This is a genomic window from Psychrobacter sp. K31L (genome assembly GCF_017942195.1).
Classification (GTDB): Bacteria; Pseudomonadota; Gammaproteobacteria; order Pseudomonadales; family Moraxellaceae; genus Psychrobacter; species Psychrobacter glaciei.
On sequence record NZ_JAGKSC010000006.1, the window covers coordinates 57,672 to 115,342 of the forward strand.

A 57,671-nucleotide genomic window follows, 5' to 3' on the forward strand; every position below is an offset into this window, starting at 1 on the left:
CTCTTGGCGTGACTTTTGTAAAATCGCTACCACATCGTAGCTCGCACAGCCACCCAGCCCTAGTAAGATCAGCTCCATCGGGCTTGAACCTTTTTCTTTATCAGCATCTATTTGTACATTATGTCCTGATGGTGACATGCCCATAAAGGCTTTGTTCTCTTGCCATGTGACGCTTGCTTTTGACTCTGACATTGTAGATATTCCTTATTTTAATTGACGTATTGCCTATTTTTTATTGTTTGAAAGATATGCTGCTTGGCTAGTGTAGCATAAGCCAAAGCGAGATTTTATACAGCCATTGTCTTAGGGTACACCCTCCATTCTATCGATAATGATCTAAATGAATTCAAAGTGAGAACACGCCCTAGATTATTCTTGTCAGATTATCGCCATGAGCGCTCGGTGAGTCTGTTTTCGAGGGTACACTTTCGCTAGCCAGACTCGTAGCCTTACACTGAACACAGATTTTTTACTGTGACCTAGGTTTGTCTTCATAATGCCTAAAATCGGCTTACAAAAACCCATTTCTAACTCACTGATTTTAAAGGACTAAACTCGTGAAACATTTTATAGCAAAATACTGTTACACATTTTGCTTGTTTCTTGGTTTAATAACGGTAATGAATCTTATTTTTGCCTGATATCGATAACAGTCACCCTATAATAATTATGATTGCTGTCACGGTGTTATGTGGGAATAAGCTATTTTTAGACATATTAAAAGGTTTAGTCATGATAGATGCAGACGGCTTTCGCGCCAATGTCGGTATCATCTTGGCAAATACACAAGGGCAAGTTCTGTGGGCAAAACGCATTGGTCACAACGCTTGGCAATTTCCGCAGGGCGGCATCGACCGTGGAGAGACGCCGATGGATGCGATGTATCGCGAACTCTGGGAAGAGGTCGGTTTACATCCGCGTCATGTGGACTTATTGGCAGTCACGCAAGATTGGTTGCGCTATCGCCTGCCAAAACGCTATGTCCGTCACGGACAGCACCCTTTATGTATTGGGCAAAAACAAAAGTGGTTTTTGCTGCGCTTAGATGAGCCAAATACTCAACACATCCGCTTTGATGAGGGAAAACCGGAATTTGACCATTGGCAATGGGTCAGCTACTGGTATCCACTCGGACAAGTGATTCACTTTAAACGCGGAGTATATCGTCGCGCCTTGCAAGAACTGGCACGCGAACTACCACTTAGACAAGAGCTTATTATTCCTGAGCAAGACAATCACTTGTTAATGGAGTAAATAGACAGTTTAATACAAAACACATGCTCACATTGATATCTAAAAAGCGTAGATATTAATGTGGGCATTTTTATTTGGGATTTGCAGGATGATTGCATTTATGGCTGATAAGTTCAGCAAGGATTTGTTTGTCTGAAGCCCTATTTTGGCGTAAGGTTAAAATACTTTGAGTCCGTGTTCCGTAAGTGGGTTTGCTGGTTTCAGCATTGCCAAAAGCAACAGGCTCGATATAGACAGACGACAAGGTTTGCTCAATCTCAGTGCTCATACCTGTCTCTGGTAGTTGGTCCACCGGTGCTTTGGTATTATCTGACAATACATTAAAGGCAGCCTCTTGCCAGTACTTAGGCGAGCTGTCCTCAGCAATCAAGGGTAGCACCTCTTGCCGCAGCCTGCCACGTAGACGCTCGGTTTTAAACCAACTGTCCTCCGGCTGACCATTAGAGATGACATGAAGTCCTGCATGTAATGGCGTGGGTGCATGACCGCGATTATTCACGATAACGGCTTGTGCCGTATCACCAATAATAAGATTGAACCCAGCATAATCTTGCAGATTAATACTTCGGGCAAAATCCATCGGGCTTAAATCCCCCGTTAAAAACTCAGTCACGAGCGCACCACGTGAGCGCTCATCACTGCTTGCCTGCACACCATCACGAAAGTTCAATACCGCAGCCCAACGTCCATTCTGCTCATGATATTCTGGATTTTGTGCATGTGTTTCTTGCTGATGAATGCCTAGCCATGTACCACCGCTTTGCTTATCACGACCAGCATAAATAGGCTGATCAGACCATTGATGTAGCGGCTCAGTTGGACGCTGCAAAAACTCATCACGATTAGACAATAATACCAATGGCAACTCATCAAATAACTGCCAAGCAATAGCGACAATACACATAGCGTTCCTTTTATAATAATTTTCTGTTGTACAAGTACTTGTTAGCAAAGGTAAAAGACGTCGTTTAAGATTTTATTTGCTAATCAGGTCTCATCAGCCGTTATTTCTGATTTTTGTCACTCAAAAGCGGTGGCGTTGATAAATGTAGATGCATGATGATTCCTCAGAAATTAATGCAATTTTTTCATCTTATCGGGTTTTTTATCGCTTTGCTATTCATTCAATCATCCATTCACTCATCCATTCACTCATCATAGTATTCGCAAGGGACGAATTTTGCTATTATAGTCAGCACTTTATTATCAATATTATGATGCCCTTATGATGATTCATCCTCAGTACGATCCTGTAGCATTAGCAATTGGACCCGTCGAAGTCCATTGGTATGGGCTGATGTATTTACTGGCATTTGCCGCCGCTTTCGGTCTGGCATGGTATCGCAGCACCAAACGCGATAATTGGACCACTGATATGGTCTCTGACTTAGTATTTTTTGGGGCACTCGGCGTGATTTTGGGCGGCCGTGTCGGCTATGTCTTGTTCTATCAGTTTGGTGAATTGCTACAAAATCCAGCCTATCTCTTCAAAGTCTGGGAAGGCGGTATGTCATTCCATGGCGGCTTGATCGGCGTCATGCTTGGTATGCTATATTTTGCTCGTAAGTATAAAAAGACACCATTCCAAGTACTGGATTTTGTCGTGCCGTGCGTACCGACGGGTTTATTGTTTGGGCGCATTGGCAACTATATCAATGGTGAGCTGTGGGGCCGTGTCTCTGACGGCGGCTATAATTGGTTGACGTACTTCCCGCAAGCCGCGTCTTTCGATATGCAGCAGTTACAGACCAATCCTGAGCTGCAAGAGCTAATGACCGAAGTCAATGGTCAGTATCTGTTACCTCGTCATCCTTCACAGCTATATGAAGCGCTTGCTGAAGGTCTATTGCTATTCTTATTCTTATGGTGGTATTCATCGAAACCACGCCCTCGTATGGCAGCGACAGGTATTTTCATGTTGGGTTATGGCTTTAGCCGTTTCATTATTGAATTCTTTCGTCAGCCAGACATCGACCAAGGATTCATTTTGTTAGGCTGGATGACCAAAGGGCAAATACTAAGCGCACCGATGATAATCATTGGCTTTGTCTTGTTAATTTATGCCTACAAACGCGGCATCTATGACTGGGGTAAGCAAGCTGCTTATTAGGACGTTCAAGAATGCATAAGCAAATAGAGACGAAAGCTGTTTTGACAAGATATATTCCGTTTGTAAAGCTTATTTCTATGCTAGAGCAGGGACTTTTCATCCCTAAAGCTAATCTTTTTTCTGATAAATGGGAAGGAAGTCTTCATTTGTTTAATGGTGAAAATGACTCCTTTGATAGCTTAGATAAGCTACAAATTGCGAAAGAATGGGTTTATATAAGCTGTTGGTATTTGCATGAAAAAGAGTCTCATGCAATGTGGGGTAATTATGGACAGTCGAATGACTCTTTAGCAATACAAACTACTAATTTTCAGTTTAAATCAGCTTATGACTCTTCAAACCTTGAACCTATGTGTTGCTACTTTGATAAAGTCAGGTATCAACAGCCTAGTAATGCTTATGAACTATATGATGGTAAAGAAATTTATCCTTGGTTTTCAAATAACAATAATTTCTCAGTAAACGATGTAATTAGCCATCTTACCTATAAGCTATACCATAAACATGAAGCTTTCTCCTTTGAGAATGAAGCAAGATTAGTTCTTATAGATAATGCAGCTACCATGAAAAATAAAAATGAAGATATTGGAATTTATTTATCGGTAAAGCAAAGTAGGAAAATGATAACAGGGATTATTTTGCATCCTGACTCATCAAGCTGGTTTGAAGATACTGTTCGCAAACTTATTAACGATACATATAAGCTAGATATTCCAATCTGTAAATCTTCATTAATTGGCCATAAAAGCTAATCTAGCTGAACGTTAAAACCTTTTAAATATTTATTGAAGTTGAAAAATATGATTAGCACAAAGAACGAACAAGCTTACTTGGATTTGCTGCGTCTTGTCCTAAACGAAGGCACTGAAAAAGGCGATCGTACTGGAACGGGTACGCTCAGCCACTTTGGTGCGCAGCTACGCTTTGACTTAGCGTCAGGGTTTCCGCTATTGACCACCAAAAAAGTCCATTTTAAATCCATCGCCTACGAGTTATTTTGGTTTTTAAGTGGTAGTACTCACGTTGACTATTTACAAGCCAATGGCGTACGCATTTGGAATGAATGGGCTACTGCAGAGCAGACGGCACGATTTAATCGTCCTGCTGGTGATTTGGGCCCTGTCTATGGTCATCAATGGCGCAATTATGGCGCAACCAAAGATGAAGACGGCAATTACCATGCTGATGGTGTCGATCAAATCACCCAAGTTATCGAACAAATAAAAACTAACCCTAATTCACGCCGTTTGATCGTGTCTGGTTGGAACCCTGGCGAAGCAGATCAAGTTGCCTTACCGCCTTGTCATACCATGTTTCAATTCTTCGTCGCGGACAATAAACTGTCATGCCAGCTCTATCAGCGCTCAGCAGATTTATTTTTAGGTGTGCCATTTAATATCGCCAGCTATGCCCTGCTTACCCATATGGTCGCGCAAATATGTGGTCTAGAAGTAGGCGAATTCATCTGGACAGGTGGTGATTGCCATATTTATCAAAACCATCGTGAGCAGGTTGAGTTACAGTTGACGCGTTCGCTATATACACTGCCAACGTTGACGCTTAACTCTGATGTTAATGATATTTTTGCTTTTAAATATGATGATATTAGCGTTGATGGCTATGAATCCCATCCTGCTATCAAAGCAAAAGTTGCGGTATAGCATCTGTCTGATTGACTCATTCAAATAAGATTAGCATTGTAAAAGATAATAAAAAGGATACGTTATGAGTTATGCCCACACCGAAGTCGCCCAAATCGCTGCTATCAGTAGTAATCGCTGTATCGGTAAAGACAATGCGCTGCCGTGGCACATCTCAGCGGACTTGCAGCATTTCAAAAAGATGACAACCAAAGATAGTGATGGTGCTATTAAAGGTATCGTCATTATGGGCCGCAAAACCTTTGAATCAATGGGCAGCAAGCCTTTGCCAAATCGAGTAAGCTTTATCATCAGTACTCAGATGGATTATGCTGAACAAAAAGGCCTTGTCGGTAAGACCAATGCTTATGTCACGCATAACCTAGATGATGCTCTCACACAAGCGGCCAGTCTGGCGCATGGCGCACATTTGGATACGATTTGGGTGATTGGCGGTGAACGCGTGTTTAAAGAGGCGATGATGTATACCGATCGTATTGAGCTGACTCATGTCGATATCGAAATCGCTGATGGTGAGGCATTTTATCCTGAATTGCCAAGTGAGTTTGAAGCGGCAGAAGAGTCTGAGCAGATGCACGATGAAAAGAGTGAATTGGACTTTAAGTTTGTGACTTATAAAGTAAAAGCTGCTGAATAACGGTCACCTGCTCATTAAAAATGATTGAAAAAAGGGCTGTCTTAGATATTTCTAGGACGCCCTTTTTTACAATCAATAAAACTACTCATGCAACACTTTATAAACGGTTTTCGCTAATACCGGACCAATACCTTGCACTCCAGACAGCTCTTGTTGCGATGCACCAAGCAATTGCTGCATACCGCCAAAGTGATTAAGCAAGTCACGGCGGCGCTTTTCACCCAATCCCGGTATCACTTCTAGCACTGATGATGAACGACGTTTATCGCGCTTCTTACGGTGCGCAGTGATCGCAAATCGATGTGCCTCATCACGAATATGCATCAATAAATGCAGCGCTTTACTATCCATCGGTAGATCTAGCGGCTCGTGGTCAATGAAGTGTAGTATTTCCAGACCAGCCTTGCGCCCTTCCCCTTTTGCCACACTGATGAGCAAAGTGTCACCTAGAATACCCAACTCAGTTAATACTTCTTTGGCAATGCCAAGCTGACCTTTACCACCATCAATAAGCAACAGATCTGGCAACGGCTGCTTCTTATAACGCCGTGTCAGCACTTGCTTCATTGCCGCATAATCATCACCGCCTACGATGTCATGGATAGCATACTGACGATAATCACGGCGACGCGAGCCACCTTGGTCAAATACCACGCAACTACCAATGGTCGCTTCACCCATCGTATGTGAGATATCAAAACACTCAATCCGATCAATGGTTCGCTCAGTGACATCGGCCAATACATCTTTCAATGCACCAAAGCGTGCATGCAATTCTAAATAATCGCCCAGCTTGGTTTTTAGCGCGTTATTGGTGTTCAGTTTTGCCAAATCTAGCCACTCTGCACGATGTTCACGTACATTGGTTTTGATGACGACTTTGCTACCAAAATGCGTCGCCAATGCCTCACTCACTGCCACTTGATCCGGTAACTCATGAGTTAGCATAATTTCTGCAGGCAAATCATCGGTTACTTGAAAATAGAAAGAGGTAATAAAAGCAGATAAATTATCTGCGAGCGATTCACTGCTGTCGACATCAGGGAAGTAATTTTTACCACCCAGTACGCGCCCGCCACGTACGGTCAGTACGTTGACACACGTCATGCCTGCCTGACTGGCAATCGCAATCACATCGGCCTCGCCTTGTACGGTATAGACAGCTTGCTTGGCCTGCACTTCACGCAGCATAGAGAGCTGATCGCGATAAAATACTGCTTTCTCAAAGTCTAACTCTTCAGCTGACGCTTCCATCTTTTCAATCAGCGTGGTGTGAATATCGCTAGAGTCACCCTTCAAAAACCGAATCGTATTGTTGACGTCCTCTGCATACTCTTCGGCTGACACCAAGCCGACACAGGGCGCACGGCAACGTTTGATCTGATACTCAAGACAAGGACGTTTACGCTGCTTGAAGAAAGTATTGGTACATTGACGCATTTGAAACATTTTTTGCATCAGTACCAGTGTCTCTTTTGCTGCATGAGCAGATGGAAACGGCCCAAAGAATCGACCTTTTTGATGATTGCCTTTGCCGCGACCATACGCCAATCTCGGATAGGGCTTATCTGCTGAAATAAACACATAAAGATAAGATTTATCATCACGCAGTAGCACGTTATAAGGTGGACGATATTCTTTAATCAAATTTTGCTCAAGTAACAGCGCTTCCGTCTCACTGCGCGTGATGATGGTTTCAATATTATGAATTCGCGCCACTAATGCTCGTGTCTTTGGATGATCGATCGTCTTTGCAAAATAGCTGTTTACGCGGCTTTTCAGTGATTTAGCCTTGCCAACGTATAAGATATCACCGTTTTTCCCCAGCATTTTATACACGCCTGGCAAATTTGGTAAGCGCTGAATTAAATGCTTAAGACGGGCTTTTTTATCATCGATAGGGCTCGATTCTGAGACATTAACCATAGAATTCATTGCTCTTAAAAGTCTTATAATACTGCTAGTTATGGGGCGGGAGTCATTGTTTTACAAGCCAATTATTATCATAGGATCACCCATAAAAAAGCCAGCTTTCGCTGACTTAGTTTGTTCTATTATCGTTTATTCAGCAACATACTACTAATGACGGAAGTTAGCCATTAAAGCTGGGATACCCGGCAGCATACCAACGATAGCCATCACACCAGTCAATACGACAAACATAATACCCGGTATGATCCAGCGGCTCATTTTAGTCAAATTGGCACTACGTTCTTTAGAGCCAATCAAGCCTAAGTTATCAAGCAATAGCGTGAGCGACCAACCAAATGCAGGATTCACCAATGCAGAAGCAAACACCACAATAGCGGCAGACTGCGTGGTTTTACCTTCGCGCGTCATTTCCATGCCAGCCTCAAGCAGTGGAATGAAAACACCCACAATCAATGCCACACACATCACTGGCTGCCAGATGGCCAAATCCATTGGATAGCCCCAAACCCCTGCGATAATACAGAACAATGCCGTCAATAAGGCACCGGCAGGTATCGGACGTTTGGCAATCGCTGCTGGGACAATATACGTGCCCCACGATGATGCAAAGTTAGCACCGCCCAATACAGAGCCGACGACCTGACGAAACGAAGCGCTAGTCATTGTGTCATCGATATCCATGAGTACCTTTTCAGTACGTTTAGGATAGCTGATTTTTTGGAATACCTGATGACCTAAAAAATCTGGTGACCACATAGCAACTGCCAAAATAGCAAATGGCAGTACAATAATAAAGCTCTCAACTGTCGGTAATCCTAGCATCCAACCAGTATTTTCACCCCACCAATACATCGGATTCATATTCGGCAGACCTGGTGCGGTTTTGAATTCAAAGGGTGCGCCCAATGCAAAAGCAAGACCACCACCTAAAACACAGCTTAGCGGAACAGCAAGCCAGCGTTTTTGCCAGTGCTCAAGTAATGCATATAACAGGATAGTTGCCAGAATAATAAAAAAGGCAATATGTGACATGCCAATACTCTCTGACCATGCAAACAAGTTTTTAACCTGTGAGGTCGTTCCGATAAACCCTAAGTAAATCAAGAGGCCACCGCACACACCTTTACTGGTTAAATTGGCCAGTAAGCTTCCCCCTTTGCTAATAGCAAGCAGTAAGCCGAAAGCACCGATGAGCAGACCAAAGGCCATTGGGTGGCCACCAGCAGCTACAACAATAGGAATAAGTGGAATAAGGGGACCGTGAGTACCTGCGAGGTTGGCTGTCGGGAGCAGAAAGCCTGAAAATAAGATAATAAAAAATGAAACAATTAATAGCTCATAACGAACGTTTTCTAAAACAAACGCATCGCCCAAACCAAGTGGACCTGCAAATGTGGCAGCAATCGCACCTACCATAACCACTTTGCCAATCGTCGCGGCCATTGCAGGAATAGTGTCTTCATATTCAAAGCGATAATCACGAAACGGTAGGTTGGCACGCCAGCGTTTGGGCTGCATGATTTGCAATTCATGATTCAGATAATCATCACGACTATCAAAGCTTGAACTTGGCTTGTGCAAATCGACATAGCTACCTGATGACTCTGTGTCGTAATCTGACGGGTTTGACGGCTGTTGATTAGACCCTGGAGAAGGGATCTGAGTGTTACTCATCACATTTCCTTGTGTCGACTGAGGCTTTGGTTAACTGATAATTTAATAGTGAAAATTTATGTGACTAAAGCGTTCATTAAAAATTGCAAGCCATTGTATGACATGAGAACTTGAAATGCGAACTTAGAACCATTTAAAGATACTGTATATCTCATTATAATATATAAATTAAAGTTTCTATTTAGCACGATATTGAACTTAATAGGAAACCCTGAGGAAAAAACACATCCAATATAGGCTTTAAATTAATGTAAATGACTTTTTTCTTAACAATCATCTATATTTGGACATTAGTTATCACATAAATAAATACTAAAGATAATTACACTAAATAGTTTATGGTAACTTTAAAGTAACCATAGAAAATCCATGTCAGTTACGCTTTAAGGCTAGCGGTCTTGGTGTTTTTTACTTATGATAAATACCCCCTAATGATTATGCTCAATACAAATATCTTTCAAATAATCAGCTGTATCAAAACAAATAGAAAAACTCAGAAGCAATAACAGGATAAGTTCATGCGTTTACTACCATCCAATTTTGAGACATTAAAACGTCGGGCTAAACAAAGCATCATGCCATTACTGACACCACATTTACTTAAGCTACGCATCAATACCTATGCACCTTATGTCGGTGCAGGTATCAAAATCGATCATATCAATCTAGATCAAGGTCTGTGCGTCGTCAGTATGGGACTTAATGCTTTGAACAAAAATATCGTCGGCACTCAGTTTGGTGGTAGTTTATATTCGATGGTTGATCCATTTTATATGATTATGCTCATGCATCAATTGGGCAGTAGCTACGTGGTGTGGGACAAAAGCTCACATATCGACTTTGTCGCGCCAGGTAACAGTAAAGTGATCACTCGGATGAAAATCCCCAGTGCTGAAATCATCACTATTCAAGAACTGGCCAAAGATGGTGATGCGGTCTTTCGTGAATATCAGGCCGATATCTTTGATGATCAGCAAAAACTGATCGCCACTGTCACCAAAACTATCTACATCCGACTGCGTAAGTACAGCAAATCTAAAGACCAAAGTAGTCGTATAGATAATTTTGATGATTAGGGTTAAAGCGTACTGAACATGTCGTTTTCAATTAAAATTTAAAACCACACATACAAAAACCCCAACCTAGCTTTCGCATAGATTGGGGTTCCGTCTTTTTTGGTATGGCCCGCTTATTTATAAATAAACCTATGAATAAGGGCTTGTATCTACTCTCGCCTTACCTATCATCAACCGTATAATCATACGGCTAAATAGGCATGGCAAACTTGTGCTTAAATACCAGGTGCAGTATCAACTGCATCAGGTACGCCAGCGCTAGTTTTTTTCTTAGCAACTGGACGAGCACCAAGTTTTTCGCGGATACGGGCTGATTTACCAGAGCGTTCACGTAAGTAGTATAGTTTCGCACGACGAACCGCACCACGGCGTTTCACTTCAATGCTTTCAATGATTGGTGAATGCAGCTGGAATGCACGCTCAACACCGATACCGCTTGAGATTTTACGAACGGTAAATGCTGAGTTTAGACCGCGGTTACGCTTAGCAATTACAACGCCTTCGAAAGCCTGTAAACGCTCACGCTCACCTTCACGTACTTTTACTTGAACCACAACGGTATCGCCGGGTGCAAAGTTTGGGCGCTCAAGCAATTGAGCGTTTTCGATGACCTGAACCAATGGATGCTTGTTGCTCATGAGAGTTATCTCCTCACATTAGATAATAGAGGCTTAACGCATATCACCTGTTTGTAATAATTAATCGCATCTCTTTATAGTGAGACACAACGTAAATGGGTTATAACCAACGGCCACTATGCGATGACTCGTTTTATTAGTGCTCAAAATTCTATTTCTTAACCGTTTATCAAATGTGAAAAAAACCAAATTTCAACAATCTATTTTTTATCTGCTTTTGCCAATGCTTTTAACCACTTCGCTTGCGCTACCGTTGGTGTGAACGCTTGCCATAAGTCTGGACGACGCGCTTGCGTGCGACTGACTTGCTGACTAAAACGCCACTTAGCGATGTTGGCATGGTGACCTGATAGTAATACTTCAGGAACAGCCATACCCGCAAAATCATGCGGTTTCGTATAATGTGGACAATCAAGCAAGCCATCGACGAACGAGTCTTGCTCAGCTGACTTGTCGTCACCCATGATATCTGGCAAACGACGTATCACACTATCCATCATCACCATTGCTGGCAGCTCGCCACCAGTCAACACATAATCACCCAGCGATACTTCCATATCGACATATTGCGCCAGTAAGCGCTCATCAATCCCTTCGTAACGACCACATAATATAATCATGCCATCGTACTCAGTCATATTGACCACACTACTTTCGCTGAGCGTTTGTCCTTGTGGCGACATATAAATCACCGGACAATGCTCACTGTCAACACGGCAGCCATGTTGACTCGCTCGCAGGCGCGCATCCTCGATAGCTTTTGACAATGGCTCAGCCATCATCACCATCCCAGGACCGCCACCATAAGGGCGCTCATCAATACGGCGATAGTTATCAGTGGTATAATCACGTGGATTAATGCATTCAATCGTCACTTGCTCTTGAGTGACTGCTCGCCCCGTGATACCAAACTCACGAATCGTCGCAAACATCTCAGGAAAAATACTAATGACGGCAAAATACATCTGATGTCTACTTGCACAATGGCTAATGAAGGTTAAATGAATCGATGCGACTATCGACGACGCTTAGCGATAAAGCCGAAACTTATATCAGCAAAGCTTGTATCAATAATCACTCGGCCATGCCACAAGTACGGTTTTTTCAGTCATATTGACCTGCATTACCGTTTGCTTATGCCATGGGATCAGGCGTTCTTCCTTATCCAAGCTGTCTGAATTAGGTGCCACGCGCATAATGTCATGGGCACCAGTTTCAAACATTTCAGTAATATTGCCTAGATACTCAGCTTGCTCGTTCATCACGCGCAAGCTGACCAAATCCGACCAATAATATTCATCTTCAGCTGTTTCAGGCAGAATGTTTTGCTCGACCCAAACGGTAACACCGTTCATGGTCTCAGCAACATTACGATCAGGAACCTGCTCAAACTGAGCCACAATTCCTGTTCCTTGCTCACGCCATGCCTTTACAGTCAAAGGTTTCATGCCAGTGGCAGTTTTCATCCACCACGGCTTCATATCGAATATCGCTGTGCGATCATCCGTCTCACTGAATACCCAAAGCCAACCTTTGATGCCGTAAGGCTTTTTGAGCTGACCAATTTTCATAAGGGCACTAGCGTTTGGAACAGATGACATAGCAGCTAACCTAACAATGATTAAAACAGCAATTGTAAAAACAATTGTGTCAAAAGCGATAAACAGTTAATGGCGCACCCTGGTGAGACCAGTTACGCTATGTATTCTAAAGTCTACTGAGTGAGATCATAGTCAGACTATAAACGTCTCAGTAATAACCTAAACTTAAGCAGTTGCTTCAGTTTGAGCTACAGACTTGTTGTAAGCTTTTGCTAATGAAGCAACGCGATCTGAAGGTTGTGCACCTTTAGCGATCCACGCATTGTACGCTTCCATATTCAAACGTACTGCTTCTTCAGACTCTTTAGCGAGTGGGTTAAAAAAGCCGATGTTTTCAATATAGCGACCGTCACGCGCGCGGCGTTGATCAGCAACAACTACTTGATAAAATGGGCGTTTCTTGGCACCGCCCCGTGCTAAACGAATAACAACCATGTGAATTCTCTCTTTCGCAGGTATACCAAAAAGGGCATAATTATAGCACAGTCTTATTTTATTGAAAACATAAACTGTGCTTATTTAATTATTTATTAACAATAGCTTAAATGCACCTATATGTAAATTAGAATTATGAATCGTCAACGATTATGCAGCCTCGTTCTTGTGCGCTCAATTCTATTAAATCGCTAAAACACTGTTAGGTGGCTTTTCTATATTCTATTTAGGGCATGTCATCAATTAGCACCTCGATACATTTAGCGGTCTTAAAATGGCTAAATATAATTATGCAAATTTGAGCCATCAGCGTAGTTACTTGATTGTGCTACCCTACCGCCCTCTATAATGGTCTAATAAAAACAGTCTACAATAGACTTTAACACCCAATGTCGGCAACGTGCTTGATTAGGGTCTTTTTAACACGACTTTATTCTATCACTTTATTATTTATCTACGCCTTGGACTCATATGATCATCCCAAACCCCAAACCACCTCGCAAAGGTTGGCTGCCACGCTCCTATTCGAACAGTTGGTTGACCACGTTGATGGTGGCCTTTATTGTCCTTATCAGTGTCGGCTTATCGATTGTGTTTTTTTGGCGCAGTCTTTATTTGCCAGAGCTAAAAAATCATGCGCGTTATCTGACCAGCGAGCTACGTTTGATGAATAGCGTCAATAGAGACTGGCAGGATAACCCTAAGGTACGGCAGTGGATATATCAACATTCGCACGTGGTGGTGGTCGACAATCCTAGTGACTTCCCACAAGTAGCAGATAAAGCGTTTGTGGGAGTTTTTACCGATGTATTGCAGTACGAAATCGGGGCACAGTTGGGTCGACCGGTTGAGGTATATTTTAAATTCAAACCAACGCCGCAGCTTTGGGTACAAGACAGCCGTGACACCAGTTTTTGGATTCGTGAACCCGTGGTTTATTATTCTCAATATAGCCCAGGATTGTTAGTACTATTCCTCATTGGATTGCCTATATTATCGCTGCTGACCATTATTTTATTAGCACGGCAATTGAATCGTCCGCTGCGTTATTTACAGCGTGCGGCGACCAATTATATTCGCCTTGGTCACGCTACTACCTTGCCGACACGCAACGGCCCTACTGAAATTCGCCAAGTAAATATGGCGTTCAATCGTCTATTTACCACACTCAATCAAGCACAAAAAGAGCGCACAATTATGCTTGCGGGTATCTCGCACGATTTGCGCACGCCTTTGACTCGTATGCGCTTGACCGCAGAGATGCTACCGGATGATTTTTTTCGCGAGGGTTTGATTTATGATATTGAGGATATGGATGCGATTTTAGAACAGTTCATCTCATTTATGAAAGATGGCTCGGATGAACCAGTGCGCCTGACCAATTTAGACACCATATTTAATGAAATCATGGTGCAATTTGCGCCAATGAAATTTATTTATCAATCGGAATGTGACAAAGTAGTACCAGTGCGACCTCTCTCGATTAAGCGCTTGGTCATTAATCTGGTCAACAATGCCAATCGGTATGGCAAGCCGCCTATTTATCTTTCAGCAACTGTCGTACCAACGTTCATAGAAACAACTGAAGTAGAAGACAGCGACGTAGTCTCTGAAAATGAAGTCAATAAAGAAGCTCAAGAGCAGCTGATGATATGTGTAAGGGACTGTGGTGATGGCGTAGCAGAAGATCAATTAGAGCGCATCATGCAGCCTTTCGAACGCGGTGAGACAGCACGTACCACGCAAGGTAGTGGCCTGGGTCTGGCGATTGTTGACCGTATTGCACGGTTACATCATGGTACGGTTGAAGCCATCAATCATCCTGAAGGCGGACTACAAGTCTGTGTGCGTATCCCTTTGCTATCCAAGGTAGCAGGAGAGCAAACATTAGCAGCTAATACAGATAAAACGTCGAGGGCAGATATTACCTTTAATAAAGACCTCTAAAAAATTGACAAAAGACGATTTCATAATCGTCTTTAAAAGTTGGTGTGATAACTTAGGGCGTGTTGAACATTCGACCATGGCACTGACAGATACTATTTTTTAGACAGTTCGACGTTAAAAATAGTAAGTTTAGTCATTCTAAGCGTCTGTTTTTAACAATGAAGTGGCAAAAAATAGTCCTGTCTCCCTTTGTTGGTATTAGAGCTGATGTTAAAACTGCCCCATACTGCGTTGTAAACCTAGTTAAGGCACTAGCCCGTCGTTTTACGCCTTGTCTGGAGCAGTTTTAGCGATCAGCAGTGCCTATTTGTCAATGTTCAACACGCCCTAACTGTTTCAATATTTAGGCAACAAAAATTATTCCCGTACGCCGATAATCGGTGGAATATACTCAGCACTATTAGTGAACGCTAGAGGCTGAGTAATTTCATCCTGCGCGGCTTTGAGCGTTTGAGTCGTGGTTGGCTGCTGTAGAAATAAATAATAACCCAGCGTCAACGCATTCAGTAGCACCAAACCACCAAATAAATACGGCATCCTCTGCCCTCCTCTATTTTCCAACTTATAAAACCTGTTATTACAGGTTTGCTACCAAAGCATGTCAGCCTAGTTCACCATATATTGAGCGCTTAGTCTATTTTTTGCTGGTCAAAATACTTATAATTTTACAGACATAAAATAGCTGCTTGCATTATTTAATCTCAAAATCACGGTCGCTTTTTTCTTGGGTTAATTTATCAGCAGCCAGCACTTGCGTCAAAGGTTTGATAGGCCATGTCATCACAAATCTAGCACCGCCAAGATCACGGCTTTCGTCTACCTTCATACTGCCATTAAACCAAAAGGCAATACGCGATACAATAGACAGTCCTAGACCATAGCCACCAGAGGCTCGTGTACGGCTGTCATCTAAGCGTGAAAATGGAATAAATACTTTTTCGCGGTCAGCCTCTGCAATACCTTGACCATCGTCCTCCACGCTGACGAAAGCATTGCCCTTTTTGACGCCCGCACTAATAATAATGGTCGTTTCTGCATAGCGTAAAGCATTACCCGCAAGGTTTTGAATGACACGGTGCAAATATCGTCTGTCTGCTACTGCTGTTACTTTAGGATTTGGCAGATTGGCGACGATTTTTATAGGTTTGCCTAAGGCATTGGTTTCGCGCTCAATCTGTTCGAGCAATTCTTTAAGATTCACCGGCTCTAGATCGAGTTTTGGTGAGCCTTCTTCAAGCTTAGCATAGGTCAAAATCTCATCAATGAGGCCATTGAGCGACTCAATATCCTCGTCGATATAATCACGCTGCATAAAACGTGAGTCTTCATCATCGGTATCTGCTAGCATATCGACGGCAAAGCGAATACGAGCCACCGGTGTACGTAACTCGTGCGATACCGCGCGCGTCAGCTCTCGCTGCGACTCAATCAAACGCTTAATATGGGCGGTCATGGCATTAAACGTCGCTGACAGACGTGCAATTTCGTCTTGCCCAATGACCTGTACTTGGATATCAAGATTGCCTTGACTCACCTCATTAACACCGACTTGGATCAATTGTAATTTACGCTCGAGCGGAAAAATGAGCGCATAGACACCCAGACTGATCAAAAACATACTAATTAGAATCATACTGATAATCAGATTAAGCGGGAACCAATTGAACAAAGGAACCGGCCCAATCAGAATCGCCATATCGTTGATTTCAGATGGCACAATGATTTTGATAGATGAGTTACTTTTACTGCTATTGGTGTCTTGCAATAAAATGACCACTTCATCGCGGCGCAGACGCGCCATCTGATCTGTGTCCAACTCAAGCGTATTTACGGCTTTAAATGCCAAAGGAAAAGAGAACTTTTCTTCCAATTCAGCCAAGCGAGCACGCTTATCCGACAGCGTTATATGATAGGACAAATCATCCAGTAGGAACACAGCAATGGCACGTACTTGCTGCTCAGTGACTTGAGTAACTCTAGCGGTCAACACGCTTTTACTATCTGGTAAACGATAATAAACGTCTGCGTAGACGGGCTGACTCACATAACGCACAACGGTATTGCCGTTCTCAAAACGTCGCAATTCGCTGGCATTAAAATCGACTTTTTCAATCGGCACAACACTAAAAGTCGCGCCAAACAAACTACTGGCATCAGACAGCCAGTACTCACGCTGCATCTCATTGTCTTGGTGTGCAATTCCTTCGCTGACTAAATGAAAAGCACCTGTTGCCATGCTTTCACGGTAGGATTGTACGCGCTCTTTATTGATGGTATCCATCAATAGTTGAGCAAATAATGCCACACACAAACAGACGATGAGTAGTCCAGCATAAATACGGACAAAAATACTATGTTTTAAAGAAGAGACTAATGACATACGTGCCGTGACCAACTTAGTAAATAATAACGACTGATAACATTTAGTATATAAATGACGCAATATTAATGATATCGAGCATCGTTGAATAGAGATAAACCCTGACCGCTATGTTTTGATTTTATGTGCCAGTAACCTGATTACCTATGCGCATCACATCTATTTAGTCAGTATCTATAATAATGGCTTAATTAAACCACATAACACCACATTTAAGTTCAAAAATTAAGATTTCGCCACAAAAAAACCAGCATCATTGCTGGTTTTTTTATCTAAATTGCACTAACAATCAATCTTTGCATAAGCAAGACTGGCTAATTCAGTTAATGAATTAGTTGCCTTCTTTGACAAATAAATAACCTTTACTACGTACGGTTTTGATACGTTTTGGATTTTCTGGATCATCACCGATTTTTGGACGAATGCGCGAGATACGTACATCAATCGAGCGATCTTGACCATCATACTCAATACCACGTAGACGCTCAAAAATATCTTCACGAGAGAGAATACGACCAGCATTAGAAGCCAGCAACCATAGCAAGTCATATTCAGCACTGGTGAAATCGACCAGTTCATCACCCAAATTCACTGAACGACCACCGTTATCGATGACCAATTCGCCAAATTCTAAGCGTTGTGGCACATCTTCTGATGGTGCATTTTCTGAGCGACGCAATAAAGCACGGATACGGGCAAGCAGTACACGCGGCTGAGCAGGTTTGGCGACATAATCATCGGCACCCATCTCAAGACCCAATACCTGATCCATATCTTCAGTACGAGCGGTCAACATCAAGATAGGGTTCTGGTAGTGCGGACGTACCTCACGGCAGACTGTAAGCCCATCGCTACCAGGAAGCATGACATCAAGCACGACCAAATCTGGTTGTTCGTTGACAATGCGGCGAATGGCACGATTGCCATCAGTCTCAATTGCCACTTCTAAACCGTTTTTCACCAAGTAATCTTGGGTCAACATGGCCAGACGCTCATCATCCTCAACAATCAAAATTCGGGGGGTGTTGTCTTCTTCAGTTGTTGTCATTGTTATATCCTCTAATACATCTAATTTAAAAGCAGTAAAAGTAAGAGCGGTAAATTAATAGCGCCACCGAGTGGCACAATTGATGTTCGTATAGCTGTTACAAACTTGGTAGGACAGTATACTATTAAACATACAGCTTCCTATACTATAGCTTATAGTCGTTAACAAAACCTATAAACTACGACTATTAAAACTTTAGTTTGCGTCCAAGATTATATGATTTGTACTGCCAAAAAACCTAACACACTCTCTATCAAGCAGTTAAGAGGCCAATAGGTATGAACCATCAAACCCTTTAGATAAAATAGCTCTAGTACGTTTTTGATATTCTTGGTAATTGTTGTCCAACAGCTAATATAGCGAGATATATGGATTGCCGCTAGTGACTTTTGCATAAAATTATTAATATTGGCTATCTGTTAATTAAAAGTGCGGACTATATCGTGTATTTATTCAAACCTAACACAGAAACCCCGCATTATAGTGAATAGTTTAATATTCCATAGCGAATAGCTTGATACATCGTACCACGACCTAAATTCACACCAAATAATGAGCAAAAAAAACAGCCCATAATGGACTGTTTTTTGAGATATAAGACTGGATTAAACGTAAAGTTTAACACTGCAAATAATAAGACTAAGCACGGTTTTTGTACTTACGGATAGCTTGTAGCTGTCCTACGGACTCTGCCAATGATGCCAAGGCAGCGTTGGTTTGTACCGTATCTGATTGATTGACCAGCATTTGCTCTGCTTTTTTACGTGCTTCAACAATTTTGCTTTCGTCAAGATTATGGGCGCGCATCGCTGTATCAGCCAATACCGTGACCATTTTTGGTTGTACTTCTAGTACACCACCTGATACGTAAATCACTTCTTCTTCACCGTTTGGTGTTTGCACTCGCATCGCACCCGGTTTTAACAAAGTAATAAGCGGTGTGTGACCTGGCAATACACCAATCTCGCCTTCGGTACCAGTCGCTATTAACATGCTAATTTCGCCTGAATACAACTCTTCACGGGCACTTACGACGCGACATTGTAACGTTGCCATACTTAACTCCTTACTATCAAAACGCGATCAAAAAACAGTAAAAACTGTAATGCGTTACTGATGAGTAGATAAACGTATTATAGCCTATCTACTCGTTAGCCAATGCTTGAGCAACTTACGCTGCAGAAGATTTCATTTTTTCTGCTTTGGCAACCACTTCATCGATGCCACCAGCCATATAGAAGGCCTGCTCTGGTAAGTCATCGTATTCACCAGCGATGATTGCTTTAAAGCTAGCAATGGTATCGCGTAGTGGTACATATTTACCAGGTGCACCAGTAAAGATTTCAGCAACGTGGAATGGCTGTGACAAGAAGCGCTGAATCTTACGAGCACGATAAACGACTAGTTTATCTTCTTCTGACAACTCATCCATACCCAAAATTGCGATGATATCTTTAAGCTCTTTATAGCGCTGTAGAATTTCTTGAACACCGCGAGCAACGTTGTAATGTTCTTCACCGATCACTTGTGGATCTAGCTGACGTGAGGTTGAATCTAATGGATCAACCGCAGGATAGATACCTTGTGATGCGATATCACGGCTTAGTACAACCGTTGCATCCAAGTGAGCAAACGTCGTAGCAGGTGATGGATCCGTCAAATCATCCGCAGGGACATATACGGCTTGAACTGACGTGATTGAACCTGACTGAGTTGACGTAATACGCTCTTGTAGCATACCCATCTCTTCAGCTAGTGTTGGCTGATAACCAACCGCTGATGGCATACGGCCAAGCAGTGCTGATACTTCAGTACCGGCTAGTGTATAACGATAGATATTATCAACGAACAGCAATACGTCACGACCTTTACCAGTAGCAGGATCTTTCGTATCACGGAAGTACTCAGCCATAGTCAAACCAGACAGCGCAACACGTAAACGGTTACCCGGTGGCTCATTCATCTGACCATATACCATGGCTACTTTAGATTTACTAAAGTCTTCAGTGTTTACAACGCCAGCTTCTTGCATTTCGTGATAGAAATCATTACCTTCACGAGTACGTTCGCCGACACCAGCAAATACTGACAAGCCTTCATGCTTAAGCGCGATGTTGTTGATCAATTCCATCATGTTGACTGTTTTACCAACACCAGCACCACCAAATAGACCAACTTTACCACCTTTAGCGAACGGGCAAAGTAGATCGATAACTTTGATGCCTGTTTCTAACAATTCAGTACTGTTTGACTGATCCGCATAGCTTGGCGCTTCACGGTGGATAGACCATTTTTCGTCAGCTTCTACAGGACCTTCTTCATCGATAGGACGACCAAGAACATCCATGATGCGACCTAGGGTACCAATACCGACAGGCACAGAAATAGGTGCACCAGTATTAGTAACAGGTAGGTTACGCTTTAGGCCTTCAGTTGAACCCATGGCAATAGTACGTACGATGCCATCACCTAATTGTTGCTGTACTTCTAGGGTGGTTTCAGTACCATCTACTTGCAAAGCATCATAAATCTGAGGAACTTCACTACGGTTGAACTCAACGTCAAGAACCGCGCCAATAATCTGTACAATACGACCGCTACTCATTGCGTTCTCCTTGAACTTCTATATATAGGTGTAGTCAATTATGAAACAGCAGCAGCACCGCCAACGATTTCCGAGATTTCTCGGGTAATCGCCGCTTGACGCAGCTTGTTATAAACCAACTGTAAATCGTTAATTAGGTCACCAGCATTATCTGTTGCCGCTTTCATCGCAACCATACGTGACGACTGCTCAGAGGCAATGTTTTCCATTACCGCTTGATAAACAATCGACTCAATATAACGGCCAAGCAATTCATCAATCAACGTCTTGATGTCAGGCTCGTAGATATAATCCCAGCTAAGTTCTGTCTGTATACCGCTCTCTTCGTCACCAAATGAGCCCTCTGGTAGAGGTACTAATTGATTGACGGTTGGCTTTTGAGTCATGGCATTAACGAATTTGTTATATACCACATAGATACGGTCTATATTACCGTTACTATAATCCTCAAGCATGGCCTGAACGGGTGCATTTAATTGCTCAAACGTTGGTTTGTCGCCATAGTCGGTCACGGCTGAGGTGACTTTTCCGCCGAAATTTTTGAAGAAACTGACGCCTTTGGCACCGATGACTGCAAACTCAGCTTGAACAGACTGATCTTGATACTCGTGAATGCTTTTGGTGAGCGCTTTGAATAGGTTAATATTCAAACCACCTGCGAGACCACGATCAGAGGTAACGACAATATAGCCGACCTTGTTGACTGGACGCGATACCATATAAGGATGTTTGTAGTCTGATGAGGCATGCACCAAATGTGAAATAACCCGGCGCATACTATCAGCATACGGGCGACCCACTTCCATGCGCTCTTGGGCACGGCGCATCTTACTTGCTGCTACCATTTGCATAGCGCGAGTAATTTTTTGGGTGCTTTTAATACTGGTGACTTTGGCACGTATCTCTTTTAAGCTTGCCATAATGATTCCAATATAAGAGGGTTAAAAAGCATTGGCGCCTGCAACAATTTTTTAATATAAAACATTGAACTGATCAAATAATATTTCAAATCTTGTGGCAACACGCGATCTAATACCGATGATGGTTAAAGCAGTGACGCGCCTGTCTCAGCAAAAAGCTTATCAGACAACGCGTCACCTTATAGGCTGTCAGCGACAGCCATAACCAGTTCGGCTTAACCCGTTAAATTAATAACTGTGATTTTGTTTAAAGGTCTCTAAAGCTGACTTTAAACGACCTGCGATATCATCATTATAGTTCGCAGTATCATCAATCTCACGCATCAATTCACTTTGCTCATCATGCATGTAACGTAAGTAAGATTCTTCGAAAGCACCAATTTTTTCAACTGGAACGTCTGATAAGAAACCTTCGTTCGACGCATAGATAACCGCTGCTTGCTCAGAGATAGACATTGGCTGATACTGTTTCTGCTTCATCAGTTCAGTCACACGCTCACCATGATCAAGCTGTTCACGAGTCGCGTCATCAAGATCTGAGGCAAACTGGGCAAATGCTGCTAGTTCACGATACTGGGCTAGTGCGGTACGGATACCACCAGACAGCTTCTTAATAATCTTAGTCTGAGCAGCACCACCAACACGAGATACCGAGATACCAGCGTTGACTGCCGGACGGATACCTGAGTTGAATAGGCTAGACTCTAAGAAGATCTGACCATCAGTGATTGAAATCACGTTAGTCGGTACGAATGCAGATACGTCACCAGCTTGGGTTTCAATAATAGGCAATGCGGTTAAAGAACCTGTCTTACCCACTACTTCACCATTGGTGAATTTTTCTACGTACGCAGCGTTTACGCGTGATGCACGCTCAAGTAAACGTGAATGTAAATAGAATACATCACCAGGATACGCTTCACGACCTGGCGGACGACGTAGCAATAGTGAAATCTGACGATAAGCAACTGCTTGTTTTGATAAGTCATCAAAAACAATCAGAGCATCTTCGCCGCGGTCACGGAAGTATTCGCCCATCGTACAACCTGAATACGGTGCGATATACTGTAGTGCTGCTGGCTCTGATGCTGAAGCAACTACTACTGTAGTGTATTCAAGTGCACCAGTTTGCTCAAGCTTACGTACGACGTTTGCGATGGTCGAACGTTTCTGACCGATTGCCACGTATACACACTTGATACCAGATGATTTTTGCGCAATGATCGCATCGATAGCCATCGCGGTTTTACCCGTCTGACGGTCACCAATGATAAGCTCACGCTGACCACGACCGATTGGAATCATGGTATCAACGGCTTTATAACCAGTCATTACTGGTTGATCTACTGACTGACGGTCGATCACGCCTGGGGCGATTTTTTCGACTTTGTCAGTCATTTTGGCATCGATAGGACCTTTGCCATCAATAGGATTACCCAAAGCATCAACAACACGGCCTAGCAGCTCAGGACCTACGGGTACTTCAAGAATGCGACCAGTACAATAGGCTTTTTGGCCTTCTTGTAGTTTTAGGAAGTCGCCCAGTACTACCGCACCAACAGAATCACGCTCTAAGTTAAGCGCCATCCCATAGATTTCACCTTCAAACTCAATCATTTCGCCGTACATGGCATCTTCAAGACCATGAATCTGCACGATACCGTCAGATACTTTGACAATCGTGCCTTCATTCTTTGCAGTTGCACCCGCATCAAGGTCTTGAATACGCTGCTTAATCAGGTTACTGATTTCCGCTGGATTCAATTGTTGCATTGCCTTGTTTCCTTTAATTTATGATAACCCGCCCACTGACTTAAATGCTCTTACTATCACGCAGTTTTTATATATCTACGTTGATGAATGGCATTAGGCAGTTAGCTGTGTTTTTAACTGTTGTAACTTGCCGCGCATCGAATCATCAATGATTTTGTCACCGACTTTGATCGTAGCGCCAGCCAAAAGACTAGGATCAACCGACTCATGAATCACCACACTAGCATTTAGCGAAGCAGCAAGACGTGTTTGGAGCATATCACGCTGTGCATCGGTCAATGGATAGGCGGAGGTCACGTAGGCATCAAGCTGCTTTAAGCTGGTTGCCTTATGACGGCGATAATGCGCATAAACTTCAGGAAGCAGCGCCAGACGCTCTTGTTCTGATAACTGATTAACGAAGTTACTAAGTGCCACTGATACTTTTGGATAGCTGGCGTTGTTGTCTGGGCGAGCCCCTTGGGCCTCACCTAATAACTGCTTAAAAGCAGAATCATCAGCGCTAGCTACTTGTGTATCATAAAGATCGATCAAAGCAGCTGACTTATGCTCAGCAGAAACAGCTGGATTGTCTAGCCAAGTACTGAACGACTTGTCATTGACAATGTTACTGGCAATAAATAAGAAGTTTTCCCACTCATTTACTACCCCGTTTTCATTGGCATAGTCAAACGCGGCTTTAGCGTACGGTCGTGCTAAGGTTGATAAGTCAGCCATTATATCCTCACAATTACAGCTTCGCCGCCAGTTGGTCTAACATACTGGCATGTTTTTGCACATCGACTTTGTCTTGCAAAATCTTTTCTGCACCAAGCACAGCCAGTTCAGCAACTTGGGCACGCAATGATTCACGCGCTTGATTGATTTCTTGGTCGATAGATGCTTGCGCTTGTTGACGAATGCGCTCGCCTTCCGCTTGGGCTTGCGTTTTGGCATCTTCGACAAGCTGGTTGGCGCTCTTGTTCGCTTGCTCGATTAGAGCAGCAGCTTTGGTCTTTGCAAGATTAAGCTCCTGCTGGACATCTTGCTCCGCGGTCGCCAGATCTGCTTTTGCTTTTTCTGCGGCATTCAAGCCTTCAGCAATTTTACGCTGACGCTCATTGATGGCACCGATAAGTGGTGGCCACACGAATTTCATGCAGAACATCACAAAGATTGCAAAAGCAATGGCTTGACCGATGAGGGTAGAATTGATATTCACGTGATCACCTCTTTGTTAATGAAAAATCAGTTTCATTGATCATATTTGATAGCCAAACTTTGGCTATGGTTAAGATACAAACTTTGACTACCAAACATTTACAACTGAGCTTTCTGATTAACCTGCTAGAGGGTTAGCGAATAACAATAGCATAGCAATACCAACACCGATCATCGGAATAGCATCAAGAAGACCTGCTACGATGAACATACGAGTTTGCAATTGTGAGCCAAGTTCTGGCTGACGCGCAACACCTTCTAAGAATTTGCCGCCTAGAATAGCAAAACCAATACCTGTGCCAAGTGCGCCAAGACCGATAAGTAGCGCTACTGCTATAACTGTGTAACCACCTAATACTGGATCCATTGATGTATCCTCATTTACCTATTGAATGTCTAATTAATGTTCAGTTGATGATGCAAGCGACATGTAAACTATCGTTAGCATCATAAATACGAACGCTTGAAGTGTAATAATTAAGATGTGGAAGATCGCCCACGGTACTGATAACGCCCATTGAATCCAAAACGGCATCAGGGCAATCAGTATGAAAATCAATTCCCCAGCATACATGTTACCGAATAGACGCAAGCCAAGTGATACAGGCTTTGCAATCAAGGTAACTGCTTCTAGAATAAAGTTAATGGGAATCAAAATGGCTTGCATGATTGGGTTTTTGGCACTAAACGGATGGAGCGTTAACTCACCGACAAAACCACCCAACCCTTTTTCTTTAATGCTATAAAAGATAATCAGCGCAAAGACAGAAAATGACATGCCAAGCGTGATGTTAGGATCAGTCGTTGGCACAATCTTGAAGAATACGTGATGTGGATCATGACCCATCATGGCGCCAACTTGCCCCGCAAGACTTGGAATAAAGTCGATAGGCAATAAATCCATCAAGTTCATCAAGAAGATCCACACAAAAATAGTCAACGCCAGTGGCGCAATCAGTTTTGAGGTACCACTATACGAATCACGAACGTTGTTATCAACAAACTCAACGATCAACTCAACTGCTGCCTGAGTTTTGCTTGGTACGCCTGAAGTGACTTTTTTGGCAACCATCCAAAAGATGGTGCAAAATAAGATACCCAGGCCAACTGACCAAAGCATAGAATCAAGATGGATAGCTTTAAAGCCCATAAGCCCTGCTTCTTCAGCAGTATAGGCAACTTTCCAGCCTTCGCCCGGCAAATAGCCGTACGTCCAATTCGTTAAGTGGTGAGAGATATATTCTGATGATGTTTGTTGCTCGGATGCCATAATGTAAGCTTCTTATTAATCAACGATTTAATCAACTACCAAAAATACGGTTGTCATCTGATGAGGCGATTGGTGGGTCTTTTTCCCACGTGTCTCACGTAAGGAGATAAAACCAACCAAGGCGCTCATGTAACCAACAACATCCAACCCATAGTTCTATTTACTAGTGCTATATACCTAGCTTAGTATAAATTTTAGCTATCAAAAAAGGGCTTATGATTATTCATTAATAGCCCTTTAATGTTTATATCGAATAGGTGTCTGCTCATACCTGCCTTTTTAGGCAAACGCTTAATATAGCGTCCAAAAACAAAGCAGTTAGCTGCCTATATTAATGCAGCGTTGTATTCGTGTAAAGTCTATTATGACTTTTTTATCCGCTGTATGAACAAGTTAGCGGCTATTGACCTTTAGTGGCATGGGTTTGCATCATTCGTGAAATTGTAAAAATAAAATTATAAGTGATGGCAATTAACCAAACTATATCTTATCTATAAGACTATTTTTACTTTTTACGCTAATTTCAACGACTTATAGCAGTAACTTATAAGTCCATACCTTAACGTCAAATCAGTTATTTGTCATTCTTTTGGCTTTGTGAAGCTAGCCATAGAGAAGTTGGACGGCAGGATGACTTATCTAACGCTAATAGATACTTACTCACTTCAATACTGATCGTAAAGAGTGCTAGCGTATGTGCCACAACATCCAACTGTGACTAATTTGCATTACCATAAAACCGATGAACAACGCAGGCGCTGATAGGGGTTGTACGGTAATAAAAATTAGTGCGAAACCAAACACTGTCAGTAGCCATTTGACCATCTGACCTCGATATAGCTGGCTGACGATGTGTCGGCGCGCGCGATATCCAGTATGCCAAAAGATAAAATTTGCAAAGACGGCTTGTGTGGCGAAACTAAGTAGCGCACCGATCGCGGTACTTTTTGCTACTATCAGCCCACTGTCTAGCCAAGTCACATCTACTACCCAGCTGATAATAATCAGGATAAATAAAATCCATGCTTGGCGTTTCAGGTAGATGCCAATCTCATCTTTTTGCGTGCGTTTAGCAGGCTTGGTCATCAGCAGCTATCCTATAGTATTGGGATAATGTCGCATATTTGCCACGATTTTATCCGTGACCAGTTTATTCATGACCATTTTATCCATGAAAAGTCACTATACAGACGTTGCTTTTTAACCAAAATAAAACGCCACTTATTATAGGGAGCGCGCGCGCGATTAGCAAGTAAAATATGCGCCTTATCAAGCATTTGATTGTTTAGCGCTAACGCTCCCTCTAAAAACTTAGTAAAGCCTAGCTAATATCTTATAAAATAAAGGTCTTGGCGCTCGACAATTTGATAATGCTATCGAGTGCTAAGACCCTTTTAAATAACGTTTTATGCTAGGGCATGCCTTTAATCTTAACAAAAGTGAGTAAGTAACTAAAAATGGCTATGCGATACATTGGCGGATTTGCTGCGCCATACTCTGCCAGCCACTAACGAAGTCTTTACTGGTGCTCATGTCTTCAGCTTGCACGGTACTCTTCACAGGTTGTAGCTTAGCGAGCAACCCTTTAGCTGGCGCACTTGGACTAACCAAACACATTTGCTTGGCAGGACGCTTCTCATTTAGCCAGCGTAACTGACTGGCTTTTGGTGCTAAGTGGTGATCGGTGCTTAGACTGCCAACGAGCTGTAGCTTTAAGCTGTCCTCCATATACTGATAGGCATCGTGATACGCCCAATAAGGCAATGCTTTTGTCGCTGTACTCTGCTTTATAGCCAGCACTTCTTTATCCAGTCGCTTGGCAAATTTTTGTGCATTGGCTTGATAGAGAGCTTTATATTGTGGATTTGCATGGCTATGAATCACGGCAAGCGCACGGGTGATGGCTTTGGCATTTTCAGGATCGAGCCAAATATGCGGATCTAGCGTGCCAGTGATAGCTTCGCCTTTGACATCGCGTAGTGGATGGCGGTTGAACGCATCAAACTTGAATAAAGCAATGGCATTGGGCGCGCTATTGAGACTGGCGGCCAAATTGTTTTCTAATGGCTCGCCAAACCATACCACAAACTTACTGTCTTGAATGGCTTTTATATCGCCCGGACTAATACTACCGTGATGCCCCACCTCCCCTGCTTGCAATAATTGCTTGGCAGGCGGCGCACCTTCAGTCACGGCTTGACTCAACAAGAATAATGGATAATTACTCACGCTAACGGTAGCGGCTTGGGCGCTCAACGTCAGACAGCTTAACGCGACTATCCCAGTAATGAGCAGTCGCTGTAGTACAATGATCGAGCGTAAAGAATGGCTGAAAAATGAATTCATAATAGGCTCTTTAATATTAAGTTGAGGCAGCATACCTGTTTTTCATTTCATTATGTTATACTATAACAATAAAAAACGCCATCATAAAAAGGCGTCATATTTTTTAGGAGTTTGTCCTATGTCCACTACTTCATCGACATGCGAACATTTGCACGATGTGCAACATTTTACCGCGCATGATGTAACCGAGCGCTTGACGGCGGCAAAAGAACAATGCCGCATAAGTGGTGTACGCTTCACGCCATTGCGGCAGCAGATATATCAGTTAGTATTGGCCGCCAATAAGCCCGTTGGTGCCTACGACTTGATCACACAATTGCAGCAAATGCGCTTGTCAGAACCGGATGCACAAGATTCTGCGCCGACCAATCAGCAGACGCCAAAGAATGTCGCGCCACCAACGGTTTATCGCAGTTTGGAGTTTTTGTTGGGCGAAGGCTTGATACATCAATTAACCTCTATCAATGCTTATGTGCCCTGCTGTCACCCACGCGCCCAGCATACCGCCGCATTTTTAATTTGCGATCAATGCCAGCGAGTGCAAGAATGTAGCAGCTTACCGGTACAAGAAATGATGAGCTTTGCGGAGCAAGATGTCGGCTTTATTGTGGCTCGTAGTGTCATTGAGCTCAGTGGTCGTTGCCAAGCGTGCCAATAAAGCTTGCTGTATTTTTTCTTTATTAAGTACTGATCTAGGTACTTATTATTCAGTATTTAGCATTAAGTACTCAGCCATTTATCATTTACCAATATATTAGTCACTAGCCTATGAGCCTGCCCATTTCACCATCAGAGCAATCGTCTGCCTCTATCAGTCTGGATAATAAGACCAACCAAGCTAGCCAGCTGCTGAGCTTAAGCGATATCAGCTATGACATTGGTTCGCAACGCTTGTTATCACATATTAATATCGATATTGCCGTTAACGAGACAGTCAGTCTTATTGGGCCAAATGGCGCTGGTAAATCGACGTTGGTTAAGCTTATTTTAGGGTTGATTGAGCCAACTAAAGGGCAAATGACGCCCCATCATAAGTTACAGCTTGGCTATGTGCCGCAGCGCTTTGCGGTACCGCCAATATTGCCATTACGAGTCTGCGACTTATTGGCGCAAGCAGATAAGAAACGTTTAACGGCTGAGCAACGCCAGTTTATCTTTGATAATTTATCGTTGACGCACCTGCTATCACGGCAAATGCTGCACCTGTCAGGTGGTGAAACGCAGCGAGTTCTATTGGCGCGTGCCTTGTTAGATAAGCCTAATTTATTGATTCTAGATGAGCCGATGCAAGGACTTGACCCTGATACCGAGGTTTGGCTCTATCAGTTTATTGATGAGCTGCCGGACTTCTTACGCTGTGCCATGCTAGTAGTGTCACACGATTTGCATTGGGTGATGAAAGGCAGCCGACGGGTCATTTGTCTGAATAAGCATATTTGCTGCGAGGGACAACCAAGCGAGCTTGCCATTAGTAGTGAGTTTCAAAAGCTGTTTGGTCATCATTACGAGCAGCCTTATGTCCATCAGCCGCACGCCTGTGAACATCACGCGCCAAGCGAGTTGTAATCATCATAACCAAACGACTAAAGCGAAAAAATGCTTTACGACCTTTATTTTATAAACCGTTTATTGGATACATGATATGAGTGCTTGGTTAGCCATTATTGCGCCTGCTTGGATTGCTGGCAGTATTTTAGCATTGCTATCAGCGCCCCTAGGGTGTTTGGTATTGTGGCGACGCATGGCATTTTTTGCCGATGCCTTGGCGCATGGCACGCTGTTAGGCGTTGCCTTGGCTGTGTGGTGGCAACTGCCCATGGGCATTGGTATTGCATTGGTTAGTGTGATAGTGGTATTGGGTTTAGTGCTCATAGATGATGAGCGTTTGCCCGTCGATTCCGTACTGGCGGTGGTTGCAGTGTCTCTGCTATGTTTGGGGCTGTTAGCGCTGACCCAGCTGACCGATCAGCAAGCCAACGTGTTGGGGTTTTTGTTTGGTAATTTGCTCGAGCTTGATTGGGCAGACTTGCCATTAATAGGCGGTAGTGTGCTGGCGGGACTGGTATTGCTCGCATATATTTGGCCCGCACAAATTAAGCTTGCCACTCACGAAGCGTTAGCACGGATTCAAGGCGTCAACCCAACACGGCAGCGGCTGTTTTTTATGGGGTTATTGGCAGGGTTTTGTGCCATTGCTCTACAAGCAGTGGGTAGCTTATTAATCAGTGGCTTGCTGGTGCTACCGGCTTTAACAGCACGTCTATGGTCAGCCTCGCCAAAACAAATGGTGATTATCGCGCTGCTTATCGCTCAGCTTGGGGTTACCTTAGGTGTTTGGGGCAGTATTTGGCTGGATATTCAGACTGGACTATCTATCGTACTGGTATTGGCTATTTTATTTTTTGCAGCGCTGATTTTATCAAAAGTGCTAACGGCAAAATTTTGGACGATGCGCCGTTAGTTATGCCATCTTTATTGTTACGTAGAGACCTTTCATTATTCCTTTGTCCAACTTTATTTCATCAATATTGCTAGAGCTTTCATTCACTTTATGATATAAACTTTCCTTAATGCTATCAATGTAATAGTTAGTAGAATGCTGCATATCGCTCGTTTTGTAAGTGTAGGGCTATAAGCGGCAACATCTTCCATAAAGGATGGGAGAAATGCGCCATAAAACCCCGTAACTAAAAGTGATCGATTTATCCATATTCGTTTTAATAGCAATACTTGTTTTGATTCGATAAGGGACTGACCCAATGCTAAGCTATCCTGCCAATAACATCAGCACGCCAGATGAACAGCTAAACGTGTTGCAGATCACTGATTTGCACTTATCAACGCCCACCTCTGCCCCAGCTAATGACGACATTGACAATAATTCCGATATATCTGTCTGTCAGCATAGCTTTGAAAAAGTCATCGAACAAGCATTAAATGAAGACATCCGCTGTGACCTGATCGTGGTGACGGGCGACTTGGTGAATAAAGTAAAGCCAGCTATCTACGACCATATTTTTGAGGTATTACAAGCGACTGATATTCCTTTTGCCTGTATTGCTGGCAATCATGATGTCACTGATGAGATTGGTAGCGATTTACCTTTTTTTGAGCGGGAACTCGTCGCCCAGCCGATGGATATGCGTTTGCTAAGTCGACACGTTATTGAAACGGAATATTGGCAGCTGCTATTACTGGATTCCTCTATTTCTGGGCAGGTGGCAGGAGAAGTGACAACAACCGATATTGACTGGTTATGTGTGCAGTTGCAAGAATGCAGTAAGCCTGCGCTCATTGCCTTGCATCACCACGTTATACCGATAGAGTCTGACTGGATCGATACTCATATGGCAAAGAATACCGAGGCTTTCTGGCAGCATATGGCACCGTTTGAGCAATTAAAAGTAATCATTAGCGGTCATACCCATCAAGCACAAGTGCGCCACCGTCAAGGGGTCAGCGTTTATAGCACGCCCTCGACTTGCTATCAATTTAAGCCTTATAGAGATGACTTTGCTTACGATGAAAACGCGCGCCCCGGTTATCGCTGGTTGCAATTAGCCAACAATGGAGAGGTTGCAAGCTGGGTTAAAAGGTTGGATACTTGATGCCCAGTTTTATCGGTGTCAATAACACTGTAATTGTCTTTGTCCATATGTTTGATTTAATACAAAAAATTTCGTCCATATGGTTGGCAAAATCAAACTTTGCTTTATGATAAGTGAATAACGATACTGATAAAACCAAATCGCGTTAGGATGGTAACGCGTCTAATCGCAAGCAAAATTATAATAGCTAGGATGGCTACATTGACCACAAGCTAAGTTTTCACAGTCAGTCATTTGTCGCATTATTTAGGCCCAGCCATTTAAATAAAAATATGCATAACAATATACCTGACCATTGATATAAATATATCAATATAACCGTACGATGAGTTCAGCTGTGTTACTTGTGTTACCAAGTGGTAAAACGTTTTATAAAGGGACAACTTATCGCGTTTGTTAAACTTATAACGTCTTGTCTTTTGATATGTCGTTTTATTGAATTAATTTGAAAAAGTAGGATACCCATATGAGCACCGTGACCACGAATCCGAGTGATGTTAAGTTTACTCCTTATGTGCCTGCCAAAGACGAAGAGTATATGTCTGATGCGCAGTTAGAGCATTTTAAGGCTATTTTGTTGGATTGGAAACAGCAACTGATTGGCGAAGCAGATCGCACCAAGACTTATATCCAAGATGAGTCTAGCGCCATGCCGGATATTAATGACCGCGCCACTCAAGAAGAAGAGTTTGCCCTGACGTTGCGTACGCGTGACCGTGAGCGTAAACTCATTCGCAAAATCGATAAGTCTATGGCAGAAATTGACAATGATGATTATGGATTTTGTGAAACTTGCGGGGTAGAGATTGGCTTGCGTCGTCTTGAAGCACGTCCAACAGCAACTCAATGTATCGACTGCAAGACGTTATCTGAGATCAAAGAGCGTCAAAACCAAGGTCATACCTAAACGCTCTCTTATGCTAGCGCATTTAAATGAGTACTGAGTGTCTTATAATAACGAGCGACCATTTATTGGTCGCTCGTTGCGTTTTATAGATCTTGTTCCATAGTCAGTTCAATATAAAAAAGAGACAGCATGACTGATATAAATTTTTTGTAGTCTCTGTCTGCACAGACACAGCAAGCAAGAAAAATTGATATCAACAGTGCTTGATGTATCGATATTACTTTTCACTGACTGCGCTATTTTTCTTGTTTGATGGCAATTTATCTCATTTTTATCAGCATTCTTAAAATGAAGACACGTCCTAACAAAACAAGCGTATTTAATAAATATCTTTTTACTCCGATCTTCTTTATTCTAGCCATATCCTCCTACATTGATAGTCATTACTTTGATAACCCCTACTTTGCAAACTGCCCATATTCCTATTCTCCATCAGCAGCCATTATCACCTCCTATCGGTCGCTTTGCGCCTTCACCCACAGGTGAGCTGCATCTTGGCTCCTTGACCACTGCGCTTGCCAGCTTTTGCCATATCAAGTCGCTCGGTGGCAAATGGCTGCTGCGTATCGAAGATACCGACACGGAACGCTGTGACAGACAATTCACTGAGCAGATTCTTATAGATTTAGAAGTGCTCGGGCTACAGTGGGACGGCGATGTCATTTATCAGTCTGAGCGTATTGATATCTATAATGACTATTTGTCGTCAGCCCTGCTGCCACTGACTTATGGTTGTCAGTGCTCACGTAAGGACTTAGAGCGCTACTGGTCTCAGCAAGCACAGACATCCTCGACGACTCAAACTTTAGAGCCTTTACCAGCAGGTTTGAATGCTACGGATATTAAGCAACTGCTGCCCAATAGACAACGCTACCCGCGCTGCTGCCTCAATGCCAATCTCGATCGTCAACAACACAAGCTGCGCATACAACTGCCAGACCATAAAATCGGGTTTAGCGATGGTATTCAAGGGTTGCAGTGGGATAATCCACAACAAACCTTAGGGGATATGGTGGTTCGACGCCAAGACGGCATGATCAATTATATCTTAGCCGCCAGCCTCGATGATGGGCTACAACAAGTCACTCATATTATGCGTGGCTTGGACATTTTACCCATGACCACTGCTCAGATTAGTATCATGCAGGCGGCTAACTTACCAGCTATCGACCACTGGTATCATCTGCCCTTGATATGCAATCCTGATGGGCAAAAGCTCTCCAAGCAGAACCTTGCCCAACCGATTGATACTCGCGATCCAAGTAAGCTTATCGCCGACGCTTTGCAGCTATTACAGCAACCAGAGGTCGATAGAGATACGCCAACCCGTATGTTAGCGCAAGCAATTGCACAATGGGATAATACCCCGTTAAAAGGCAAGAGCGCGCTTAATCTGCCCAATTATTAAAAAACAAAAAGCGCCGCTGCTGGCGACGCTTTTCTACAAATTAACACCTGCTAATAATAACGGCACTGGCTTTTTTCAATCTCAGGGCTTTCTTTATAAATCTTTAGCAGCAAGGCAACCATCACTAAGCTGATGAGCATGGATGAGCCACCGTAACTAAAGAATGGCATGGTCAAACCTTTGGTCGGAATGGCACCCATATTCATCGCCGCATTGATAATCGTTTGCGCGATAAACACCACACCGATACCAAAAGCGGTATAGCTCATACGCATCTGGCGACGCTTGAGCGCGTTATAACTGATACGCATGGCACTGCCAATGATGAGCGCCTCGAGCAGCAATACCACTGCGACCCCCACAAAACCCAGCTCTTCACCCGTAATGGCTAATAAAAAATCCGTATGCGCTTCAGGTAAATGTGACAGTTTTTGTACGCTTTCACCATAACCGACGCCGGTGAACTGACCACGACCAAAGGCAATCAAACTGCGTGCCAGCTGATAATCGGTGTCTTGCACATCGTCAAAAGGATCCAAAAACGACATCACACGTACCAAGCGATATTGCACCAAGGTCACTGCCAGTACTGCCAATCCAGCCACCAAGCCGCCCAATGCCAAGAACTGCTTGTAAGGTGCGCCAGCGATATAAAATATCGCAAAAACGGTGCCAACAATGACCACCAAAGAGCCAAAATCTGGCTGTAATAACAATAACAGCGTGATCATACCGACCACTAAAAATATCCGTAAAAAGCCATCCCAGCCATTACGAACCTCAAAAGATCGACGCACGACAAAATCAGACACGAATACAATCATGACCAGTTTGGCCAATTCTGCAACCTGAAAGTTCAAAAACCCTAGATTTAACCAGCGCTTAGAGCCATTAATCGGCGTGCCAAATAGAGTTAAAACCAGCAAGCCCCCCGTAATGGCTAACAGGAGAAACTGAGTCTCTGTCTTATATAAGGTTCGTAAGGATACTAAGTAATAAGGAAAAGCAGCAGCGATTAGTCCAATTCCCATATAGAGTAGCTGATTTCTAAAAAAATATAGCTCCGTCATGCCGCGACTGAGCGCGAAGGGAATAGAAGCAGAAGCGACCATCAGTAGACTGAGCACCAGCATACAGCCGACACTCGCTAATAAAATTGCGCGCGCTGACGGCATAGAGAGAATGCCATCTGAGCTAGAGGCTTGCTGCGATTGGGGAGACGAACGAAAAAGAGAAGAGAGCGCCATAATTTTATATACACTAACAAACGAAAAAACACGGCGTTTATGCAACGCCACCGTATAAAAAATATAAAGTAGATCGTACCACACGGACCATAATAGCCCGTCAATACTAGAAGAATAACGCCTGATTTGGCAGCTATCCTAGGATTATTGTATCCATTATCACTGTTCTAATAATAAAGTCAGCAAACTGCCTGACTGATTATTGACAGTAGCAGTAATCTATAAGCAAAACAATCATTTATCCACAAAATGCGATTGGCTACACACTGCTGTGTTTGTATTGCTGTGTAATTGCCCAATATTTAGCTAATGCTATTTAAATATCTGTCGCAAGCTGGCTGACCAGCTGGCTAAAATGCTCACCACGAGCCGCATAACCACTAAATTGATCAAAGCTGGCACAGGCTGGCGATAATAACACGGCTTGCACTTGTGACAAGCTACTTGTGGTGACTTGTTGAATGGTGGCAAATGCATTTTCTAACGTTTGGCATTGATGCAGCGCCACTTCATCACTTAATTTTGTTGCACGTAGATGCTGTTCAATCTGCTTAGCGTCCTCACCAATAAATAGTACTTGGCTGACGTATTTATTGATAAAAGGCGTCAATTCACCGAATTTTTGACCTTTACCCTGTCCGCCTAAGATTAACAACAGCTTACCGTCTTTTGGTGCATAGACCGCGCCTAATCCTTCGATAGCCGCCATGGTCGAGCCAATATTGGTGCCTTTTGAATCGTTGAAATAATCAAGGCTTGCCGCAGTGGCGACGTATTGGCAGCGATGCTCGAGACCTGTGAACTGTTGCAGGGTGTTTAGCATGCTATCTAGTGGTAAGCCAGCAAGCTCACCTAGTGCCAAAGCCGCTTGCGCATTGAGCAAATTGTGACGCCCTTTAATCTGTAGTTTGTCCGCTGATAGTAACCGCTCGGTCCCGCGTGCAAGATAGATCTGTCCTTCTGGATCAGTGATGAGACCATAGTGGCCTTTATCAGGAGCATGGATACCTGTGCTCAGCCGTGGCAAATTATCCGCCACCAACGGTCGAGTCAGCGCATCTTCACGATTGATCACCACCGATTTGGCACCTTGAAAGATACGATGCTTGGCTTGATGATAGCCCAGCATATCACCATGGCGATCTAAATGATCGGGTGACATATTAAGAACAGTTGCCACTTGCGCACCTAAATTGGTCACGGTCTCTAGCTGGAAGCTTGACAGCTCAAGTACGGCCAATTGCATATCAGGATTGGCAAGTAGATTAAGGGCTGGCACGCCGATATTACCACCGACGCCCACATTGATACCGGCATCCGCCGCCATCTGTCCGACCAAAGTCGTCACCGTGCTTTTGGCATTGGAGCCCGTAATAGCAACGATAGGTACGGTACAGGCTTCGCAGAACAGCTGAATATCACTGACCACAGGAATGTTGGCGCGACGGGCGGCGGCAACCGCGTCGGTATCTAGAGAAATACCTGGGCTGATAATGATCCGTGCCGCTTGTTGCAATAATTCTGCATCTATCGCTCCAAATTGGCGAATATCAATGGCTGCTGGTAGTTGCTCTGCTAAGGCAGGCGTCGGCTGACTGTCAGTGACAGCCACATGGTAGCCTTGCTTGGTAAGATAGTTCGCTACTGAAAGCCCTGACTGTCCCAAACCGACCACGACTTGTAGACCACTGCCTTTATGAAGTAAGGTTTCTGTTGCGGTAAGGGTGGTCATATCTCTTCCTTCTATTGGACGAACAAAATGGCATCAAGCATATACGTGGTTTAGACCGTCTGAATGATACTGTTAAGATGAAGAGCATGATAACGGTATCGTTCAGATTTCGGTACTGGTTTTTTATGACTTTGTGCTATTATGCGGCTGTTTTTATATTGAGTAGCTAATGCTATAATATCGGCCTAAACAGATATTTGGGCTAAATATTTCACCTAAGCATTTTAGTTTAGCATGTTGTCACATTTACCGCGCTATTGTCACGCTGCTTCCGCAACGATCCCTATTGAGGTAATGAGATGGCAGACACTGGCTTCGATCTACTTATGCGCTTTTGTCTGATAGATTATTTATCTCCTTTTACCGCGGTACGTCATGGCGGTTCTTATACTTTATTTTAGATACTGTATTTTAAACACTATATTTTAGGCCTTATATTTTAGGCACTATCATCATATTGACTATTGGTGAGCGTATTAGCGATACCAGTCAATAAATTGATGGGCGTGCTGCTAGCTAATTATCGATTGATAATGAAGCAACAGCATAATAAAAGTACGTTTAGTAGCACTGATTATAACGACCTGTAATAACGCGATCATTTTAACACTGAGTAATGATTACTTTTTTTGCCTTTAACTCTATGCAGTTTACTTATGACATCTTTTTTTGATAGCTTACGTGACGACTGGTTTTCCAATGTTCGCGGTGACGTTTTATCAGGGGTGGTGGTTGCACTGGCCTTGATTCCAGAAGCCATTGCTTTTTCTATTATCGCGGGCGTCGATCCAAAAGTTGGTTTGTATGCATCATTCTGCATCGCCGTTGTGATTAGTTTCGTCGGTGGTCGGCCGGGTATGATTTCGGCAGCGACAGGAGCGATGGCGCTAGTGATGGTAGATTTGGTGGCTGATCATGGCTTGCAGTACTTGCTGGCTGCTACCTTATTGTGCGGGGCGATTCAGGTCGTCATGGGTATTCTTAAGCTTGGCAATCTGATGCGTTTTGTCTCGCGCTCGGTGGTCATTGGCTTTGTCAATGCGCTAGCGATTTTAATATTTATGGCTCAATTACCTGAGCTTAACCCTATGACTGAGAAGGTCGGGATGACCGTTTATATCATGACTGCGGCGGGCTTAGCGATTATTTATCTGTTTCCGCTTATTCCTAAAATTGGTCGGGTGATTCCTTCACCGCTGATTTGTATCGTTGGCTTGACCGCGGTAGCGATGTATATGAATCTCGATATTCGTAACGTCGGTAGCATGGGTGATTTACCTGATTCTCTACCTGTGTTTTTGCTGCCAGATATTCCATTAAATTTAACGACGCTCTTAATCATTGCGCCTTATTCTATCGCGCTGGCCATCGTTGGTTTATTAGAATCTATGATGACAGCGACGATTGTGGATGAATTAACTGATACGCCGAGCGATAAAAACCGCGAGTGTCGTGGTCAAGGTATTGCCAACGTGGTATCAGGATTCTTTGGTGGTATGGCAGGTTGTGCGATGATTGGTCAGTCAATGATCAACGTCAAATCAGGCGGACGTACGCGTCTGTCTACCTTGATGGCAGGTGTGGTACTGCTCATTATGGTGGTGTTTTTGAGTGAATGGGTCAGTCTGATACCGATGGCAGCACTAGTGGCTGTGATGATTATGGTCTCCATTGGTACTTTTAATTGGCAATCTATTCGCGAGTTCAAGACCCATCCGATGTCATTTAACATTGTCATGCTAGCGACCGTTTTGACCACTATCTTTACTCATAATCTAGCATATGGCGTAGGTGTTGGTGTGCTGCTATCTGCGCTAGCGTTTGCTAATAAAATCGGGCAATTCTTAACGATATTTAGCGAGTATGACGATAGTAGTAACACGCGCTACTACTACGTCCAAGGCCAAGTGTTCTTTGCCTCAACGACGCAATTCTTGCATAGTTTTGACACCAAAGAAGCTTTGGATAGCATTCATATCGATGTCAGCCAAGCGCATTTTTGGGACGTCAGTGCCGTAGATACCTTGGACAAGCTGGTCATGCGCTTGCAACGTGAAGGGATTGATGTCAAAGTGGTAGGACTCAACAGTGCAAGCCGTACGTTGATTGACCGTTTCTCTATCCATGATCGCCGAGACATTGGCTTGTTGGATTAAATGGTTAGATAACCAAGCACTATGCCTGCGTTATCGAACGGACGTTAATTCATGGTTTGTAGACAAACCATTATATTGGTATACCAGTTCAAGCTTTAGGGTCATCGCAGATGAGTTGACCCACTTGACGGTATTTAACTATTAGATGATGTGGTGGCCTTATGAGTAATTTAAAGCCAGATAGCGTAATTGCCTGCTTAGACTGCCCTGATCACGTACAAGCCGTGCTAGAGGCGAGCATGTGGGCAGCACCTCGTTTACAAGCCCCTATCGGTCTGTTGCATTCAGTACCAAGCTTGCAACAAAAAGCAGCGGTCAATTATTCTGGCTGCCTCAATATCGATGACGAAAGTGCTTTATTAGATCAATTTACCACCAAAGAACATTTGAGTAATTGTGAACTAAAAGCGCAAGGCAAACTGTTACTTCATCAAGCCACAACTTATTGCGAGCAGCAGCGCCAAAAATTAAAGACTTATACGTTGCATCGTCATGAACATCTTAATCAAAGTATCGATTATGTCGACAATAAGGCGCAATTGATTGTTATTGGTCATCATGTGACCTGCAAAGCAACGTTGAGTCAGCTTATTCGTTTAAGCCACTGCCCCATTTTGGTGACTCATGCACCATTTTTGACCCCTACGACTGCTTTATTTGCTTTTGACAACTGTGCAACTTCTCATAAACTGCTTAATTGGTTGTGCAAAACGCCGCTTGTTCGCGCCCTAACCATTCATATTGTTATGGTCGGTAAAGACAACTCGGAAAACTGCGATGCACTACGTGAAGCTTATGCCCGTCTCAAGCAAGCTGGCATAAAATCCAAAAAGGCATTGTTAGACTGCCGTGATGTGACAGCAGCCTTAACCTACTATCAAAATGAGCACAATATTGGTCTGCTGATGACAGGCGCTTTTGGTCAGTCTCGTTTGCATGAATTGCTCAAAGGCAGCGACACCAAAAAACTACTAGGCAGTACCAAAACCCCATACCTACTCTTCCCTAAAGTATAACGCCAACGTTTAATTTGCGGGCAGAGTATTGTGCTCTGCCCCTCCTGTCTACTTTTACTCAGTACTCATTTGCTATACACTTTTATCAAATCATCACATGAAATAAAGTGATAGCCTCCCCAAGCGCTTTAAAAGTTGGTTATAATAAAGTTTTCGATACTCCAACGTTAAAGGTTGATCTACTCTGCTTGTATGGACAACAATGACGATTATCGTGCCCCTATAAGCCGTATTTTTTGTCAATACCATAAGCATTTTTGAACCAATTGGCTCAATCCTAGCTACCCCCTTGATTAGGTTTGGCACAGTTCTTGAATGACTTACGTTAAGAATGGCAGTCATACGATGAAGCACAATGTCTATATCAACCTGCGACATCACACATATAAGGAATTTTTTATGAAGCTAATCACTGCGATCTTAAAACCGTTTAAGCTCGATGATGTACGTGAAGCGCTTTCTGACATCGGTGTCAAAGGTGTTACCGTCACTGAAGTCAAAGGTTTCGGTCGCCAAAAAGGTCACACGGAGCTCTACCGCGGCGCAGAATACGTGGTGGACTTTTTACCTAAAGTAAAAGTTGAAGTGGCCGTTATCGATGAGATGGTTGAACCTGCTATCGAAGCCATCACTCGCATCGCTAGCACTGGAAAGATCGGTGACGGTAAAATATTTGTGACGGCTCTTGAGCAAGTCATTCGTATTCGTACGGGCGAGACAGGTCCTGACGCTATCTAACGCGTAGACTTACCTATAAACACAGATTTATAGGACATACCGATATCTATATTGCATATATTCAAGGGGGAATTAACATGCAAAATCAAATCTTTGAGCTCCAGTACGCACTTGATACGTTTTACTTTTTAATGTGTGGGGCGCTGGTCATGTGGATGGCAGCGGGCTTTACCATGTTAGAAGCAGGACTGGTACGCTCAAAAAATACCGTCGAAATCCTAACAAAAAATATCGCGCTATTTGCCACCGCTTGTACCATGTACATGATCTGCGGCTACGCCATTATGTATGATGGCAATCTATTCCTAAGCGGTATTGCAGGCGGTGAGGCTTTGGTAGCAGATGCTTTAGCAGCCTCAGCTGAAAATGGCTTTGGTGGTGATTCTGTTTATTCTGCAGCTTCTGACTTTTTCTTCCAAGTGGTATTCGTCGCAACCTGTATGTCAATCGTCTCAGGCGCTGTCGCTGAGCGTATGAAGCTGTGGGCTTTTCTCCTCTTCGCGGTAGTCATGACTGGTGTTATCTATCCTGTTGAAGGCAGCTGGACTTGGGGTGGTAAAGACGTCTTTGGTTTATTTAACTTAGGTGACTTAGGCTTTTCTGATTTTGCTGGTTCCGGTATCGTCCATATGGCAGGTGCTGCGGCTGCATTAGCAGGGGTATTATTATTAGGTGCTCGTAAAGGTAAGTATGGCCCTAACGGTGAAATACGTGCCATTCCTGGTGCCAATCTGCCATTAGCAGCACTTGGTACTCTCATATTGTGGATGGGTTGGTTCGGCTTTAACGGTGGTTCTGTCCTCAAGCTCGGTGATATCGCCAGTGCCAACTCTGTCGCGATGGTATTTTTGAATACCAATGCCGCAGCAGCAGGCGGTGCTATTGGTGCATTGTTAGTAGCGCGTCTTATCTTTGGTAAGGCTGATTTAACCATGCTCCTAAATGGTGCGCTAGCAGGTTTGGTTGCGATTACCGCAGAACCTTCTACTCCTTCTGCGCTGCAGGCCACACTGTTTGGTCTGATAGCAGGTGTTATCGTTGTTTTATCCATTCTCGCTTTAGATAAAATAAAAATCGATGACCCAGTAGGTGCTATCTCGGTACATGGTGTAATTGGTCTCTTTGGGCTACTAATTGTTCCTATTACCAATCCAGCAGCATCGTTCGTAGGTCAAATTGCAGGCGCAGCGACCATCTTTATATGGGTATTTGTTGCCAGTCTAATCGTTTGGTCAATCATTAAAGTGGTGATGGGTCTACGTATCTCTGAAGAAGATGAATATGAAGGTGGTGATATCGCCGAGTGCGGTATGGAAGCTTACCCAGAATTCGTAAGATAATCGGTTAACATCTAGAAAAATACTGCAGTACAAAGAAATCCCGCACTACCTTTCGGTAATGCGGGATTTTTTATACTGTATAATTTGTACTATATAAATTGCTTTCTATAAAGTATCTAATAATCTAGTTTCTTTAGAATTAGATTATTTCTTTTTCCACTCTTGACTGCGTGAGAATGGACCGATATAACCTTTTAGCTTCAAAGTACTACCACTTAGTTGTGCCGTCATACGATAATCTTTACCTTTCTCAGGATCAGTAATCGTACCACCACTATATTTACCACCACCATCAGCTTTAAGACCTTTGATGATAGTCGTGCCAACGTGTTTCTTACCTTTGGCTGAATTAGTAGAAATCAGCGTACCTGTCAAAACACCATTTGATTCAGTGATTTTTACCGTACCTTTTGGCTTACCTTCATCATAGGTCTGCCAAGTCGTGTTGGCTAGAGGATCAGCGGCAAATGCCATGCTTGCTAAACTGATACCTGCAACTGCTAAAGTGGTTTTTGTAAATAATTTCATAGACTGACTCCCTTCATACAATGATTATTCGAAACGTTATGTTTCTACTCTCCTAGGCTTATCCTTCGCTAAAACTTCATTCCCAGCTGTGCCATTTCCTACTAACTAGTAGTGGGTTAGCGCAACAATAAATAAGCTGTTCATTAAAATTCTAAACGACATAAGCGATGTCTTGACCCATTATAAGCAATTTTAAGCTTTTGCCTAGTAATTTTTTTATAGTTTATTATTTCTATAAAATCAGAACTATATCAAACAGTTACAAGAAGGGATTGTCGATATTTTTATCCAGCTGGTCATCTTTTTCTTTTGACTTGTCATCATTATTATTGTATTTACTGTTGTTTTCAAAAGCTTGTAAAATTTTACTTGTTAAATCATGTAACTGTTGTGCTTGCTGATGCCCAGTGGCATCAAAGGTCAAATCAATGTCGCCATATATAATAATTTTATCTTGCTGGTTTTCGATCACTAGCTCACCAATTTGCATACTTTGATGATTATTGGCAAATGGGTCAATCATTTGAGTCTCCTTTCTATTAACAGCATCTTACGTGATTTTTCAATAGTTCGTACTTTCTGTCACATACAGACACTAGAATGTGTCCTCAATCTGCATAAAAGCGACTAAATAGGCTAATAGTAGAAGCATTACGCCTGCAATTGGGTGATTAGCCAGTCAAGAATCGCCCAGACAAAAAGCATCCAAGTAGGTTCTTCAACAGTCGCCTCAGGCAAATCTGAACTCTCGCCAGCCTTTAATGGTAGCTCGAACGCTTGCGCTTTGGTTTTGGCATCCAGTACGGGTAATACATCGATGCCAATTTCGGTCGCCAATTCATCGACACTGATAATTTCTATACGCTCTGATTCATCATTTGGTGCGTAATAGACCCCTGCTTGATTAATCGCAGGAATATAGACTGCTTTAAAGAAATGACTGGGAACAAGCACTCGGTCAGCCAATTGCTTGGTTTTTTTGCCGGTAAATGCCACCCCTGTAATGGTATAAACTTCTCCATATTGCTGGGTTAAGTAACGAGTGGCTGACTCGATATTGCGCCAAATATAGCGATTATTACGTGGCGATTGCGGAGCGATATTGGCCAAGCTAAAACTATCATATTGTTGACTGCGATTCGCCATATCAGCATTGGGCGCTAAGTGCCCGCGATCATAGCCTGAGCCTGAATAGTCAGACAATGAGGCACGTGCGGATGTGGGTAGTCGGCTTTCTTCATGAAAACTGTCTTCACGATCAATTTCTTTGGCTTGCTGTAAACGCTTGCGATCTAAATACTCTGCCGACCACAGCGGCGTACGTGATACTCCCGAATACATCACGGCAAAACCATCCATACATAGCGCTTGTGTCTTGTTACTGAGCTTAGGATTGGTAAATTCAGGATAGATACTGCCATAAAAGGACTGGCTACACTGGGTGAAGTCATCAGCATGCGCCGAGGTTATGCTTACTACCATCATCACAGTCATTATGATGCTGTTTTTGACACTGTATTTGATCCTGCCGACACTTATCATTCAACTTTCAACCATCTATGCTTGTTATTACGTATACGCTATCGTAGCAGGCGTCTGTGAATAAAGAAAGATAAGGCGTAAGCCGTGACATTTTAAATGCTATCCGCTATACTAGGCGGTCTCAAATATACGGACAACTGATTATTTTTTATTTTAATCAATCAAAATTGTCTGCTATGTCAAAACGGTGAAGTGGGTGAGTGGCTGAAACCGCACGCCTGGAAAGTGTGTATGCGTTAATAGCGTATCGAGGGTTCGAATCCCTCCTTCACCGCCAATCTTATCAATTTTAAGAAAGCCTCCTAGTTTTTCTATCTTGTACTACCCTCTCCTATATACCTCTTAAAACCTTTATAAATAACGCGTCTAGCGTTTTTTTTATGTCTGCTGCTTTCCCAATTCAACCCAACGTCACCCACCTATCCCGTGGCTTGTGTTGGTCTATTCGTTGGTCAACCTATGCTATTAATCCTGTAAATATTAACTTGAGAGACTTTAGTTACGCAGCCTGACGATAATGATCAAACCCAATACGTCCTGATATTTTTTTGAATTATATATACTGTATATCGCTAGGTAGATAGTTAGGGTATGTTGAATCAGTTATGCAAGCACGATAAACTCTTGATATGCACGCATACTAAACAGCCTATAACTAAGGAAGTTGCGTATACTGAATTACGTAAGCTATAGTCGGTTCAGTATAATTTGGATACAAGGAAGGCGAGTGAAAGTACTACAAGTAGTAGACTAAGCAAGCTTGACACCGTATCCAATTTATAGAGAATTGACTATAGTCGGTTCAATTTAAAAGTGGTATAAGGCAACCGAGTGTAGATGTATATTTGATACCTCAAGCGAGGTTAACGCTGTAACGCTTTTATAGTGGATTGACTATATATCTTACGATTAGTGCTGATTCATATCTAGATATATCTCTACACAAGGAAGAAAAAATGACAGGGATTGAGTTTTATAGCAATGGTCATATCATCAGCGAAGCTGACAGTATGCGCAAAAAGCTAGGCGCGTTAGCTCAACAATACCGTGCGACGTCGGCTATTATTGTTACCGATGCTGGAATCACTCAGCTGGGCTATGTCGATATCGCACAGCAATCATTACAAGAAGCTGGCATTCAAGTGGTTGTCTTCGATGCTGTCATCGCTGACCCACCCGTTGACGTCGTCAATGACGCTATGAAAATTGCCAGAGACCATAACTGTGATCTGGTTATTGGTCTAGGCGGTGGCAGCTCTATTGATACAGCAAAAATCGTCGCCTTGCTTCCAAATGACTTTGAGTCAGTAAATGACATTTTAGACAAAGATGTCAGTGGCTTTAATAAGCTGCCTTTATTTGCGATACCAACGACTGCTGGTACGGGTGCAGAGTCTACCTTTGTCTCTGTCATCACGGCAAAAGATGGCAGCAAAAAAGCCATTTATACGCCTAAAATCCTACCTGATGTCGCCATTTTAGATGCCACACTAACACTGAAGCTACCTCGTCACATCACGGCTGCAACCGCTTTAGATGCCATGGTTCACTGCGTTGAAGCGTATACGAGTCGTACCAAGAAAAATCCTATTTCAGATGCATTGGCTGTTAAAGGATTGCAGATGCTCTGGAATAACTTTGAGAAAGTATTGGCTCAAGGCGATGATATCGACGCGCGTGCCGAAATGTTATTAGGCTCTACTTTGGCTGGTATTGCCTTTGTTAACTCGTCAGTAGCAGCAGTACATGGACTCTCGTATCCGCTGAGTATCAATTTTCATATCCCTCATGGACATGCCAATGCACTCGTTATGTGTGGTGTTTTCACATTTAATTTATCAGAAGCCGCCCCGCTTTATGCTGAGCTGGCTCATGCTGTCATGCCTACTCAGACATCTGGCCTGGCAGACTTAGACGCAGCGACTTTATTTATTAATCAACTAAAGATGTTTTTAGAAAATAGTGGTCTCAAGTATCGCTTAAGCGAATTGGATATAACAGATCAAGACATCCCCGCATTGGCAGACATAGTAATAAATACCTATGCCCGACTGATTGCAACCAACCCCAAAGACATGACTTTAGATGAAGTGACAACGATATATAAGGAGATACTCTAAAACAGAAACCATTGCTATTCAAAACAGTTTTATTTATCAAGGAAGATAACCACTATTCAAGGAAACAATTATGTCAGAATATAAATTAGACGTTGTCGTTGATGGCTTTCATTACTTAGAAGGCCCTCGCTGGTATAACAATGCTTTATGGTTTGTTGATTTTTATACTCAAGGCATTTATCGTGTCAATGATGAGGGAGTGGCAGAGGAAATTGCTAATGTTGAGCAGCAACCCTCTGGTTTAGGGTGGTTGCCCGATGGGCGTATGCTGGTTGTATCGATGAAAGACCGCAAAGTATTACGACTAGAAAATGACGGTAACTTGGTCGTTCATGCCGATATTTGGGAGCATTGCGATGGTCATGCCAATGACATGGTGGTTTCAGCCAATGGTAATGCTTACATCGGTAACTTTGGCTTTGACTTGATGGGTGGTGCGGACCATGAAAATACGGGGCTTGTTTTGGTTAAGCCTGATGGAAGCTCACAGATTGTCGCTGAAGGATTGGCATTTCCAAATGGTATGGTTATCTCTGCAGATCAAAAGACCTTGATCGTTAACGAGCTGTTTGGCAATAAAATTACGCAGTTTGCTATCAACGAAGATGGTAGCCTTGGTGAAAAGCGCGACTTTGCTAATTTTGGAGAGTTGGGTGATGAGCCAAACCTTGGTTTGCGTATAGAAAATGCCAGTATATTACCTGATGGTCTCGCGCTAGATGCCGAAGGTGCTGTTTGGATTGCGGATACATTGAACCAGCGTGCCGTCCGTATAGCAGAAGGTGGTGAGATTTTAGAAACTATCGATACGGCACCTGATGGTATTTTCGCGGTTGCCCTTGGCGGACAAGATGGTAAAACACTGTTTATGTGTGCGGCACCTGATTGGGATGAAGCATCACGTAAAGCTGAAACCAAAGGTCGTATGCTGTCCACACAAGTCAAAGTAGGTCATGCAGGTACACCTTAGTTCAAAACCTTTTTAGACATAAATCTAAAACAGCCCGCCTGATTTCACAGTATCCAATAATGCCAATGCAACGATTAGACAACTTACACCCGTCTAATCGTTGCTTCATGCCTGCAAGCTATTTTATTTTTGACCCCTATCCTGCTTCTTATTCTTTTTAGCCTCTTTATATAGGGCGTGTCCTCAATTTAATTGATCATATCTAGACGGGCTAAAAATAGCTATTAACGAATGTCAGACGCGAGTGGCGTAAAATTCGATTATAGTAGGTATTAGCAACTCAGAAAATTAAAATAATGGGAAGGATGGCCTTATGAAAAATTTAGTGGTGGTAGTAGCAGGACTCAGCTTAAGCGCTTGTGTGACGATCAATGCACCGATGGGCAGCACTGATAATGGTAGCAGTAATGGGAATATCGTCACTCAATACCCTGTTGAGACTGCCCTACTCAATGTCTATACCAAAGAGCGCAGCGAACAACTATATGCCGTAGTGGACAAGCAAAATATCGTCGCCGATATTAAGGTGACACCCAAAGGTACAGTGGCTTTCAACAATAAATCAGTTAAAGCTGCTGAGATAAATACCGTCACTAAACGCTACGATCAAATTACCAATCAATCTATCGCGACCAACTATTTTACGACCAATCCCTTGATGTTCCATGGCTTCACGGATAATAGCGGTAGATACTCGCTATCGAACCAAACGACTGTCATCCCCAAGATGGCTTCAGTTGGCGATTCCAGTGCCTTAATCACCGAAAACGTCTACAGCGACAGCAGTATGCGCAAACAAACTGGTACTTATAAACAAAGCTGGTCGCTAACGAGGGAGAGCAATAACCGCGCTTGGCTATGTATAGAGACCTCAGAGAACCTACTCCTCAATTTTGATCCTAATGGCACTTCATCAGAATGCTATAAAATCAATGCTCAAGGTGATATTTTGGCGAGCAAAATCACTATCAGTCAGCCTAGTAAAAATGGCAGTACTGAGGCGGTGACGTTTATCAGTCAGTAGCTCTCTGAATTTTAAAACCTTTAATAGTAAGACTTTCAGTCTATATTTTTAGTACGTTCTTTGGAGTACCTTATGCTTATCAATGCAGATTTTTCACGTCGTGCCGCGCTGACTCCTGAACACCATCAATGGGTAAAATCGCCACAAAATGGTGTGGAGCGTGTGATGCTTGACCGCGTAGGAGAAGAGAAGGCACGCGCGACCAGTTTGGTTCGTTATGCACCGAGCTCTTACTTCCCGCATCACTTGCATCCGGGTGGCGAAGAGATTTTGGTATTGTCAGGGACTTTTTCTGCTGATGACACACACTATCCGGTAGGCTGGTACTTACGCAATCCACCGGCTTCAGGTCATAGACCTTATAGTGAGGAAGGTGCGGTTATTTTTGTTAAACTACGTCAAATGTCATCTGACGAGTCCAACCCTGTGGCGATTGATACTCAAGATAGTGCCAATTGGCAGCGACAAGACAATCGTGACGTTTGTCCTCTGTTTTTAGATAGTAACGAGCAAGTGAGCTTGCAGCGTATAAATGCAGATGAGTTGCTGTTTGATGCTTCAATTGATGGTGGTGCAGAGCTACTGGTGGTGGCAGGTGAGCTGATAGATGATGACCAAGTCTATCAACGAGGTGGGTGGATACGCTTCCCTATCGGTGAACAGCCGCAAGCCAAAGCAGGGCCAGAGGGTGCTACGGTGTATCTGAAAACTGGACATCTCACTCACGTCATTGGTTTAGAAATGAATGAATAAAACCTAAAAAATAGCCACTGCTAGTACCACATTTGAATGTTCAACAGACCCTAATGTATCACTGGCGTACCTTGCGTCGTAAAGGCAAAGGCTTTATTGCTAAAGTTGCCTATCATCACCGCCTCAATAACTGGGGTGACGGTATCGTCAATGCCTTCGACTTCAATGATGAAGTTAGCGCCAGAGCCACCTTTGTCCTCTTCTTTTTCGACAATATAATTGAGCGTGCCCATGGCCGGTAGCTCAATAGGTTTATGCAGATACGATTTTACAAAAGCCCCATGCGTATCGTAGTAATCGATTTTATTGATATACAATGATTTCTTTAGGGTGGTGTTACGAACGCTCAAAGTTGCAGACAGTAAGACTTTACGATTGTCTCTATCGGTATAAATGTCAGAGTAAATCGGCACATAAAAGGTTTGCTGATAGCCAAATTTGCTACGATCAATTTTTGAGGTGATTTCTAGCTGTTTGATGGGGTCTTTCTGCCCTTCTGACAGCATGACGTTCGGGTCTTGAGACGATTGATCACAGCCTGACAGCAGTGCCGTCACAGCAATCAGCAGGACGGATATGTGATACTTATTCATAACTTTCCCTTTTATAATGTCATAGCGTTGCTATTAAAATAATAGGTATGTCGTCGTTGATGTTCAGACAGTGTATCCTTTATTTAGATTTAGCCCGCTACTGTATTTTTACCCCAACGCTACGTAAAAACTGATTAATATGCTTGTTCGCGCCATAGATTATCAGGACATCTTTGTCCTGTAGCACTTGCTCAGGCTCGGCTAAACCTTCGATACTCGGCTTACGTTGCGTACGTCCAAAGCTGTCTTCATAATACTCATAGCGCATGGTACTAAGCAATCGAATATTGAATTTTTGCTTGAGCTGTAAGTCGTCAACGGTCTTTCCAATCAATGTATTTGGAATACTAAGCTCAACGATACTAAAATGATCGGTAAGCTCAAACGAATCTACAAAGTAGCGCAGTGACAGCCGTTTGGCCCAACGATCGGCGGCTTCTTTTTCAGGCAGAATAAGATCGTCCACGCCGATGGCTTGCAGCACTTTTTGGTGCAATGGGTTGATACTGCGGCTAATCAAGCGCCGCGCTTTTAAGGTCTTAAATAGCGCCGTTGCCATGACGTTCGCGCCTTGATCTTCGCCGATTGCGACCACGACGATATCGGTATCGATAATAGGTAAACCAGTGACGGTATACTCATCGGTAGCATCCATACAGACGGTATGCGAGATGACCTCTTTATAGGCCTCAACTTTTTGCATATTGCTGTCAATAGCAATCACTTCATGACCTTGACTGGTCAGCGCCATACCCAGCGACGAGCCAAAGTTGCCTAACCCTACGATGATATATTTCATATTATCCTTTTGATGCCTTAATAATAGTGCCACGCTTGTGTTAATAGAAATTTAATTAACAGGGACTTAATTAACAGAAACTTAGTTAATAGTAATCTCTTCCGTGGGATAGCGGTAGTTACGCTCGCGCATGTTTTTGAATAAAGCAATAAAGAGCGTCAGCATACCCACTCGACCAACGAACATAATCACCGAAATCACCATCTTGCTAAAATCGGACAGCTCGGTCGTCAAATTCAAACTCAAGCCCACAGTGCTATAAGCAGAAAAACACTCAAAAACCACTTTAATCAAGTCCAACTCGGGCTGATCGTAGCTGATAAGTGTCACGCCCATACCAATGACCAACAGCGACAGCCACATGATAGAGAACGCGCGACGAACCGATATCTCAGCGATTTCCCGTTTGAATACTTCCACTCTGGTCTGTCCACGCGCCAAACTCAAGGTATTTAATAGCGCTATGGCAAAGGTACTGGTTTTGATACCTCCGCCCGTTGAGTTCGGTGACGCCCCAATCCACATCAAAAAAATCGTCAACATAATCGTCGGAAATGCTAGGTCGCCCATATCAATACTATTAAACCCAGCCGTTCGCGGAGTAGCAGCAGTGAAGATTCCCGTCACTAATTTGCCATAAAAACTGCCATGGTCAGCCAGTACACCATTATATTCAAACAGCATAACCCCAATGAGTCCCACTAGCAGCAAAGCACCTGTCGTAATGAGGGTAATACGGCTGTTAATATTGAGTAACCATGGTAGATAAGCATAGCGCTGATTACGACGATATATCAGGCGCTGAGCACGGTAACGCAAATACCGCAGTACATTGACCACGATCACAAAGCCCATACCGCCAAAAATAAAGGTAATACCAATAATCAGCTGCAAAGGATAATTAAAGCGCAGCGCGTCATCATATAAGCCTGCACTAAAGGTAGAAAATCCAGCATTACAAAAAGCCGAAATCGCATGGAATACAGAAAAAAACAAGCGCTCAGATAAGTCCATGCCAGGTAAATCATAAATACTGGCGTAAATGAATGCCGCTGCCAACGACTCAACGGCAAAGGTCACATATAAGATAGATTTGAGGGTCGCCACCACATCACCCGTCCCGCGCATATAGGACATCTCACTGATACTTAACTGAGTCTCATAGCTGACACCACCCTTAAAGAAATAGCTAAAATACGTCACAAAGGTCAAAATCCCGAGACCACCAATTTGAATCAAGCCCATGATAATGACTTGACCAAAGGTTGTGTAATAGGTCGCGGTGTCCACCACAATAAGCCCAGTAACACACACTGCACTGGTGGCGGTAAATAACGCATCGATAAAAGACAAAGGCTGGGTGGTCGCGTTGGGCATCATTAATAGCAAAGCGCCAACCAGCACCACCGACAAAAAGCTTAGGATAAAGAATTGGGCTGGATTTAGAAAAGTACGATCAAGATTGAAATCGTGATCAGAGATTTCACGAATGAACGTAACCAGCACCGCAATCTTAATCGCCACAAAACCGTCAACGGAAACAGCCAAGCCTGAGCGTATTAAATCCGTGAAATGCGCCACAAGTAAGATAACAATAGCGATACTGGTCAATAAGTCAAAAACGGCCACTTTATTAATCGTTAGCGGTTTTTTGCTATAGATATAGCGCCCTGTCGTAACGACAAACCCTAAGAAAATAATGACCAAATACAAAATATGAAAAACATGCTGTAGCCAATTCGGTAGCGTAAAACCACTATCGAGGAGAGCCACGGCTACTCCAATGATGCTAATAAAAACAGTAAAATTATTAAGTAATCGATAGCGAATGGCAGCGTGCATAGCCTTAGTCCATGAAAGGAATAACCACGATACTTATACTCCTTTTTTTGACTATTCACTAAGACTGATTTTAAAAAATCTGTAACCAGTTATGAGTTGATTGTTGAAAGCTATGATGAACAAAGAACAGCGTTGTTTTTACATCAGACAGCTCTTTAACTCATCCCAATAAAGGCTGTTGTCATCAACGCTATTGATGACAATCTGATGACAAGTTGGCTACGGTCTAAACGAGTTGCCATGGTAAAGTACGGAGTAATAAATAACGATTGCAGCACCCTGCATAAAGACAATAACTAAGGACGGCGCTATGGTACTGGATATTTTATTGACCATTCATTTCATATTACTAGTGCTGATATCCTTACGCATACTCTCCCGCCATGATTTGACCTCATCGGCTAGACTGGCGTGGATGGTCGTCCTGTTTATCTTGCCTTATATCGGCGTCGTGGTTTACTGGATGTTTGGTGAGGTACATTTAGGCAGTGACTTCAGCCGCAAGCATGAGCAAATTATAGATAAGCTCCATACGCAGAACCCTGAAGTGCTCGGTAGCGACGAGGCTTTAACACATGCCATAAAAACCGAGTATCAAGCGGCGTTTGCTTACTCTGCGAACGTCACAGGCTTTCATACCACGGTGGGCAATCATGCGGAACTCATGGCCGATGCGGCTGAAACGCACAAACGAATGATTGCGGATTTTGATGCAGCAACCGATCATATTCATGTGCTGTATTATATTTGGCTGATTGATGGCACAGGTATCGATATTGCCCAAGCCTTGATGCGTGCAGCACGTCGCGGTGTCACTTGTCGAGCGATGGTGGATGGCATGGGCTCACGGAAGATGGTGAGCTCAAAGATATGGCAACAAATGAAAAATGCTGGCGTGCAAGTCAGCGTGGCACTACCGATTAACAATCTTATAAAGGTGATGTTATTTAGCCGTATTGATCTGCGTAATCACCGCAAGATTACCGTGATCGATGGCAGCATTGGTTACTCTGGTAGTCAAAACTGCGCGGACCCTGAGTTTCGTGTGAAGCCAAATTTTGCGCCGTGGGTCGATATTATGCTGCGCGTCGAAGGACCTGTCGTGGCACAGAACCAGATGCTCTTTGCCAGTGATTGGCTGATAGAAAACCCTGACACAGCGACTGAGAACTTTTATTACCATACCGAGCGGCTAAGCTCGCCAACTTCTACAGGCTTTGCCGCACAAGTCTTTGCTGATGGCCCCACCCAACGCTCAGGCGCAACACCGCAATTCTTAGGAGTCCTAATTAGCCAAGCACAGAAAACCCTGACCATCTCAACCCCTTACTTTGTCCCAGATTATTCCCTCATCAATGTGTTATGTGCCACCGCCTATCGCGGCGTAGAGGTCACGATGATCTTCCCCAAACACAACGACTCGTTGGTAGTCGCCGCGACCAGCCGCAGTTATTATTGGCAATTGCTAGAAGCAGGGGTAAGAATCTATGAATACAAACCGGGATTGCTACATGCTAAGACCTTGACCGTTGACGGTCAGATCAGCTTAATTGGATCGACCAATTTAGATTTGCGTAGCTTTGATTTGAATTACGAAAACAATATCGTCTTTAGCGATACCGCATTAACCGCCGATATTATTGAACGCCAGTATCAGTATATCGCTGATTCAGAAGAAGTCAGCCGTCAACAAGTTGCAGACTGGTCATTGCCATACAGAATTTGGAACAATATTGTCGCGACGATGGGACCTATTTTATAAATAACAGCTGGGTGCTAGGGCGTGTCCTCATTATTGATCAACGCTTTTTTGCAAAACATACACCACAAATTTTGCTTCCGTGCTAAATGCTTGTTGTTCAACCGCTGCCAGTAACGCTTGTCTTTTTTCGCTACGGGCGCGGTAGGCATAAGGGGTCATGGTCAGCAAGTCAGCTAAGTCAGTCGCTGACAATGTCATCTCGGTACTGACACGATACGTCTCTATCAACGTAAAGTATGGTGCCAACTCCTGCAAAAACTTATCAGAATCATGCTCGCGCACGCTATCAAATAGTGCATCACGCATCGTTGCTAAATGTCCGACATCAGGCTTGGCAATAATTAGGTAGCCCTCATCAACCAATACCTTGGCAAAAGCCTCAGGCAAAATAGGGCTAAAAATACTGCTGATACCCGTGACGCTATGAGCACGCAGAGGCAAATTTGCCGCACTGGTGACCAATGGGTAAATAACCGTCGTCTTTTCAGCCTTGTCTTTATGTTGTTGATACCACAGCTGACTGGCGGCTTTGCTCACTTTAGCCAATTCAACCAACGCGGGCTTGCTGATATCAGCTGCTATCAAGGTAGCGATAATATCTGAGCCCATCTGCGCCATTGCCTGAGTGTAATAACCTTCCCCGCAACCGATGTCTAACCAGTTGACTGGGGTTTTATTAGGCTTAGCTGTTGGCACAGAGATGCTTCCATCTTGCCCTAATAATTGCTTCATTTGCTGACAAACCAATCTTTGTAACGGCGCATAATGCCCAGCTGCCAAAAACCGCTTGCGCGCTTCGATAGATTGCTGGCTGTCGCCTGGTGTCTTGGATTTTTTTTGCTGTACGGGCAGCAGATTGACATAGCCTTGACGCGCCACATCAAACGGATGCGCAGTTTGCTTAGGGTTTAAACTGCCATCGCAGCGCCACGTATCGGCGGCTGGTTGCAGAGGTGACTGGCAAAGGGGACAAACAAATAAGGACACAAGCATCTCTAGGTCATAGCAATATGGCTAGCATTTTAACAAAAATTGCGTGGGTTGATGAATAAAAGAAGCCATCAATACAGAATTTAAGAAAACAAAAAGCCACCTCAGTGATCGCTGAGATGGCTTTTTAATCACATAAATACTTATTTACTACAGCACCTAGGTTAATACTATTTTAATGCGGCTTAGCGTAGCTTCAACGTCATCAAACCAAGTATGACCAGTAAAATGGCAATAATCCAAAATCTGGCAACCACTTGCGTTTCTTTCCAGCCAATTTCTTCAAAGTGATGATGTAGCGGTGCCATACGAAAGACGCGTTTTTTGCGCAGTTTATAGGAGCCGACTTGCAGCATAACCGATAGCGCTTCGGCGACGAATAAACCACCCATAATGGCAAAAGCGATCTCTTGACGGGTCATGACGGCAATCGTACCTAACATCGCACCGAGGGCAAGCGCGCCCACATCACCCATAAAGACTTGCGCGGGATGCGCATTAAACCACAAGAAGCCAAGGCCAGCACCAATCATCGAGCCACAGACAATAATTACTTCAGAGTTATAAGCAATATAAGGCACATGCAAATAATCGGCAAAGCGTACGTCACCCGAGACGTAGGCCATCGCGCCCAAACCAGCCGCGACTAAAACGACGGGCAAAATTGCCAAACCATCTAAGCCATCGGTCAAGTTGACAGCATTGGAAGAACCGTTAATCACAAAGTAAGTAAAGATAATAAAACCAATGCCGAAAGGCACGGCTGAGAACGGAATCATCCAGTCTTTAAAAATGGGTATTAATAAATCTTGCATCTCGCGGGTGGTGGCCATATCCGGTTGCAAGGTGGCGATATAATATAACGAAATACCGACGAATAACGCCCCCATAGACAGCCAAAAGTATTTTTTGCGAGCAATCAAACCTTTGGGGTTTTTATATTTAATTTTGAGCCAATCATCCGCCCAACCGACCGCGCCAAATATGATCATTACGATCAGCAAAATCCACACATAAGGATTGTTGAGGCGTGCCCAGAGTAAAGTCGATACCCCGATGGCGCTCAAAATCAACACCCCGCCCATGGTCGGCGTACCAGTCTTAGCCAAATGCGACTGCGGGCCATCATTACGAATGGCCTGACCGTACTTTAGTGATCGCAAATGCCGAATAACCGGTCCGCCAAAGAACATACTAAATGCGAGTGCCGTAACCACCGCAAGTAGCGCTCGTAGCGTCAACGAAGAAACCGCAGAAAACGGTGAGTAATACTGGCCAAGCCAGCCAAACAACCAAACTAACACCGCCTACTCCTCTACTAGCGCATGAATAAGTGTTTCCATCTGCATGGAACGAGAGCCTTTGAACAACACCGTACAAGGCTGAGCTTGTTGCGCTTGCAAGTAAGACTGTAAATACTGCAGTAAACTATCTTTATCAGCGAACGCATGCGCGCTAATCTCAGAAATCTCTTGTGCCCCAGCCACGGTGTAAGGCGCGTACTCGCCAACACACAGAAGTACATTAATACCCGTGGTTGCGATGGTACGACCCAAGCTTTGGTGTTCGCTCACCGCAGCATCGCCAAGCTCACCAATATCTCCTAACACCATCACCTGTGTACCGGTTTGCGCCGCCAATACTTTGGCAGCCGCGCGCACCGAATGTGGGTTGGCATTGTAAGTATCATCAATCAGGCGATGCATACCGAGTAGCTGACTGTTCAAGCGCCCTTTAGCGGGACGTGCGTTCTCAAGCCCGATCACAATATCATTCACGTCGATATTCAAAGCATGAGCACAAGCCGCCGCCGCCAACGCATTATTAACATTATGCTCACCTGCTAGTGGCAAGCTAATATCATGGACTTGGTTGCCAATATGCAGCTTAAATTCACTGCGTTCAGGCTCGACATCTAAGTGACTGGCGCTGACATCGGTATTACCAAAGCCGATGACATGTGAGGTATGCTTTTCAGCAATACGGCGTAATTGATTGGTAAAGTCATCTTTATCAGGAACGATCGCAAATTGCGTGTCACCCAAAGTATGATAAATCTCTGCTTTGGTCTGGCAAATCCCTTCGCGGC

General features: G+C 43.5%; 54 protein-coding genes and 1 tRNA gene (2 of these 55 cut by a window edge). 23 read left to right on the forward strand and 32 right to left on the reverse strand.

Annotated elements, in window-relative coordinates:
* Positions 1-192: the 5' end (the start) of an OsmC family protein gene (locus tag J5X94_RS10515; protein ID WP_210541226.1), read on the reverse strand. It extends 222 nt beyond the left edge of the window; only the first 192 of its 414 coding nucleotides appear in the window; it begins with the start codon at positions 190-192; its stop codon lies off the left edge, out of view.
* Positions 193-732: 540 nt separating this feature from the next.
* Between J5X94_RS10515 and J5X94_RS10520 the strand changes: the two genes are divergently transcribed.
* Positions 733-1,254 carry an RNA pyrophosphohydrolase gene (locus J5X94_RS10520; protein ID WP_194620922.1) on the forward strand — a complete coding sequence of 174 codons (522 nt, stop codon included), beginning with the start codon at positions 733-735 and terminating at the stop codon, positions 1,252-1,254.
* Positions 1,255-1,324: 70 nt separating this feature from the next.
* Here J5X94_RS10520 and J5X94_RS10525 read toward each other — a convergent pair whose 3' ends face one another.
* On the reverse strand, positions 1,325-2,158 hold the full coding sequence (locus J5X94_RS10525) for an NRDE family protein (RefSeq protein WP_210541227.1): 834 nt from the start codon (positions 2,156-2,158) through the stop codon (positions 1,325-1,327).
* A gap of 321 nt (positions 2,159-2,479) precedes the next feature.
* Here J5X94_RS10525 and lgt point away from each other — a divergent pair, with 321 nt between their 5' ends.
* From lgt to J5X94_RS10545, 4 genes are all read left to right on the forward strand, one after another.
* A complete protein-coding gene (lgt, locus tag J5X94_RS10530) occupies positions 2,480-3,364 on the forward strand; it encodes a prolipoprotein diacylglyceryl transferase (RefSeq protein WP_189586033.1) in 885 nt (294 codons plus the stop codon).
* 11 nt (positions 3,365-3,375) lie between these two features.
* On the forward strand, positions 3,376-4,116 hold the full coding sequence (locus J5X94_RS10535) for a DUF2971 domain-containing protein (protein ID WP_210541228.1): 741 nt from the start codon (positions 3,376-3,378) through the stop codon (positions 4,114-4,116).
* Between the two features lie 48 nt (positions 4,117-4,164).
* Complete coding sequence (locus tag J5X94_RS10540; protein ID WP_210541229.1) at positions 4,165-5,025, forward strand: thymidylate synthase; 861 nt, start codon at positions 4,165-4,167, stop codon at positions 5,023-5,025.
* Positions 5,026-5,089: 64 nt separating this feature from the next.
* Complete coding sequence (locus J5X94_RS10545) at positions 5,090-5,662, forward strand: dihydrofolate reductase (protein ID WP_210541230.1); 573 nt, start codon at positions 5,090-5,092, stop codon at positions 5,660-5,662.
* A gap of 81 nt (positions 5,663-5,743) precedes the next feature.
* Here J5X94_RS10545 and uvrC read toward each other — a convergent pair whose 3' ends face one another.
* Together uvrC and J5X94_RS10555 are read right to left on the reverse strand one after the other, a co-directional pair.
* A complete protein-coding gene (gene uvrC, locus J5X94_RS10550) occupies positions 5,744-7,588 on the reverse strand; it encodes an excinuclease ABC subunit UvrC (RefSeq protein WP_210541231.1) in 1,845 nt (614 codons plus the stop codon).
* A gap of 153 nt (positions 7,589-7,741) precedes the next feature.
* Positions 7,742-9,268 carry a DUF3360 family protein gene (locus J5X94_RS10555; RefSeq protein ID WP_201590036.1) on the reverse strand — a complete coding sequence of 509 codons (1,527 nt, stop codon included), beginning with the start codon at positions 9,266-9,268 and terminating at the stop codon, positions 7,742-7,744.
* A gap of 518 nt (positions 9,269-9,786) precedes the next feature.
* Between J5X94_RS10555 and J5X94_RS10560 the strand changes: the two genes are divergently transcribed.
* On the forward strand, positions 9,787-10,344 hold the full coding sequence (locus tag J5X94_RS10560) for a DUF4442 domain-containing protein (protein ID WP_210541232.1): 558 nt from the start codon (positions 9,787-9,789) through the stop codon (positions 10,342-10,344).
* 215 nt (positions 10,345-10,559) lie between these two features.
* Here the strand turns inward: J5X94_RS10560 and rplS are convergent, their stop codons facing one another.
* From rplS to rpsP, 4 genes are all read right to left on the reverse strand, one after another.
* Complete coding sequence (rplS, locus tag J5X94_RS10565) at positions 10,560-10,982, reverse strand: 50S ribosomal protein L19 (RefSeq protein WP_010197927.1); 423 nt, start codon at positions 10,980-10,982, stop codon at positions 10,560-10,562.
* 200 nt (positions 10,983-11,182) lie between these two features.
* Positions 11,183-11,947: a tRNA (guanosine(37)-N1)-methyltransferase TrmD gene (gene trmD / locus J5X94_RS10570; RefSeq protein ID WP_194620930.1), complete on the reverse strand. Its 765-nt coding sequence runs from the start codon at positions 11,945-11,947 to the stop codon at positions 11,183-11,185.
* 102 nt (positions 11,948-12,049) lie between these two features.
* Positions 12,050-12,583, reverse strand: a complete 534-nt coding sequence (gene rimM, locus J5X94_RS10575; RefSeq protein ID WP_210541233.1) for a ribosome maturation factor RimM — start codon at positions 12,581-12,583, stop codon at positions 12,050-12,052.
* Positions 12,584-12,748: 165 nt separating this feature from the next.
* Entirely contained in the window at positions 12,749-13,018 is a 270-nt protein-coding gene (gene rpsP, locus J5X94_RS10580; RefSeq protein ID WP_010197931.1) for a 30S ribosomal protein S16, read from the reverse strand.
* Between the two features lie 471 nt (positions 13,019-13,489).
* Here rpsP and J5X94_RS10585 point away from each other — a divergent pair, with 471 nt between their 5' ends.
* The gene (locus tag J5X94_RS10585; RefSeq protein ID WP_210541234.1) at positions 13,490-14,965 is read left to right on the forward strand and encodes an ATP-binding protein; all 1,476 of its coding nucleotides are present in this window, start codon (positions 13,490-13,492) and stop codon (positions 14,963-14,965) included.
* Between the two features lie 357 nt (positions 14,966-15,322).
* On the opposite strand, the gene J5X94_RS10590 is transcribed toward J5X94_RS10585, so the two are convergent.
* The 13 genes from J5X94_RS10590 to J5X94_RS10650 all read right to left on the reverse strand — a co-directional run bounded on the left by J5X94_RS10590 (position 15,323) and on the right by J5X94_RS10650 (position 28,507).
* Positions 15,323-15,502 carry a hypothetical protein gene (locus J5X94_RS10590; protein WP_026037138.1) on the reverse strand — a complete coding sequence of 60 codons (180 nt, stop codon included), beginning with the start codon at positions 15,500-15,502 and terminating at the stop codon, positions 15,323-15,325.
* Positions 15,503-15,656: 154 nt separating this feature from the next.
* On the reverse strand, positions 15,657-17,345 hold the full coding sequence (locus J5X94_RS10595) for an ATP-binding protein (RefSeq protein ID WP_210541235.1): 1,689 nt from the start codon (positions 17,343-17,345) through the stop codon (positions 15,657-15,659).
* 331 nt (positions 17,346-17,676) lie between these two features.
* Positions 17,677-18,393, reverse strand: a complete 717-nt coding sequence (locus J5X94_RS10600; protein ID WP_010197939.1) for a response regulator — start codon at positions 18,391-18,393, stop codon at positions 17,677-17,679.
* Between the two features lie 639 nt (positions 18,394-19,032).
* A complete protein-coding gene (locus J5X94_RS10605; RefSeq protein ID WP_010197949.1) occupies positions 19,033-19,449 on the reverse strand; it encodes a F0F1 ATP synthase subunit epsilon in 417 nt (138 codons plus the stop codon).
* 115 nt (positions 19,450-19,564) lie between these two features.
* Positions 19,565-20,998, reverse strand: coding sequence for a F0F1 ATP synthase subunit beta (atpD, locus tag J5X94_RS10610; RefSeq protein ID WP_010197951.1), 1,434 nt, complete (start codon positions 20,996-20,998; stop codon positions 19,565-19,567).
* 38 nt (positions 20,999-21,036) lie between these two features.
* Positions 21,037-21,918, reverse strand: a complete 882-nt coding sequence (gene atpG / locus J5X94_RS10615; RefSeq protein WP_194620933.1) for a F0F1 ATP synthase subunit gamma — start codon at positions 21,916-21,918, stop codon at positions 21,037-21,039.
* 228 nt (positions 21,919-22,146) lie between these two features.
* Positions 22,147-23,691 (reverse strand): F0F1 ATP synthase subunit alpha, encoded by a 1,545-nt coding sequence (atpA, locus tag J5X94_RS10620; protein WP_010197953.1) that lies wholly within the window; start codon positions 23,689-23,691, stop codon positions 22,147-22,149.
* A gap of 93 nt (positions 23,692-23,784) precedes the next feature.
* Positions 23,785-24,408: a F0F1 ATP synthase subunit delta gene (locus J5X94_RS10625; RefSeq protein WP_189586005.1), complete on the reverse strand. Its 624-nt coding sequence runs from the start codon at positions 24,406-24,408 to the stop codon at positions 23,785-23,787.
* Between the two features lie 13 nt (positions 24,409-24,421).
* Positions 24,422-24,892, reverse strand: a complete 471-nt coding sequence (locus J5X94_RS10630) for a F0F1 ATP synthase subunit B (RefSeq protein ID WP_010197957.1) — start codon at positions 24,890-24,892, stop codon at positions 24,422-24,424.
* A 117-nt stretch (positions 24,893-25,009) separates the two neighbouring features.
* A complete protein-coding gene (gene atpE, locus J5X94_RS10635; RefSeq protein ID WP_010197960.1) occupies positions 25,010-25,258 on the reverse strand; it encodes a F0F1 ATP synthase subunit C in 249 nt (82 codons plus the stop codon).
* Between the two features lie 33 nt (positions 25,259-25,291).
* Positions 25,292-26,161 carry a F0F1 ATP synthase subunit A gene (gene atpB / locus J5X94_RS10640; RefSeq protein WP_010197962.1) on the reverse strand — a complete coding sequence of 290 codons (870 nt, stop codon included), beginning with the start codon at positions 26,159-26,161 and terminating at the stop codon, positions 25,292-25,294.
* A 687-nt stretch (positions 26,162-26,848) separates the two neighbouring features.
* Positions 26,849-27,247, reverse strand: coding sequence for an ATP synthase subunit I (locus J5X94_RS10645; protein ID WP_210541236.1), 399 nt, complete (start codon positions 27,245-27,247; stop codon positions 26,849-26,851).
* A gap of 375 nt (positions 27,248-27,622) precedes the next feature.
* Complete coding sequence (locus J5X94_RS10650) at positions 27,623-28,507, reverse strand: metal ABC transporter solute-binding protein, Zn/Mn family (protein WP_210541237.1); 885 nt, start codon at positions 28,505-28,507, stop codon at positions 27,623-27,625.
* 118 nt (positions 28,508-28,625) lie between these two features.
* On the opposite strand from J5X94_RS10650, the gene J5X94_RS10655 reads away from it, so the two are divergent.
* The 6 genes from J5X94_RS10655 (at position 28,626) to gluQRS (ending at position 34,430) form a co-directional block, all read left to right on the forward strand.
* Positions 28,626-29,165, forward strand: a complete 540-nt coding sequence (locus J5X94_RS10655) for a transcriptional repressor (RefSeq protein WP_210541238.1) — start codon at positions 28,626-28,628, stop codon at positions 29,163-29,165.
* A gap of 110 nt (positions 29,166-29,275) precedes the next feature.
* Entirely contained in the window at positions 29,276-30,073 is a 798-nt protein-coding gene (locus tag J5X94_RS10660; protein WP_227676210.1) for a metal ABC transporter ATP-binding protein, read from the forward strand.
* Between the two features lie 76 nt (positions 30,074-30,149).
* Positions 30,150-30,968, forward strand: coding sequence for a metal ABC transporter permease (locus J5X94_RS10665; protein WP_210541239.1), 819 nt, complete (start codon positions 30,150-30,152; stop codon positions 30,966-30,968).
* Between the two features lie 298 nt (positions 30,969-31,266).
* Positions 31,267-32,115 carry a metallophosphoesterase gene (locus J5X94_RS10670; RefSeq protein WP_210541240.1) on the forward strand — a complete coding sequence of 283 codons (849 nt, stop codon included), beginning with the start codon at positions 31,267-31,269 and terminating at the stop codon, positions 32,113-32,115.
* Positions 32,116-32,581: 466 nt separating this feature from the next.
* Complete coding sequence (dksA, locus tag J5X94_RS10675; RefSeq protein WP_010197974.1) at positions 32,582-33,022, forward strand: RNA polymerase-binding protein DksA; 441 nt, start codon at positions 32,582-32,584, stop codon at positions 33,020-33,022.
* A gap of 388 nt (positions 33,023-33,410) precedes the next feature.
* Positions 33,411-34,430, forward strand: a complete 1,020-nt coding sequence (gene gluQRS, locus J5X94_RS10680) for a tRNA glutamyl-Q(34) synthetase GluQRS (protein ID WP_416346178.1) — start codon at positions 33,411-33,413, stop codon at positions 34,428-34,430.
* A 50-nt stretch (positions 34,431-34,480) separates the two neighbouring features.
* On the opposite strand, the gene ftsW is transcribed toward gluQRS, so the two are convergent.
* Both ftsW and murD read right to left on the reverse strand, forming a co-directional pair.
* Positions 34,481-35,677, reverse strand: a complete 1,197-nt coding sequence (ftsW, locus tag J5X94_RS10685) for a putative lipid II flippase FtsW (protein WP_210541241.1) — start codon at positions 35,675-35,677, stop codon at positions 34,481-34,483.
* 316 nt (positions 35,678-35,993) lie between these two features.
* Complete coding sequence (gene murD, locus J5X94_RS10690) at positions 35,994-37,409, reverse strand: UDP-N-acetylmuramoyl-L-alanine--D-glutamate ligase (RefSeq protein WP_210541242.1); 1,416 nt, start codon at positions 37,407-37,409, stop codon at positions 35,994-35,996.
* Positions 37,410-38,065: 656 nt separating this feature from the next.
* Between murD and J5X94_RS10695 the strand changes: the two genes are divergently transcribed.
* From J5X94_RS10695 to J5X94_RS10710, 4 genes are all read left to right on the forward strand, one after another.
* Positions 38,066-39,565: a SulP family inorganic anion transporter gene (locus J5X94_RS10695; RefSeq protein WP_189585982.1), complete on the forward strand. Its 1,500-nt coding sequence runs from the start codon at positions 38,066-38,068 to the stop codon at positions 39,563-39,565.
* Between the two features lie 161 nt (positions 39,566-39,726).
* Positions 39,727-40,581 (forward strand): universal stress protein, encoded by an 855-nt coding sequence (locus J5X94_RS10700; RefSeq protein WP_210541243.1) that lies wholly within the window; start codon positions 39,727-39,729, stop codon positions 40,579-40,581.
* A gap of 399 nt (positions 40,582-40,980) precedes the next feature.
* Positions 40,981-41,319 (forward strand): P-II family nitrogen regulator, encoded by a 339-nt coding sequence (locus J5X94_RS10705; RefSeq protein ID WP_010197981.1) that lies wholly within the window; start codon positions 40,981-40,983, stop codon positions 41,317-41,319.
* A 77-nt stretch (positions 41,320-41,396) separates the two neighbouring features.
* On the forward strand, positions 41,397-42,659 hold the full coding sequence (locus J5X94_RS10710; protein ID WP_010197982.1) for an ammonium transporter: 1,263 nt from the start codon (positions 41,397-41,399) through the stop codon (positions 42,657-42,659).
* A gap of 144 nt (positions 42,660-42,803) precedes the next feature.
* On the opposite strand, the gene J5X94_RS10715 is transcribed toward J5X94_RS10710, so the two are convergent.
* The 3 genes from J5X94_RS10715 to J5X94_RS10725 all read right to left on the reverse strand — a co-directional run bounded on the left by J5X94_RS10715 (position 42,804) and on the right by J5X94_RS10725 (position 44,669).
* Positions 42,804-43,187, reverse strand: a complete 384-nt coding sequence (locus J5X94_RS10715; protein ID WP_210541244.1) for a DUF2147 domain-containing protein — start codon at positions 43,185-43,187, stop codon at positions 42,804-42,806.
* Between the two features lie 259 nt (positions 43,188-43,446).
* Positions 43,447-43,710: a hypothetical protein gene (locus tag J5X94_RS10720; RefSeq protein ID WP_194620940.1), complete on the reverse strand. Its 264-nt coding sequence runs from the start codon at positions 43,708-43,710 to the stop codon at positions 43,447-43,449.
* 128 nt (positions 43,711-43,838) lie between these two features.
* Positions 43,839-44,669, reverse strand: coding sequence for a DNA/RNA non-specific endonuclease (locus J5X94_RS10725; RefSeq protein WP_227679572.1), 831 nt, complete (start codon positions 44,667-44,669; stop codon positions 43,839-43,841).
* 246 nt (positions 44,670-44,915) lie between these two features.
* Here J5X94_RS10725 and J5X94_RS10730 point away from each other — a divergent pair.
* The 5 genes from J5X94_RS10730 to J5X94_RS10750 all read left to right on the forward strand — a co-directional run bounded on the left by J5X94_RS10730 (position 44,916) and on the right by J5X94_RS10750 (position 49,596).
* A tRNA-Ser gene (locus J5X94_RS10730) sits at positions 44,916-45,006 on the forward strand.
* A 679-nt stretch (positions 45,007-45,685) separates the two neighbouring features.
* A complete protein-coding gene (locus J5X94_RS10735; protein ID WP_210541246.1) occupies positions 45,686-46,849 on the forward strand; it encodes an iron-containing alcohol dehydrogenase in 1,164 nt (387 codons plus the stop codon).
* A 70-nt stretch (positions 46,850-46,919) separates the two neighbouring features.
* Entirely contained in the window at positions 46,920-47,819 is a 900-nt protein-coding gene (locus J5X94_RS10740) for an SMP-30/gluconolactonase/LRE family protein (RefSeq protein ID WP_210541247.1), read from the forward strand.
* A 313-nt stretch (positions 47,820-48,132) separates the two neighbouring features.
* Positions 48,133-48,843: a hypothetical protein gene (locus tag J5X94_RS10745; protein WP_210541248.1), complete on the forward strand. Its 711-nt coding sequence runs from the start codon at positions 48,133-48,135 to the stop codon at positions 48,841-48,843.
* Positions 48,844-48,915: 72 nt separating this feature from the next.
* On the forward strand, positions 48,916-49,596 hold the full coding sequence (locus tag J5X94_RS10750; protein ID WP_210541249.1) for a cupin domain-containing protein: 681 nt from the start codon (positions 48,916-48,918) through the stop codon (positions 49,594-49,596).
* A 50-nt stretch (positions 49,597-49,646) separates the two neighbouring features.
* Here the strand turns inward: J5X94_RS10750 and J5X94_RS10755 are convergent, their stop codons facing one another.
* The 3 genes from J5X94_RS10755 to J5X94_RS10765 all read right to left on the reverse strand — a co-directional run bounded on the left by J5X94_RS10755 (position 49,647) and on the right by J5X94_RS10765 (position 52,830).
* Complete coding sequence (locus tag J5X94_RS10755) at positions 49,647-50,189, reverse strand: DUF3124 domain-containing protein (protein ID WP_210541250.1); 543 nt, start codon at positions 50,187-50,189, stop codon at positions 49,647-49,649.
* A gap of 97 nt (positions 50,190-50,286) precedes the next feature.
* Positions 50,287-50,988, reverse strand: a complete 702-nt coding sequence (locus J5X94_RS10760) for a potassium channel family protein (RefSeq protein WP_189585879.1) — start codon at positions 50,986-50,988, stop codon at positions 50,287-50,289.
* An 81-nt stretch (positions 50,989-51,069) separates the two neighbouring features.
* Positions 51,070-52,830, reverse strand: coding sequence for a TrkH family potassium uptake protein (locus J5X94_RS10765; RefSeq protein WP_210541251.1), 1,761 nt, complete (start codon positions 52,828-52,830; stop codon positions 51,070-51,072).
* A gap of 310 nt (positions 52,831-53,140) precedes the next feature.
* Between J5X94_RS10765 and cls the strand changes: the two genes are divergently transcribed.
* Complete coding sequence (cls, locus tag J5X94_RS10770) at positions 53,141-54,592, forward strand: cardiolipin synthase (protein ID WP_210541252.1); 1,452 nt, start codon at positions 53,141-53,143, stop codon at positions 54,590-54,592.
* Positions 54,593-54,622: 30 nt separating this feature from the next.
* Here cls and J5X94_RS10775 read toward each other — a convergent pair whose 3' ends face one another.
* From J5X94_RS10775 to J5X94_RS10785, 3 genes are all read right to left on the reverse strand, one after another.
* Complete coding sequence (locus tag J5X94_RS10775) at positions 54,623-55,585, reverse strand: putative RNA methyltransferase (protein ID WP_210541253.1); 963 nt, start codon at positions 55,583-55,585, stop codon at positions 54,623-54,625.
* Positions 55,586-55,767: 182 nt separating this feature from the next.
* Positions 55,768-56,886, reverse strand: a complete 1,119-nt coding sequence (gene mraY / locus J5X94_RS10780) for a phospho-N-acetylmuramoyl-pentapeptide-transferase (protein WP_010198007.1) — start codon at positions 56,884-56,886, stop codon at positions 55,768-55,770.
* 3 nt (positions 56,887-56,889) lie between these two features.
* Positions 56,890-57,671 carry the 3' portion of a UDP-N-acetylmuramoyl-tripeptide--D-alanyl-D-alanine ligase gene (locus J5X94_RS10785; protein WP_210541254.1) on the reverse strand. It continues 670 nt past the right edge of the window, so 782 of the gene's 1,452 nt are visible here — the last part of the coding sequence; the start codon falls outside the window, past its right edge — the gene reads right to left on this strand; its stop codon occupies positions 56,890-56,892.

Coding starts and splice junctions, on each gene's coding strand:
- uvrC (WP_210541231.1), bottom strand. CDS start 7,588: ATGGTTAATGTCTCAGAATCGAGCCCTATCGATGATAAAAAAGCCCGT.
- J5X94_RS10595 (WP_210541235.1), bottom strand. CDS start 17,345: ATGTCATTAGTCTCTTCTTTAAAACATAGTATTTTTGTCCGTATTTAT.
- J5X94_RS10695 (WP_189585982.1), top strand. CDS start 38,066: ATGACATCTTTTTTTGATAGCTTACGTGACGACTGGTTTTCCAATGTT.
- J5X94_RS10535 (WP_210541228.1), top strand. CDS start 3,376: ATGCATAAGCAAATAGAGACGAAAGCTGTTTTGACAAGATATATTCCG.
- J5X94_RS10670 (WP_210541240.1), top strand. CDS start 31,267: ATGCTAAGCTATCCTGCCAATAACATCAGCACGCCAGATGAACAGCTA.
- J5X94_RS10725 (WP_227679572.1), bottom strand. CDS start 44,669: ATGGTAGTAAGCATAACCTCGGCGCATGCTGATGACTTCACCCAGTGT.
- J5X94_RS10660 (WP_227676210.1), top strand. CDS start 29,276: ATGAGCCTGCCCATTTCACCATCAGAGCAATCGTCTGCCTCTATCAGT.
- rpsP (WP_010197931.1), bottom strand. CDS start 13,018: ATGGTTGTTATTCGTTTAGCACGGGGCGGTGCCAAGAAACGCCCATTT.
- J5X94_RS10760 (WP_189585879.1), bottom strand. CDS start 50,988: ATGAAATATATCATCGTAGGGTTAGGCAACTTTGGCTCGTCGCTGGGT.
- atpA (WP_010197953.1), bottom strand. CDS start 23,691: ATGCAACAATTGAATCCAGCGGAAATCAGTAACCTGATTAAGCAGCGT.
- J5X94_RS10755 (WP_210541250.1), bottom strand. CDS start 50,189: ATGAATAAGTATCACATATCCGTCCTGCTGATTGCTGTGACGGCACTG.
- J5X94_RS10740 (WP_210541247.1), top strand. CDS start 46,920: ATGTCAGAATATAAATTAGACGTTGTCGTTGATGGCTTTCATTACTTA.
- J5X94_RS10645 (WP_210541236.1), bottom strand. CDS start 27,247: ATGACCAAGCCTGCTAAACGCACGCAAAAAGATGAGATTGGCATCTAC.
- J5X94_RS10735 (WP_210541246.1), top strand. CDS start 45,686: ATGACAGGGATTGAGTTTTATAGCAATGGTCATATCATCAGCGAAGCT.
- J5X94_RS10560 (WP_210541232.1), top strand. CDS start 9,787: ATGCGTTTACTACCATCCAATTTTGAGACATTAAAACGTCGGGCTAAA.
- J5X94_RS10705 (WP_010197981.1), top strand. CDS start 40,981: ATGAAGCTAATCACTGCGATCTTAAAACCGTTTAAGCTCGATGATGTA.
- J5X94_RS10720 (WP_194620940.1), bottom strand. CDS start 43,710: ATGATTGACCCATTTGCCAATAATCATCAAAGTATGCAAATTGGTGAG.
- J5X94_RS10710 (WP_010197982.1), top strand. CDS start 41,397: ATGCAAAATCAAATCTTTGAGCTCCAGTACGCACTTGATACGTTTTAC.
- J5X94_RS10700 (WP_210541243.1), top strand. CDS start 39,727: ATGAGTAATTTAAAGCCAGATAGCGTAATTGCCTGCTTAGACTGCCCT.
- rimM (WP_210541233.1), bottom strand. CDS start 12,583: ATGTCATCTGTTCCAAACGCTAGTGCCCTTATGAAAATTGGTCAGCTC.
- J5X94_RS10520 (WP_194620922.1), top strand. CDS start 733: ATGATAGATGCAGACGGCTTTCGCGCCAATGTCGGTATCATCTTGGCA.
- J5X94_RS10605 (WP_010197949.1), bottom strand. CDS start 19,449: ATGGCAACGTTACAATGTCGCGTCGTAAGTGCCCGTGAAGAGTTGTAT.
- J5X94_RS10750 (WP_210541249.1), top strand. CDS start 48,916: ATGCTTATCAATGCAGATTTTTCACGTCGTGCCGCGCTGACTCCTGAA.
- J5X94_RS10765 (WP_210541251.1), bottom strand. CDS start 52,830: ATGCACGCTGCCATTCGCTATCGATTACTTAATAATTTTACTGTTTTT.
- J5X94_RS10540 (WP_210541229.1), top strand. CDS start 4,165: ATGATTAGCACAAAGAACGAACAAGCTTACTTGGATTTGCTGCGTCTT.
- J5X94_RS10665 (WP_210541239.1), top strand. CDS start 30,150: ATGAGTGCTTGGTTAGCCATTATTGCGCCTGCTTGGATTGCTGGCAGT.
- J5X94_RS10555 (WP_201590036.1), bottom strand. CDS start 9,268: ATGAGTAACACTCAGATCCCTTCTCCAGGGTCTAATCAACAGCCGTCA.
- murD (WP_210541242.1), bottom strand. CDS start 37,409: ATGACCACCCTTACCGCAACAGAAACCTTACTTCATAAAGGCAGTGGT.
- ftsW (WP_210541241.1), bottom strand. CDS start 35,677: ATGGCGCTCTCTTCTCTTTTTCGTTCGTCTCCCCAATCGCAGCAAGCC.
- rplS (WP_010197927.1), bottom strand. CDS start 10,982: ATGAGCAACAAGCATCCATTGGTTCAGGTCATCGAAAACGCTCAATTG.
- lgt (WP_189586033.1), top strand. CDS start 2,480: ATGATGATTCATCCTCAGTACGATCCTGTAGCATTAGCAATTGGACCC.
- dksA (WP_010197974.1), top strand. CDS start 32,582: ATGAGCACCGTGACCACGAATCCGAGTGATGTTAAGTTTACTCCTTAT.
- J5X94_RS10650 (WP_210541237.1), bottom strand. CDS start 28,507: ATGAATTCATTTTTCAGCCATTCTTTACGCTCGATCATTGTACTACAG.
- cls (WP_210541252.1), top strand. CDS start 53,141: ATGGTACTGGATATTTTATTGACCATTCATTTCATATTACTAGTGCTG.
- J5X94_RS10655 (WP_210541238.1), top strand. CDS start 28,626: ATGTCCACTACTTCATCGACATGCGAACATTTGCACGATGTGCAACAT.
- atpD (WP_010197951.1), bottom strand. CDS start 20,998: ATGAGTAGCGGTCGTATTGTACAGATTATTGGCGCGGTTCTTGACGTT.
- J5X94_RS10600 (WP_010197939.1), bottom strand. CDS start 18,393: ATGACAACAACTGAAGAAGACAACACCCCCCGAATTTTGATTGTTGAG.
- J5X94_RS10775 (WP_210541253.1), bottom strand. CDS start 55,585: ATGCTTGTGTCCTTATTTGTTTGTCCCCTTTGCCAGTCACCTCTGCAA.
- J5X94_RS10585 (WP_210541234.1), top strand. CDS start 13,490: ATGATCATCCCAAACCCCAAACCACCTCGCAAAGGTTGGCTGCCACGC.
- J5X94_RS10590 (WP_026037138.1), bottom strand. CDS start 15,502: ATGCCGTATTTATTTGGTGGTTTGGTGCTACTGAATGCGTTGACGCTG.
- trmD (WP_194620930.1), bottom strand. CDS start 11,947: ATGTATTTTGCCGTCATTAGTATTTTTCCTGAGATGTTTGCGACGATT.
- atpE (WP_010197960.1), bottom strand. CDS start 25,258: ATGGATCCAGTATTAGGTGGTTACACAGTTATAGCAGTAGCGCTACTT.
- J5X94_RS10745 (WP_210541248.1), top strand. CDS start 48,133: ATGAAAAATTTAGTGGTGGTAGTAGCAGGACTCAGCTTAAGCGCTTGT.
- J5X94_RS10625 (WP_189586005.1), bottom strand. CDS start 24,408: ATGGCTGACTTATCAACCTTAGCACGACCGTACGCTAAAGCCGCGTTT.
- J5X94_RS10545 (WP_210541230.1), top strand. CDS start 5,090: ATGAGTTATGCCCACACCGAAGTCGCCCAAATCGCTGCTATCAGTAGT.
- atpG (WP_194620933.1), bottom strand. CDS start 21,918: ATGGCAAGCTTAAAAGAGATACGTGCCAAAGTCACCAGTATTAAAAGC.
- J5X94_RS10525 (WP_210541227.1), bottom strand. CDS start 2,158: ATGTGTATTGTCGCTATTGCTTGGCAGTTATTTGATGAGTTGCCATTG.
- J5X94_RS10715 (WP_210541244.1), bottom strand. CDS start 43,187: ATGAAATTATTTACAAAAACCACTTTAGCAGTTGCAGGTATCAGTTTA.
- atpB (WP_010197962.1), bottom strand. CDS start 26,161: ATGGCATCCGAGCAACAAACATCATCAGAATATATCTCTCACCACTTA.